Annotated in this window: 39 protein-coding genes and 2 pseudogenes; 16 read left to right on the top strand and 25 right to left on the bottom strand. The window is 67.5% G+C overall.

Annotated elements, in window-relative coordinates; all coding sequences use genetic code 11:
- Window positions 1-217: 217 nt before the first annotated feature.
- Both A5706_RS04660 and A5706_RS04655 read right to left on the bottom strand, forming a co-directional pair.
- A pseudogene (locus tag A5706_RS04660) lies at window positions 218-589 on the bottom strand (MBL fold metallo-hydrolase); the annotation flags it as partial.
- Window positions 589-1,347, bottom strand: a complete 759-nt coding sequence (locus tag A5706_RS04655; RefSeq protein ID WP_068127521.1) for a LamB/YcsF family protein — start codon at window positions 1,345-1,347, stop codon at window positions 589-591. The gene A5706_RS04655 and the pseudogene A5706_RS04660, both read right to left, overlap by 1 nt.
- Window positions 1,348-1,491: 144 nt before the next feature.
- Between A5706_RS04655 and A5706_RS04650 the strand changes: the two genes are divergently transcribed.
- Complete coding sequence (locus tag A5706_RS04650) at window positions 1,492-2,571, top strand: LacI family DNA-binding transcriptional regulator (RefSeq protein ID WP_068127519.1); 1,080 nt, start codon at window positions 1,492-1,494, stop codon at window positions 2,569-2,571.
- On the opposite strand, the gene kstR is transcribed toward A5706_RS04650, so the two are convergent.
- Window positions 2,568-3,167 (bottom strand): cholesterol catabolism transcriptional regulator KstR, encoded by a 600-nt coding sequence (kstR, locus tag A5706_RS04645; RefSeq protein ID WP_197517744.1) that lies wholly within the window; start codon window positions 3,165-3,167, stop codon window positions 2,568-2,570. The genes A5706_RS04650 and kstR overlap by 4 nt on opposite strands.
- Before the next feature lie 280 nt (window positions 3,168-3,447).
- Between kstR and A5706_RS04640 the strand changes: the two genes are divergently transcribed.
- The gene (locus A5706_RS04640) at window positions 3,448-5,559 is read left to right on the top strand and encodes an acyl-CoA dehydrogenase (RefSeq protein ID WP_068127515.1); all 2,112 of its coding nucleotides are present in this window, start codon (window positions 3,448-3,450) and stop codon (window positions 5,557-5,559) included.
- Between the two features lie 75 nt (window positions 5,560-5,634).
- On the opposite strand, the gene A5706_RS04635 is transcribed toward A5706_RS04640, so the two are convergent.
- Both A5706_RS04635 and A5706_RS04630 read right to left on the bottom strand, forming a co-directional pair.
- Window positions 5,635-6,168: a hypothetical protein gene (locus tag A5706_RS04635; RefSeq protein WP_068127514.1), complete on the bottom strand. Its 534-nt coding sequence runs from the start codon at window positions 6,166-6,168 to the stop codon at window positions 5,635-5,637.
- Window positions 6,169-6,196: 28 nt separating this feature from the next.
- Entirely contained in the window at window positions 6,197-7,279 is a 1,083-nt protein-coding gene (locus A5706_RS04630; protein ID WP_068127513.1) for a ferredoxin--NADP reductase, read from the bottom strand.
- Window positions 7,280-7,427: 148 nt separating this feature from the next.
- Between A5706_RS04630 and hsaA the strand changes: the two genes are divergently transcribed.
- The 5 genes from hsaA (at window position 7,428) to A5706_RS04605 (ending at window position 11,917) form a co-directional block, all read left to right on the top strand.
- Window positions 7,428-8,612 carry a 3-hydroxy-9,10-secoandrosta-1,3,5(10)-triene-9,17-dione monooxygenase oxygenase subunit gene (gene hsaA / locus A5706_RS04625; RefSeq protein ID WP_068105642.1) on the top strand — a complete coding sequence of 395 codons (1,185 nt, stop codon included), beginning with the start codon at window positions 7,428-7,430 and terminating at the stop codon, window positions 8,610-8,612.
- Window positions 8,612-9,490, top strand: coding sequence for a 4,5:9,10-diseco-3-hydroxy-5,9,17-trioxoandrosta-1(10),2-diene-4-oate hydrolase (gene hsaD, locus A5706_RS04620; RefSeq protein ID WP_068127512.1), 879 nt, complete (start codon window positions 8,612-8,614; stop codon window positions 9,488-9,490). The genes hsaA and hsaD overlap by 1 nt, the downstream gene beginning before the upstream one ends.
- Window positions 9,487-10,389: an iron-dependent extradiol dioxygenase HsaC gene (hsaC, locus tag A5706_RS04615; RefSeq protein WP_068127511.1), complete on the top strand. Its 903-nt coding sequence runs from the start codon at window positions 9,487-9,489 to the stop codon at window positions 10,387-10,389. The genes hsaD and hsaC overlap by 4 nt, the downstream gene beginning before the upstream one ends.
- Window positions 10,390-10,401: 12 nt before the next feature.
- A complete protein-coding gene (gene hsaB, locus A5706_RS04610; RefSeq protein WP_067153275.1) occupies window positions 10,402-10,965 on the top strand; it encodes a 3-hydroxy-9,10-secoandrosta-1,3,5(10)-triene-9,17-dione monooxygenase reductase subunit in 564 nt (187 codons plus the stop codon).
- A 121-nt stretch (window positions 10,966-11,086) separates the two neighbouring features.
- Entirely contained in the window at window positions 11,087-11,917 is an 831-nt protein-coding gene (locus tag A5706_RS04605; protein ID WP_068127495.1) for a CHAD domain-containing protein, read from the top strand.
- 63 nt (window positions 11,918-11,980) lie between these two features.
- On the opposite strand, the gene A5706_RS04600 is transcribed toward A5706_RS04605, so the two are convergent.
- Entirely contained in the window at window positions 11,981-12,427 is a 447-nt protein-coding gene (locus A5706_RS04600) for a hypothetical protein (RefSeq protein WP_068127494.1), read from the bottom strand.
- Between the two features lie 98 nt (window positions 12,428-12,525).
- Window positions 12,526-15,620: pseudogene (locus tag A5706_RS04595) on the bottom strand (kelch repeat-containing protein).
- A gap of 179 nt (window positions 15,621-15,799) precedes the next feature.
- On the opposite strand from A5706_RS04595, the gene A5706_RS04590 reads away from it, so the two are divergent.
- Both A5706_RS04590 and A5706_RS04585 read left to right on the top strand, forming a co-directional pair.
- Window positions 15,800-16,630, top strand: a complete 831-nt coding sequence (locus A5706_RS04590) for an arylamine N-acetyltransferase (RefSeq protein WP_068127493.1) — start codon at window positions 15,800-15,802, stop codon at window positions 16,628-16,630.
- Window positions 16,631-16,736: 106 nt separating this feature from the next.
- Window positions 16,737-18,596, top strand: coding sequence for a fatty acyl-AMP ligase (locus A5706_RS04585; RefSeq protein WP_068127488.1), 1,860 nt, complete (start codon window positions 16,737-16,739; stop codon window positions 18,594-18,596).
- Here A5706_RS04585 and A5706_RS04580 read toward each other — a convergent pair.
- The 5 genes from A5706_RS04580 to fadD3 are packed head-to-tail and all read right to left on the bottom strand — an operon-like array spanning window position 18,586 to window position 24,304.
- A complete protein-coding gene (locus A5706_RS04580; RefSeq protein ID WP_068127487.1) occupies window positions 18,586-19,755 on the bottom strand; it encodes a pyridoxal phosphate-dependent aminotransferase in 1,170 nt (389 codons plus the stop codon). The two genes, A5706_RS04585 and A5706_RS04580, sit on opposite strands and share 11 nt — an antisense overlap.
- Window positions 19,752-20,699, bottom strand: coding sequence for an acyl-CoA dehydrogenase family protein (locus A5706_RS04575; RefSeq protein WP_068127486.1), 948 nt, complete (start codon window positions 20,697-20,699; stop codon window positions 19,752-19,754). Before A5706_RS04575 ends, A5706_RS04580 begins: the two co-directional genes overlap by 4 nt.
- Complete coding sequence (locus A5706_RS04570; protein ID WP_068127485.1) at window positions 20,696-21,640, bottom strand: acyl-CoA dehydrogenase family protein; 945 nt, start codon at window positions 21,638-21,640, stop codon at window positions 20,696-20,698. The genes A5706_RS04575 and A5706_RS04570 overlap by 4 nt, the downstream gene beginning before the upstream one ends.
- Entirely contained in the window at window positions 21,640-22,773 is a 1,134-nt protein-coding gene (locus A5706_RS04565; RefSeq protein WP_068127475.1) for an acyl-CoA dehydrogenase family protein, read from the bottom strand. The genes A5706_RS04570 and A5706_RS04565 overlap by 1 nt, the downstream gene beginning before the upstream one ends.
- 1 nt (window position 22,774) lies before the next feature.
- Window positions 22,775-24,304 (bottom strand): 3-((3aS,4S,7aS)-7a-methyl-1,5-dioxo-octahydro-1H-inden-4-yl)propanoate--CoA ligase FadD3, encoded by a 1,530-nt coding sequence (gene fadD3 / locus A5706_RS04560; protein ID WP_068127473.1) that lies wholly within the window; start codon window positions 24,302-24,304, stop codon window positions 22,775-22,777.
- A gap of 47 nt (window positions 24,305-24,351) precedes the next feature.
- Between fadD3 and ipdE1 the strand changes: the two genes are divergently transcribed.
- Window positions 24,352-25,500: an acyl-CoA dehydrogenase IpdE1 gene (ipdE1, locus tag A5706_RS04555; RefSeq protein ID WP_068127470.1), complete on the top strand. Its 1,149-nt coding sequence runs from the start codon at window positions 24,352-24,354 to the stop codon at window positions 25,498-25,500.
- Window positions 25,497-26,285 (top strand): (5R,7aS)-5-hydroxy-7a-methyl-1-oxo-2,3,5,6,7,7a-hexahydro-1H-indene-carboxyl-CoA reductase, encoded by a 789-nt coding sequence (gene ipdF, locus A5706_RS04550; protein WP_068127469.1) that lies wholly within the window; start codon window positions 25,497-25,499, stop codon window positions 26,283-26,285. Before ipdE1 ends, ipdF begins: the two co-directional genes overlap by 4 nt.
- A gap of 9 nt (window positions 26,286-26,294) precedes the next feature.
- Here ipdF and A5706_RS04545 read toward each other — a convergent pair whose 3' ends face one another.
- The 4 genes from A5706_RS04545 to A5706_RS04525 all read right to left on the bottom strand — a co-directional run bounded on the left by A5706_RS04545 (window position 26,295) and on the right by A5706_RS04525 (window position 32,106).
- The gene (locus tag A5706_RS04545; RefSeq protein WP_068127468.1) at window positions 26,295-27,974 is read right to left on the bottom strand and encodes a PPE family protein; all 1,680 of its coding nucleotides are present in this window, start codon (window positions 27,972-27,974) and stop codon (window positions 26,295-26,297) included.
- A 260-nt stretch (window positions 27,975-28,234) separates the two neighbouring features.
- A complete protein-coding gene (locus A5706_RS35145) occupies window positions 28,235-28,474 on the bottom strand; it encodes a hypothetical protein (protein WP_068127462.1) in 240 nt (79 codons plus the stop codon).
- Between the two features lie 142 nt (window positions 28,475-28,616).
- Window positions 28,617-30,260, bottom strand: coding sequence for a PPE family protein (locus A5706_RS04530; protein WP_068127531.1), 1,644 nt, complete (start codon window positions 30,258-30,260; stop codon window positions 28,617-28,619).
- 223 nt (window positions 30,261-30,483) lie between these two features.
- Entirely contained in the window at window positions 30,484-32,106 is a 1,623-nt protein-coding gene (locus A5706_RS04525) for a PPE family protein (protein ID WP_068127461.1), read from the bottom strand.
- 237 nt (window positions 32,107-32,343) lie between these two features.
- Here A5706_RS04525 and kstR2 point away from each other — a divergent pair, with 237 nt between their 5' ends.
- Window positions 32,344-32,952 (top strand): TetR family transcriptional regulator KstR2, encoded by a 609-nt coding sequence (kstR2, locus tag A5706_RS04520; RefSeq protein WP_156766951.1) that lies wholly within the window; start codon window positions 32,344-32,346, stop codon window positions 32,950-32,952.
- A complete protein-coding gene (gene fadA6, locus A5706_RS04515) occupies window positions 32,949-34,109 on the top strand; it encodes a steroid 3-ketoacyl-CoA thiolase FadA6 (RefSeq protein ID WP_068127459.1) in 1,161 nt (386 codons plus the stop codon). Before kstR2 ends, fadA6 begins: the two co-directional genes overlap by 4 nt.
- Before the next feature lie 86 nt (window positions 34,110-34,195).
- On the opposite strand, the gene A5706_RS04510 is transcribed toward fadA6, so the two are convergent.
- The 9 genes from A5706_RS04510 to echA20 all read right to left on the bottom strand — a co-directional run bounded on the left by A5706_RS04510 (window position 34,196) and on the right by echA20 (window position 40,497).
- The gene (locus tag A5706_RS04510) at window positions 34,196-34,627 is read right to left on the bottom strand and encodes a VOC family protein (protein ID WP_068127529.1); all 432 of its coding nucleotides are present in this window, start codon (window positions 34,625-34,627) and stop codon (window positions 34,196-34,198) included.
- A 42-nt stretch (window positions 34,628-34,669) separates the two neighbouring features.
- Window positions 34,670-35,098: a helix-turn-helix transcriptional regulator gene (locus A5706_RS04505; RefSeq protein ID WP_068127457.1), complete on the bottom strand. Its 429-nt coding sequence runs from the start codon at window positions 35,096-35,098 to the stop codon at window positions 34,670-34,672.
- Window positions 35,099-35,127: 29 nt separating this feature from the next.
- Complete coding sequence (locus tag A5706_RS04500) at window positions 35,128-35,865, bottom strand: hypothetical protein (RefSeq protein ID WP_068127455.1); 738 nt, start codon at window positions 35,863-35,865, stop codon at window positions 35,128-35,130.
- Window positions 35,862-36,509: a SatD family protein gene (locus A5706_RS04495; protein ID WP_068127453.1), complete on the bottom strand. Its 648-nt coding sequence runs from the start codon at window positions 36,507-36,509 to the stop codon at window positions 35,862-35,864. The genes A5706_RS04500 and A5706_RS04495 overlap by 4 nt, the downstream gene beginning before the upstream one ends.
- A gap of 61 nt (window positions 36,510-36,570) precedes the next feature.
- A complete protein-coding gene (locus tag A5706_RS04490; RefSeq protein ID WP_082964193.1) occupies window positions 36,571-36,993 on the bottom strand; it encodes a nitroreductase in 423 nt (140 codons plus the stop codon).
- Window positions 36,994-37,035: 42 nt separating this feature from the next.
- The gene (gene ipdC / locus A5706_RS04485; RefSeq protein WP_068127451.1) at window positions 37,036-38,121 is read right to left on the bottom strand and encodes a (3aS,4S,5R,7aS)-5-hydroxy-7a-methyl-1-oxo-octahydro-1H-indene-4-carboxyl-CoA dehydrogenase; all 1,086 of its coding nucleotides are present in this window, start codon (window positions 38,119-38,121) and stop codon (window positions 37,036-37,038) included.
- Window positions 38,121-38,861, bottom strand: a complete 741-nt coding sequence (gene ipdB / locus A5706_RS04480) for a cholesterol ring-cleaving hydrolase subunit IpdB (RefSeq protein WP_068127450.1) — start codon at window positions 38,859-38,861, stop codon at window positions 38,121-38,123. The genes ipdC and ipdB overlap by 1 nt, the downstream gene beginning before the upstream one ends.
- Window positions 38,858-39,742 carry a cholesterol ring-cleaving hydrolase subunit IpdA gene (gene ipdA, locus A5706_RS04475; RefSeq protein ID WP_068127448.1) on the bottom strand — a complete coding sequence of 295 codons (885 nt, stop codon included), beginning with the start codon at window positions 39,740-39,742 and terminating at the stop codon, window positions 38,858-38,860. Before ipdA ends, ipdB begins: the two co-directional genes overlap by 4 nt.
- Window positions 39,739-40,497, bottom strand: coding sequence for a (7aS)-7a-methyl-1,5-dioxo-2,3,5,6,7,7a-hexahydro-1H-indene-carboxyl-CoA hydrolase (gene echA20 / locus A5706_RS04470; RefSeq protein ID WP_068127446.1), 759 nt, complete (start codon window positions 40,495-40,497; stop codon window positions 39,739-39,741). The genes ipdA and echA20 overlap by 4 nt, the downstream gene beginning before the upstream one ends.
- A 98-nt stretch (window positions 40,498-40,595) precedes the next feature.
- Between echA20 and A5706_RS04465 the strand changes: the two genes are divergently transcribed.
- From A5706_RS04465 to A5706_RS04455, 3 genes are all read left to right on the top strand, one after another.
- A complete protein-coding gene (locus A5706_RS04465) occupies window positions 40,596-41,354 on the top strand; it encodes an SDR family oxidoreductase (RefSeq protein WP_068127525.1) in 759 nt (252 codons plus the stop codon).
- Window positions 41,355-41,368: 14 nt separating this feature from the next.
- Window positions 41,369-42,274 (top strand): SDR family oxidoreductase, encoded by a 906-nt coding sequence (locus A5706_RS04460; protein ID WP_068127443.1) that lies wholly within the window; start codon window positions 41,369-41,371, stop codon window positions 42,272-42,274.
- A gap of 156 nt (window positions 42,275-42,430) precedes the next feature.
- Window positions 42,431-44,083: a PE-PPE domain-containing protein gene (locus A5706_RS04455; protein WP_068127442.1), complete on the top strand. Its 1,653-nt coding sequence runs from the start codon at window positions 42,431-42,433 to the stop codon at window positions 44,081-44,083.
- Window positions 44,084-44,144: the final 61 nt, after the last annotated feature.

Raw genomic sequence — 44,144 nt, 5'->3', positions numbered from 1 at the left:
GGTTATGGGCCGTGATCCCGGTGAACACCCACGTCGACCACGTGCTGGACTCCGCGCTGGTCGCCGACCGCACCGGCGCGCGGCTGGTCGGCGGCGAGTCGGCCGCCAACGTCGGCCGCGGATACGGGCTGCCCGGGGACCGCATCGTCGTCGCGACGCCGGGTGAGCCGATTCGCCTGGGCGCCTTCGACGTAACGCTGGTGCAGTCCCATCACTGCCCACCGGACCGGTTTCCCGGGACGATCGACGAGCCGCTGACCCCACCGGTGCGGTCGGCGACCAGCGCGGAGTCCAGCACGTGGTCGACGTGGGTGTGCACCGGGATCACGGCCTCTAGCCGGGAGACCTTGGCGCGGGCCAGGCAGCCGTCCACGCGCGCTGGTGACGGCGACACCTTGCCGGCGGCCACCCGCGCCAGGCTGGGGCGCGAAAAGTAGCCGTCGGTCAGCAGCGCCGACGACCCGTCGTCGAGTAGCAGCGTCGCCACACCCATCCAGGTCGCCGAAAGCGGCGCGTCGGGTCCCGCCATCGGCACGTCGAACCGGTCCGCGTACCGCGCCAGGTCGGGCCGGCCGAGCTTGACCCGCATCAGCAGAACGCCCCGATCTCGGCGCCGGCCGCCTCCAGCCGATCGCGCACCACGGTCGCGATCTGCACCGCGCCGGGCGAATCACCATGCACGCAAACCGATTTCACGCTGATGCTGATCTGGGTACCGTCGGCCGCGGTGACCCGCCCCGAGGTCACCATGGCCAGCACGCGCTCGGCGATCGCCGCCGGATCGTGCAGCACCGCGCCGGGTTCGCGACGCGAGACCAATTGGCCGTCTTGTCGGTAGGCGCGGTCCGCGAATGCCTCGGCCACCGTGCGTAGGCCAAGCCGGTCGGCCTCCTCGAAAAACGCCGAACCTGCCATGCCGAGCACCGGCAGCGCCGGGTCCACCAGGTGCACCGCCGCCGCGACCGCCGCCGCTTGTTCTCGGTTGGTCACGATCGTGTTGTACAGCGCGCCATGGGGTTTGACGTAGGACACCGCCGAGCCGGACGCCCGCGCGATCGCCTGCAACGCGCCGATCTGATACACCACGTCGGCGACCAGGTCGTCGGGGGCGACGTCGATGAAGCGTCTGCCGAACCCGGCCAGGTCGCGGTAGCTCACCTGAGCGCCGATGCGCACGCCGCGCTCGGCGGCCGACCGGCAGACCCGCAACAGTCCGGCGGGGTCCCCGGCATGGAATCCGCAAGCCACGTTGGCGCTGCTGACGATCCCGAGCATGGCGTCGTCGTCCCCCAGGCGCCAGACGCCAAAGCCCTCGCCCAGGTCGGCGTTGAGGTCGATAGCGGCCACCCGCCCAGCTTATGGGGGGCGTCAGGCGGGAACCTCGCGGCGTCGCCCGAGGAGCCAACAAACAGGTGAAAATCGTTTCCATTAGAAAGTGGCGCAGCGCCGCCTCGTGTGCGCCGACAGCGAACCGCTGTAGCGTCACCGAGCGTGAGTCCCACTCCGCGTCGGCGTGCGACTCTGGCGTCTTTGGCCGACGAACTGAAGGTTTCGCGCACGACGATCTCGAACGCCTTCAACCGGCCGGATCAGCTGTCCGCCGACCTACGTGAACGGGTCCTCGCGACGGCCAAGCGGCTGGGTTATGCGGGACCCGACCCGGTGGCGCGATCATTGCGGACCCGCAAGGCCGGCGCGGTGGGCCTGGTGATGGCCGAACCGTTGACCTATTTCTTCTCCGACCCGGCGGCGCGGGATTTCGTCGCGGGGGTCGCGCAGTCGTGCGAGGAACTCGGTCAGGGCCTGCTGCTGGTCGCCGTCGGCGCGAGCCGCAGCCTCGAGGACGGCACGGCCGCAGTGCTGGGGGCCGGGGTTGACGGCTTCGTGGTGTATTCGGCCTGCAACGACGACCCCTACCTGGAGGTGGTGCTGCAGCGGCGCGTGCCCGTCGTGGTGGTCGACCAGCCCAAAGGCCTGGCGGGAGTGTCCCGGGTGGGCATCGACGACCGGGCGGCCATGCGCGAGCTGGCCGATTACGTGCTCGGGCTCGGGCACCGCGAGATCGGTTTGCTGACCATGCGGCTGGGCCGGGAGCGGCGGCAGGGCCTGGTGGACGTCGACCGGTTGCGTTCACCGGCCTTCGACGTGCAACGCGAACGCATCGTCGGCGTGTGGGAGGCGATGACCGCCGCCGGCGTCGACCCGGAGTCGCTGACCGTCGTGGAAAGCTACGAGCACCTACCCGAATCGGGTGGCGCCGCCGCCAAGGCGGCGCTGGAGGCCAACCCGCGGATCACGGCGCTGATGTGTACCGCTGACATACTGGCGCTGTCGGCGATGGATTACCTTCGGGCCCATGGCATTTACGTGCCCGGCCAGATGAGTGTCACCGGGTTCGACGGCGTGCCCGAGGCGATCGGGCGCGGCTTGACCACCGTGGCGCAGCCCAGCCTGCAGAAGGGCCATCGGGCGGGCGAACTGCTGATGACGCCGCCACGCACGGGCTTGCCGGTCGTCGAACTGCTGGACACCGAGTTGATCCGGGGCCGCACCGCCGGGCCGCCGGCCTAGCTGGCCTGGTGTTCGCCCAGTAGTAACCGTACGGCGAGGTCCAGCCGTTTGCTGACATCGGTTGCCGAGGCGCGACGGGTGAGCCACGCGAGCAGGTTGGACAGCCACACGTCCGAGATCACCCGGGCGATGTGGTACTGGTCCTCGGTCGGTTCACCGTCGGACATCGCCCGCGCGAACATGCTGTCGATGAGCTTCTCGACCTGGTCGACCTCGCTGGCCGCGGAGGCGTCGGCGAACACGTAGGCGCGCGTCATGGCCTCGGTAAGCAGCGGGTTGCGCTGCATCGCGCGGTTCAGCTTGCCGACCATGAAGTTCAGCCGCTGAAACGGGGTGCCCCCGGCGACGGCAGAGCGGTCGGTTTTCGCGTCGATGCGGCTGAACTCCCGGCCCAACGCCGACACCAGCAAGTGCACCTTCGACGGGAAATACCGGTACAGCGTGCCCACCGCCACGTCGGCCCGGTCGGCCACGGCGCGCATCTGGACCGCCTCGTAGCCGCCCTTGGACGCGATGGCCATGGTGGCGTCCAGGATGCGCTTGCGGCGTTCCCGTTGCGCCTCCGAGCCGAGCTCGGACTCGGCGAGGACCGCCACGTTCATGACCTCGCGTGGCTGCGAGTCAGGCACGTCGGCCGCGTTCGGGTTGGCTGACGACATTTGAGGGCGTGCTCCTTCTCGAGGTGGCTCGTTCGCAAACGATACGCATGCTGGGCGTAAATTTCCCACCTCCCCGCAGCAGGGACAACTCACGTGTACTGCTGTAATGGCGTTCGACTTGACGCTCGATCGCTGGCACTATTAGAACACGTTCTAGTGGGCTTTCAAGTCGTGAGAGTGCCCGTCATCCCAAACCAAGCACGCGGAGGACCAGAGGGTGGTAGCGACCGTCACCGACGAACAGTTCGCCGCGCGTGCGCTGGTGCGCGACTGGGCGCGAAGCTCGTGTTCGAGTGAGGCCGTACGCAAGGTCGAGCAGGGCAACCCCGACGCGTGGCGGCCGGTCTTCGCGAGCCTGGCCGACCTGGGGCTGTTCGGGGTCGCGATCCCGGAGGACCGCGGCGGGGCGGGCGGCAGCATCGAGGATCTGTGCGCGATGGTCGAGGAAGCGGCCAAGGCGCTGGTCGCCGGGCCGGTTGCCACTACCGCCCTGGCCACCCTCGTTGTCGAGGAGCCCGAATTGCTGGCCGCCCTGGCCGCCGGGGAACGCTTCGCCGGGTTGGCGCTGGAAGGCGAGGTGCGGTTCGACGCCCAGACGTCGCGCGCGTCCGGCACAATGCCGTGGGCGCTCGGCGCCGCGGAGGGCGCCGTCGTGATCCTGCCCGCCGACGGAAAGTGGCTGCTCGTCGACACCGGCGGCGACGGCGTGGAGCTCGAACCGCTGCCGGCGACCGACTTCTCCCGCCCGCTGGCCCGGGTGGTGCTGACGTCGGCGCCGGTCACGGTCGTCGGGGGTTCGGCGCAGCGGGTCGAGGAGCTGGCCGCGACCGTCCTGGCGGCCGAGGCCGCCGGCATCACCCGGTGGTCGCTCGACACCGCGGTCGCCTACGCCAAGGTGCGCGAGCAGTTCGGCAAGCCGATCGGCAGCTTCCAGGCCGTCAAGCACCTGTGCGCGGAGATGCTGTGTCGCGCCGAGCAGGCCGAGGTGGTGGCCGCCGACGCCGCCCGGGCCGCGGCCGAGGCCGATCCGGCCCAGTTCTCGATCGCCGCGGCCCTGGCCGCCAGCACGGGCATCGCCGCCGCGAAGGCCAACGTGAAGGACTGCATTCAGGTGCTCGGCGGCATCGGCTGCACCTGGGAGCACGACGCGCATCTGTACCTGCGCCGGGCGCATGCCATCGGGCGGTTCTTGGGTGGCGCCGAGCGTTGGTTGCGCCGCATCACCGAGCTGACCCAGGCGGGGGTGCGACGCCGCCTGGGCATCGATCTCTCCGAGGTCGAGGGGCTGCGACCCGAGATCGCGGCGGCCGTCGCCGAGGTCGCCGCGCTGCCCGAAGAAAAGCGACAGGTGGCGTTGGCCGAGGCCGGCCTTCAGGCGCCACACTGGCCGCCGCCGTACGGGCGCGGCGCGTCCCCGGCCGAGCAACTGTTGATCGACCAGGAGATGGCCGCGGCCGGCGTGGTGCGCCCCGACCTGGTGATCGGCTGGTGGGCGGCGCCGACCATCCTCGAGCACGGCACGCCCGAACAGGTCGAGCGCTTCGTGCCCGCCACCCTGCGCGGCGAATTCCTTTGGTGCCAACTGTTTTCCGAGCCGGGGGCCGGCTCCGACCTGGCGTCGCTGCGCACCAAAGCGGTGCGGGGCGAGGGCGGCTGGCTGCTCACCGGGCAGAAGGTGTGGACGTCCGCCGCGCACAAGGCTCGGTGGGGCGTGTGCCTGGCGCGCACCGATCCGGACGCCCCGAAGCACAAGGGCATCACCTACTTCCTGGTCGACATGAAATCGCCGGGCCTTGAGATCCGGCCGCTGCGCGAGATCACCGGCGACTCGCTGTTCAACGAGGTCTTCCTGGATAACGTGTTCGTCCCCGACGAGATGGTGGTCGGCGCGGTGAACGACGGCTGGCGGCTGGCCCGCACCACCCTGGCCAACGAGCGGATCGCCATGGCCTCCGGGACAGCGCTGGGCAACCCGATGGAGGAACTGCTCAAGGTGCTGGCGGAGATCGACCTGGACGCGTCTCAGCAAGACCGGCTGGGACGGTTGATCGTTACCGCCCAGACGGGCGCGCTGCTCGACCAGCGCATCGCCCAGCTCGCCGTCGGCGGCCAGGACCCGGGCGCGCAGTCCAGCGTGCGCAAGCTCATCGGCGTCCGCTACCGGCAGGCGTTGGCCGAATACGCGATGGACGTCGCGGAGGGCGGCGGCCTGGTGCGCAACCAAGCGGTCTTCGACTTTCTCAACACCCGCTGCCTCACCATCGCCGGCGGAACCGAGCAGATCCTCCTCACCGTTGCCGCGGAGCGCCTGCTCGGCCTGCCTCGGTAGGTTTCGTCGAGCCTGTAATTCTGCAGGCCCTCACTCGCACTTTGTCTGCGGATTTACCGGCTCGCGAAACCGCGATTAAGAAAACGTTGTCTGCGCGCAGGTGCTGGGCGAGGTGATGTTGACCCCGCCGTACACCACCTGGATGTGCGTGCAGAGGATCACGCTGATGTCGGTCTTGGACTGGCCCGTCTGCCAATCGGCGGAGTCGATGCGGCCGGACGTCTGGTACTTGTCCGGGGGTCCTTCTCCGAAGTAGACGGTGGTGATCTCGTCGGAGCCCATCGCCTTGTGGACCCTTTCGAACTGGCCGTTGGCGTGGGTGTCCAGGTAGGCCAGCCGGTTCGGTGACCGAACCTCGGTGGTCTGGCGGGCCCACAGGCCCGGCGGGAACCCGGTCACGCCGTCGGGCGTGCGCGTATCCGCGCCGACGGTGAAGTCGCAGTGGCCGTCGGCCCTGATGCAGTTGAGGAAGGCGTGCGTCTCGAGCTGGTTGGGCCCGTCCAGCGGGAACAGGCTGGTGGCCTCGTTGCTCGCGGCCGATGCGACGGGACTGGGCAGGAACGTCAGCATGGCCCCGACGACCGCAAATCCCGGTAACAGCCGCTTCATTCGCGCCCCCTTCCGGTTCGCTACGCGCCTATTCGTCGTAGGTGACTTCTACCGAATCAGATTCGGGGCGAGATTGACAGGCCAAAATCAGGCCGTCGTCGAGGTCCTGTTGTTCCAGGACGTCGTTGACCTCCATGTTGACCTTGCCGCTGCGCAGGGTGCAGGCGCAGGCGCCGCAGTGCCCCTCCCGGCACGAAAAGGGGGCGTCGAGACCCTTGGCGAGTAGGACGTCGAGCAGCTTGGCGTTGCGCGGCCACGACACGGTGTGGGTCTCGCCGTCCAGCTCCACCACCGCGGTGGCCGGGGGCTGGTCTCCCTCGGCCGTGTCGGAGATCTTGACCGCCGCGAACGGATCGGACTCCAGTGACTTGAACACCTCGATATGCACCTGCGCCGCAGGCACTTTCAGCCCCTCCAGCGCGACGCGCGCGGCGTCCATGAAAGGGCCTGGCCCACAGATGAATACGGGCCGGTCGGTGTAGGGGGCGGCGAGCTTCGCGAGCGACGTCGCGCCGGGCAGGCCCTGCAGCGATTCCAGCCAGTGCACGACGGTGAGCCGCTCGGGGTACTTCGCAGACAGCTCGCGCAACGCCTCGGCGAAGATCACCGAGCGGTCGTCGCGGTTGGCGTAGAGCAGCGTCACCTGGCCGCTGCCCTCGGCGAGCGCCGACTTGCAGATCGACATGATCGGGGTGATCCCGCTGCCCGCGGCCATCAGCAGGAAGTCGTCGTCGAGGGTCTTGGGCACGAAGTTGCCCGACGGCGCCAGCACGTGGATGCGCATGCCTGCCTGCGCGTGCTCGCACAGCCAGTTGGACGCGTACCCGTCCGCGGTGCGCTTGACCGTGACCGTGAGCGCGTCGTCCGTGAACGGCGAGCTGCACAGCGAGTAGCAGCGCGCCACCGACCCGGTGCGCTCGCTCGGCACCCGCAGGGTCAGGAACTGCCCCGGCGCGTACCGCAGCCGTTCGGGCGGGATGCCGGGATCGCCGGGCGCGTCCGGCACGGCGAACACCAGCGACCGCGCCTCGTCGGTCTCGGCGATCACCTCGGCGATCTGGAGTTCCAGGACGTGGTCACCCAGCGGTTCGTCGGGAATCGCTTCCGTCAAGACCCGTCCCTTCCTTTCGACACAACTAGAACATGTTACAGAAAACCGGATATATACCGCTACCAGCCGCAGGAATACCGTGCTCGACACGAATCGGAACGTGTTCTAGTCTTCTGTGTTAAGTCCGTACTCTCGGGAGGCAACGTAAGTGACGTCCATTCAACAGCGTGACGCGCAGTCGGTGTTAACTGCCATCGATGATCTGCTGCCGCGGATTCGGGAGCGCGCCCAGGCGACTGAGGACTTGCGCCGGCTGCCCGACGAGACGGTCCAGGAGCTCGAGGACATCGGTTTCTTCACCCTGTTGCAGCCCGAGCAATGGGGCGGGCTGCAGTGCGACCCCACGCTCTTCTACGAGGCCGTGCGCCGGCTCGCGAGCGCGTGTGGGTCGACCGGCTGGGTGAGCTCGATCATCGGCGTGCACAACTGGCACCTGGCGCTGTTCGACCAGCAGGCCCAGGAGGAGGTCTGGGGCGAGGACACCAAGACGCGGATCTCGTCGTCGTACGCGCCGATGGGCGCCGGCGTCGTCACCGACGGCGGCTACCTGGTGAACGGCTCGTGGAACTGGTCGTCGGGCTGCGACCACGCCACGTGGACGTTCGTCGGCGGCCCGGTCATCAAGGACGGCCGGCCGGTGGACTTCGGCAGTTTCCTCATCCCGCGCAGCGAGTACCGCATCGACGACGTGTGGCACGTCGTCGGCCTGAAGGGCACCGGCAGCAACACCCTGGTGGTCAAAGACGTCTTCGTGCCCCGGCACCGGTTCCTGTCCTACAAGGCGATGAACGACGGCACCGCCGGGGGATATGCGACCAACACCGCCCCCGTTTACAAGATGCCTTGGGGCACAATGCATCCCACCACCATCTCGGCGCCGATCGTCGGCATGGCCTATGGCGCGTACGACGCGCACGTCGAACACCAGGGCAAGCGGGTGCGCGCGGCGTTCGCCGGCGAGAAGGCCAAGGACGACCCGTTCGCCAAGGTCCGCATCGCCGAGGCGGCCAGCGACATCGACGCGGCGTGGCGCCAGCTGTCCGGCAACGTCGCCGACGAGTACGCGCTGCTGGCCGCGGGCAAGGAGATCCCGTTCGAGCTGCGGGCCCGCGCCCGCCGCGACCAGGTGCGCGCCACCGGACGCTCGATCGCCGCGATCGACCGGCTGTTCGAGGCGTCCGGCGCCACCGCGCTGGCCAACGACCAACCGGTGCAACGGTTCTGGCGCGACGCGCACGCCGGCCGGGTGCACGCCGCCAACGACCCCGAGCGCGCCTACGTGATCTTCGGGAACAACGAGTTCGGGTTGCCGCCCGGCGACACGATGGTCTGATGACCACTGCCACGGGGGAGCTCACGTTCGAGTCCACCTCGCGCTTCGCCGAGGTGGACGTCGACGGCCCGCTCAAGCTGCACTACCACGAGGCCGGAACCGGCAACGATCAGACGGTGGTGCTGCTGCACGGCGGCGGTCCGGGCGCGTCGAGTTGGACCAACTTCTCACGCAACATCGCGGTGCTGGCCGAGCATTTCCACGTGCTGGCCGTCGATCAGCCCGGCTACGGGCACTCCGACAAACGCGCCGAGCACGGGCAGTTCAACCGCTACGCCGCCCGGGCGCTCAACGGGCTCTTCGACCAGCTGGGTCTGGGACGCGTTCCGCTGGTGGGTAATTCGCTGGGCGGGGGCACCGCGGTGCGGTTCGCCCTCGACTACCCCGACCGCGCCGGACGGCTGGTGCTGATGGGCCCCGGCGGGCTGAGCGTCAACCTGTTCGCGCCCGACCCCACCGAGGGAGTCAAACGGCTGGGCAAGTTCTCCGTCGAACCCACCCGGGAGAACCTGGAGGCCTTCCTGCGCGTGATGGTCTACGACCAGAAGCTGATCACCCCCGAGCTGATCGATCAGCGCTTCGCGTTGGCCAGCACGCCGGAATCGCTGACCGCGACCCGCGCGATGGGAATGTCGTTCGCCGGGGCCGACTTTGAGCTCGGCATGATGTGGCGCGAGGTGTACCAGCTGCGCCAGCCAGTGCTGCTGATCTGGGGGCGCGAGGACCGGGTCAACCCGCTGGACGGCGCGCTGGTCGCGCTGAAGACGATTCCGCGTGCGCAGCTCCACGTTTTCGGGCAATGTGGGCACTGGGCTCAGGTGGAGAAGTTCGACGAATTCAACAAGCTGACCATTGATTTCCTGGGAGGCGGGCGATGAGTATCCGGTCGCTGGGCTATCTGCGCATCGAGGCCACCGACATGGCGGCGTGGCGGGAGTATGGCCTGAAGGTGCTGGGCATGGTCGAGGGTAAGGGCACCACCGAGGGTGCGCTCTACCTGCGCATGGACGATTTCCCGGCCCGGCTGGTCATCGTGCCCGGTGCGCACGACCGGCTCTCGGAGGCCGGCTGGGAGTGCGCCAACGCCGAAGGGCTGCAAGAGATCCGGAATCGGCTCGACGTGGAGGGCACGCCGTATAAGGAGGGCACCGCGGCCGAACTCGCGGACCGCCGGGTGGACGAGTTGATCCGCTTCTCCGACCCGTCGGGCAACTGCCTCGAGGTGTTCCACGGCGCCGCGCTGGAGCACCGCCGCGTGGTCAGCCCGTACGGGCACAGGTTCGTCACCGGCGAGCAGGGCCTGGGGCACGTGGTGCTGACCACCCGCGACGACGACGAGACGTTGCACTTCTACCGCGACGTGCTGGGTTTTAAGCTGCGCGACTCCATGCGCCTGCCGCCGCAGGTGGTCGGTCGGCCCGCCGACGGGGCGCCGGTCTGGCTGCGGTTCCTGGGCTGCAACCCGCGCCACCACAGCCTCGCCTTCATGCCCGGGCAGACGCCCAGCGGCATCGTGCACCTGATGGTGGAGGTGGAAAACGCCGACGACGTTGGCCTGTGCCTGGACCGGGCGCTGCGCCGCAAGGTGCCGATGTCGGCCACGCTGGGCCGCCACGTCAACGACCTGATGTTGTCGTTCTACATGAAGACGCCCGGCGGGTTCGACGTCGAATTCGGGTGCGAGGGGCGGCAAGTGGCGGACGACGACTGGATCGCCCGGGAGAGCACCGCGGTGAGCCTGTGGGGCCACGACTTCACGGTTGGCTTCCGAGCCTAGCCCGAGGCAACCATGTCGGCACAGATCGATCCGCGGGCCTTCCGGCAGGTGCTGGGTCAGTTCTGCACCGGGATCACCATCATCACCACCGTGCACGACGACGTGCCGATCGGCTTCGCCTGTCAGTCGTTCGCCGCGCTGTCCCTGGACCCGCCGCTGGTGCTGTTCTGCCCGACGAAGGTGTCGCGGTCCTGGAAGGCCATCGAGGCCAGCGGCCGGTTCTGCGTCAACGTGCTGACCGAAAAGCAGAAAGACGTCTCGGCACGGTTCGGTTCGAAGGAACCGGACAAGTTCGCCGGGATCGACTGGCACCCTTCGGAATTGGGTTCGCCGATCATCGACCGGTCGCTGGCCTACATCGATTGCACGGTGGCGTCCGTGCACGACGGCGGGGACCACTTCGTGGTGTTCGGTGCCGTGCAGTCGCTCTCGGAGGCTCCCAAGATCAAGCCGCGGCCGCTGCTGTTCTATCGCGGTGACTACACCGGCATCGAGCCGGACAAGACGACGCCCGCCCAATGGCGGGACGACCTGGAAGCGTTCCTCACCACGACCACCCAGGACACCTGGCTGTAGTTTTTTTGGCCGCGAGCGTAACCACAATGCGATATTTCGGTCGCGTTTTCGCAGTGTGGTTACGCTCGCGAACCGACACCCCATGTTTGGCGCCGGCCGCCTTGCGGGCATCCGGTGGGGTATGCGCTCATCAGCCACCCGGGCGTTGACGGATTATCTCAACGCCCAAATCGACGAGATAGAAAACGGCGACGAGGAGTTGCGCCACGGCGGTGGCGAAGACCCCGTGCACGACACCCGCGTGGCGGTCCGGCGGTTGCGGAGCACCTTGCGCGTCTTCGCCAAACTGCTGGACCGGCAGAAGGTCGGCGACGCCGACGTCGAACTCAAATGGTTCGCGGCGCTACTCGGCGACGTTCGCGATTGCGAGGTCCAGGAGCGCCGCTTCGCCGAGGCGCTGGACGGCATGCCCGACGAGCTGATTCTCGGTCCCGTCCGGTCGCGGATCCGCAACGACCTGCAGGCGATCGAGCTGCCCGCCCGCGCCCGGCTCGACGAGGCCATGGACTCCGACCGTTACCGCGCGCTGCTGACCGTGCTGCGCGACTGGCGCTACGAACCGCCCGTCGCGCAACAGATCTCGGCCGCGGCGCTGCGCAGGCGGGCCCGGCGCGCGGAGCGCAAGGCGGATCGGCGGCTGGCCGAGGCGCTCGGATCCGACGACAACGAACTGCTGCATCGAGCGCGCAAGGCCGCCAAGCGCGCCCGCTACGCCGCCGAACTGCGCAATCCCCTCGACAAGCGAGCCAAGCGGACCGTCAAGCACTACAAGCGGATTCAAAGCCTGCTCGGCGACCACCAGGACACCGTCGTCGCCACCCACACACTTCGGCAGATGGCGTTGGCCGCGGGAACAACTGTGGGGGAGAACGGCTTCAGCTACGGCATGCTGTACGCGCGCGAACAGCAACTCGCCCGCCAGTGTCGGGAAGACGCCTTACAGCTGGTGTAGACGACCGTGCCCGGTGGCCCGCTGAGGGGGCGGGCCACCGGGACTGGCCGGCCGGCCCGGGGCTTAGGCGCGGTGGTGCCTGGTCGCTTCCGCGTTGGTCTCCGGTGACCTCTCGTCGCGCGCTGCGTCATGGCCGTCGGCGGGCGTCTCGCGTGTTTCGGCGCGGGTCTGCGGGTCGATCTTCTCGGCGCGCTTCAACTGGTCCTCGAGTTCCTCGCGCGTCGTCGCCGCGTCGTTATGATGGCTAGCCGCGCGTTCCTGCAGCCTTGCGGCTTCGGCGGCCTTGGCTTCGGCCTCCGCCTGCGCGGCCCGCGCCTTGGCGGCCGTTTCATCGGCGAGGGCTTGCCGCTTCTCGGCCCTGGTCGTGGTGACCCTGGCCTGTTCGCGAATCTCCTCAGCCTGCCGCACGCGCCGGCGGCGCGACGCCGCCCTCGCGGCAAAGATCACGGCGGCGATCACGAGAACCGCCGCGACCACGGCGATCACAATCCACATGGTGCTCGTATTCATAGGGGGCTCCGTCGGTTCGTCTGGGTAGCTGCTGCAGCCCGTCCGTACCGGGGTCCCCATATTTGACAGGAATAAAACAACCGGGTATCCGCCGGTGGCTACCTGAAGTCGAGCGCCTCGACCGTCGCGATGGGGCCCTCGTGGGTCGGCCGATTCGCCCCGCCGATGCAGTAGACGGTGTTGCCGACCGTCGCCACCACCTCGGCGTGACGCGGCGTCGGCATGGGGGCCAACGTGGTCCATTTGCCGTCGGCGATCTCGTACATCTCGACCACGTTGAGCACCATCGTCGGTTCCTCGCCACCGACTGCCACGATGCGCCCATCGATGTACGTGGCGCCATAGCTTCCGCGCGGCGTCGGCATGCCCACCAACCTCGTCCACGCCCCGGATACCGGGTCGAAGCGTTCCAGCGCCGCGGAGTTCTTGTCGGAGGAAAGGAACCTGCCGCCGACGGCGTACACGTAGGTGCCGTCGGACACCGCGGCCAGGTGTTCGCGCGCGGTGGGCATGTCGGGGGCATCGGTCCACGAACTTCCGTCGAAGACCTCGGTCTGCGGGACCAGCTGCTTCGCGTTCTGCCCGCCGACGGCGACGAGCTTGTCGCCGGCCACCGCCGCCGCCGGCGCCGCCCGGGCGTGCGTGAGGCTGGGCAGCTCCACCCAGTTGCCGCGGCGCAGCGCGAAGACCCGGTTGGACCCGTCCGCGATGTTGTCGCTGGCGCCCCCGAGCACCACCACCTCGTCGCGGTAGGTCGCCGCGGCTGCGTGGTGCAGCGGGATGGGCAACGGGGGCCCGGTCTCCCAGGCGCCGGTGCGCGGCTCGTAGCTCTCGACCGTCGTCAGGGCGACGCCGTCCCGTAGGCCGCCCAGGATCCAGATCTTGTCGCCCAGCACGGTCCACGCCGTCATCAGCCGCGGGGTCGGCGCGTCGGGCAGAGAACGCCATTGCGACGCGGGCTGGATCTCGCGGGGCGGCAGCTTCAGCGATTCGGCCTCGGAAATCACCTGGCTGTCCCCGACGGCCGTCGAGCCGCCGATCGCGTACACGGACTTCTCCACCGCGGCGACGGCCATTCCGTGTCGCGCCGTCGCCATGTCGGGCAGGGGATCCCAGTCGTCCTCGGCGGCTGGAAGACCGTCAACGGCAAAAAGGTTGCCAGCGATCAGGTTTGGCGGGTGGTCAACAGCCGGTGGGTCGAACTGCCGCACCTGTTGGCGCCCAGGGCCGCCGCGGCGGCCGCGGTGGTCGGAGACCGGCTCGTCGTCCAGGTTTTCGCGGCCGGGTCGTACGCCTCGACCATCGTCAGGCTGGAGTCCCCGGTGGTTCCCCCGACCGCATACATCAGCTTGCCGTCGGACCCCGCGGCCAGCATCTGCCGCGGTGTCGGTATGGGCGCGCCCAGGCTCCAAGTGTTGCCGTCGAAGACCTCGGTGGTGGTCAGCAGGGCGCCCGCGGCATCGACCCCGCCGGTGACGACGAGCCGGTCTCCGACCACCGCGGCCGCCGCGGCGGCCCTGGGCGCCAACAGGTGCGGCAGTTCGACCCACCGGCTGTTGACCACCCGCCAAACCTGATCGCTGGCAACCTTTTTGCCGTTGACGGTCTTCCAGCCGCCGAGGACGACCGGGTTGCCCTGCCAGGTCACGGCCATCGCGTGTTGCAGCGCCACCGGCAGATCGTCGCCGCCCTTCCATTCGTCGATGGCGGGGTCGTAGCCCTCGTGCTTGGTGGTCGGGTTGCCGTCGCTTCGGATGCCGCCGAAGACCCAGATCGTGCCGTCGGCCTGGGTGGTGGCGACCGCATCGCGCGCGACGCGGGCGTTGGTGATCGGCTTCCAGGCGAGGGGCGCCTGGGCCGGCGGGCCGGCGGTCTTCTGAGTGCCGTTGTCGGGCCGCAACCACAGGAAGACGGCGCCCACGGCCAACAGCACCACGACGACGGCCGCCAGGGCGATGCGACCGCGCCTCTTGCCCGGTTGGGCGAACCACTCCCGGACGCGCAGCGCTACGGGTTTGCGCCATGGGGGCGGCGCCGGAGGCTGTTGGGGACCGCTCGGCGCGCTCGGCGGCCCGCCGGACGACACCCGCGGCTGCGTTTCCGCGGCGTGCCCGCTGCGCAGGACGCCGGCAGCCGCGGAAAACTCATCATGACCGGAGGGGCCCGACGGGGTGCGGGGCGCGGCCGCAACCGCGTCGTGGTGGGCGACGGGCGCCCCGATCGGCGAAGTCGGGCGGGTTTCCCCGCCATTAGGGGAGGGGGAGGGGGCGGCGTCGACGGCCGCGCGACCCAGCCCGCCGATCGCCATCGCATCGGGTTTGAGGCCGTTGACGCGCTGCGCAGCCTGCAACTCTCGGCCGAATTCCTCGGCCGAGGCGGGCCGGTCGGCCGGGTCCAGCGACATCGCCCTCTCGATCGCCGAGCACACGGCGTCCGGGATCCCCTCGGGGCGCAGATCCGGGACCCCGGTCGTGCTGATCCGCAGGTACTGCGCGATGAGGTCCTCACCCTTCTTGCGCTCGTGGGGGGCATTGCCCACGATGAGCGCATAAAGGGTGGCGCCGAGCGAGTAAATGTCGGCCGCGACCGTCGCCGGACTGCCGGTCATGACCTCCGGCGCCGTGTAGTCGATGGTGCCGGAGAAGAACCCGGTCGCCGTCTCGTAACCGCCTTCGATGTGGGCGATGCCGAAATCGCTCAACTGCGGTTCGCCGTAGTCGTTGATCAAGATGTTCGCCGGCTTGATGTCGCGATGCAGCGTTCCCGTCCGGTGCGCGGTTTCCAATGCGCCGCAAAGCTTTACACCGATGCGCAGGGCGTCGGGCCAGGACAGCGGTCCCTCGCGGCGCAACCGGACCGCCAGGGAATCCGCGGCGTGGTAGGGCATCACGATGTACGGCCGGTTGCTGGTGGTCACCCCGACCCGCAGGATGTTGACGATGTTGGGGTGCCCGGACAGCCCGCCCATGGCGTAGCCCTCGCGCAGGAAGCGTTCCCGGCTCTCCTCGTCCATGTGCGACGGCAGCAGCTTCACCGCGACGCTGCGGCCGAGCGCCGTCTCGTAACAGCGATAGATCACCCCGGCCCCACCGCGGGCCACCTGCTGCGCATCCTCAAATCCGGCGGCCGCCAGCTCCGCGGCGATCCCGCCGGATACCGACGCCACGCCGTCGGACCTGGGTTCTTCGGGCATTCCTGGCCGCTTAACCTCCCGTGCTTACAGCTCGAAGAGCTCAAGAGTATCGCCCGTGACCTCGCGGGAGCATCTTTCGGCGACCATCGTTATCAAGGGAAAACGTGGCGGCCAACCGCACGAGGAAGCAACGGGTTTGGCGCGAGCCTTCGAGGGGATGCTCGGGCCAGAATGGCGATATGACGTTGGATCTGATGGGGTATTTCGAGCGCATCGATTTTCATGGCGTTGCCGAGCCGACGCTCGACGCGCTGCAGGCGCTGGTGAGCGCTCACACGCGCGCGGTCCCGTTCGAGAACCTCGATCCACTGATGGGAACGCCAGTCGAAGACCTCGGCCCAGATGCCCTGACGGACAAGCTGGTTCAGCGGCGCCGGGGCGGCTATTGCTACGAGCAGAACGGGCTGATGGGTTACGTCCTGTCGGAGCTCGGCTTTCGGGTGCGGCGCTTGGCGGGCCGGGTGATCTGGATGCTTCCGCCCGATGCGCCGTTCCCGGCGCAGACCCACACCGTGCTCGCGGTGACCTTCCCCGGTTCCCAGGGGCCCTACCTCGTCGACGTCGGCTTCGGCGGACAGACACCGACCTCCCCGATCCGGATCGAGACCGGCAGCGTCCAACAGACCGCGCTCGAGCCGTATCGGCTCGAGGACTGCCGCGACGGGCTGGTGCTGCAGGCCCAGATCCGCGGCGAGTGGGTGCCGCTGTATGAGTTCACGACGCGCACGGCACCGGCGATCGACCTCAAGGTCGGCAGCTGGTTCGTCTCAACCCACCCGTCGTCGCACTTCGTGACCGGACTTATGGCGGCCCGCGTCACCGACGACGGCCGATTGAACCTGGCCGGGCGCTACCTGACCGTCCACCGCGCCGACGACAGCGACAAAATCCGGCTGGACGACGCGGCCGCCGTCGTCGACACCCTCGCCGAACGGTTCGGCATCAATGTCGCCGACCTGGGTGACCGCGGTGCGCTCGAGGCCCGCCTCGACAAGGTCCTCGGGCCCTGAGGCCGATTTCCAAAGTGATCCGCAGCGCGCCCATTGTTCGACGTGACGACCGCCATACCCAGGCAAATGCGGCGAATAATAAGAGCGTCTATTAACCTGTCCCAACGTGAGTCGGGATCACGGGTCGGCCGGTGCTGTCGGGGCTGCCTCGGGCAGTGTCGACCCTAACGCTGCCCCGAGCGGCGGGATTGTGGTGCCCGAGGGTGTCACCCTGACCTCGAATTTCGACCACAACCGAGCCCTGTTGGGTGACAATCCGGCCTACCGCTTCATCGACTATTCGCAGGACCAAGACGGGCGAATCCTCGAACTCAGCTGGAACGAGCTGTGGTCGCGCGTCTGCGCCATTGGCGCCCGATTGCAGCAGGTCACCAAGCCCGGGGACCGAGTGGCGATCCTGGCGCCCCAGGGCCTCGATTACGTGGCGGGTTTCTTCGCCGCCGTCCACGCGGGCAATGTCGCGATACCCCTCTTCGCGCCGACGTTGGCGGGGCACGGCGAGCGGCTGGCCGCGGTGCTGGCCGACGGCCGGCCCGCCGCGATCCTGACCACGACCGCGGCCGCCGAATCGGTGCGGACGTTTATCCGGACCCTGCCCGCGAACGAGCGGCCGCGGATGATCGCGGTCGACGCGGTACCCGCCAGCCTCGCCGAGACCTTCACCGACCCCGTTCGGGACACCGACGACCTCGCCTATCTGCAGTACACGTCGGGTTCCACCCGCACGCCGGCCGGGGTGGAGATCACCCACCGCGCCGTCTACACCAACGCGATGCAGATGATCCTGCACGGCGGGCTGAACACCGACGTCCAATGCGTGAGCTGGCTACCGCTGTATCACGACATGGGACTGATGATGATCGTGTTCACGGCGTATTTCGGGGCGCACGTCGCGCTGATGGATCCGATGGCTTTCCTTCGCCGGCCCTACCGCTGGATCAAGCAACTGGGTATCGCGGCGACCCGCGGCCGGACGATGGCGGCGGCACCGAACTTCGCCTTCGAGTTGACGGCCCAGCGGGGACTGCCCCCGAAGGGCGAAGACCTCGACCTCAGCAACGTGGTGTGCCTGCTCAACGGGTCCGAGCCCGTGAGCATGTCGGCCATCGAGCAGTTCACCAACGCCTTCGCCCCGTACGGTCTGCCCGCGTCGGTGGTCAAGCCGTCCTACGGGATGGCGGAAGCGACGCTGTCGGTCGCCAGCATCGCCCCGGACGCCGCGGCCAGCGCGATCTTCCTCGACCGCGAGCAGCTCGGCGCCGGCCGCGCGGTGGTCGTCGACCCGACGGCACCCGGTGCGCTTTCCCTTGTCTCCTGCGGCCAGCCGATCCTCGACGAGTGGGCGGTGATCGCCGACCCGGACGGCGCGGAGGTGCCCGACGGCACGGTGGGCGAAATCTGGCTGCACGGCAACAACGTCGGCCGCGGATACTTCGGCCGCGAGGAAGAAACCCGACGAGTGTTCGGCAACAAGCTGCAGTCCCGGCTCGAGGTGGGCAGCCACGCCGAGGGCGCTCCGGACAACGGGTCCTGGCTGGCGACCGGCGATCTCGGCGTCTACGTCGACGGCGAGCTGTACCTGACGGGCCGGATCAAGGACCTCATCATCATTGATGGCCGCAACCACTACCCGCACGACATCGAAACCACCGTGAGCGAAGCGTCGCCGGCGATCCGCACCGGCTACGTCGCCGCGTTTTCCGTTCCGGCCGAGGCGGTTTCAACTCTCACCGGGAGCGGCGGATCCGGCGAGCAGGTGGTCGTCGTCGCCGAGCGCGCTCCCGGCGCGGGCCGCGATTTGGGGCCCATCGCCGACACGGTGCGGGCGGCGATCTCGCGGCATCACCAGATTCGCGTCGCCGACGTGCGCCTCGTGGCCGCCGGGGGGATCCCACGCACGACGAGCGGCAAGCTCGCCCGTAACGCCTGCCGGGCCGAATACCTCGCCGGGCGGTTCAACCGCTGACGGGCAGCCAGGGGCCGATTCGGTTGAGGGCCTCTTCGATGTCGCTGGTGGGTCCGGCGAACGACAACCGGACGAACGAATTCCCGCGCGCGGTGTCGAAGTCGATGCCCGGCGCGATCGCAACGCCGGTGTCGGCCAACAGCTTTGAGCAGAAACCGAACGAGTCGTCGGTGAAGTCCGAGACGTCGGCGTACACGTAGAACGCGCCGTCGGTGGGCGCCAACCGGTCGACGCCGATTCGCCGCAGGCCGTCGAGCAGCAGCGAGCGGTTGATCGCGTAGTGCGCCAGGTTGCCGTCGGCTTCCGCAGTCGCCTCCGGGGTGAATGCGGCCACCGCGGCGAGCTGCGACAGCACCGGCGGGCAGATGGTGAAGTTTCCGGTCAGGCAGTCCACCGCGCGTCGCAGCTCCGTCGGCAGCAGCAGCCACCCTAGTCGCCAGCCGGTCATCGCGTAGTACTTGGAAAAGCTGTTGACCACCACCGCGTCTCGTGAGGTCTGCCAGGCGCAGCTGGTCTGCGGCGCCCCCTCGTAGACCAGCCCGTGGTAGACCTCGTCGCTGATCAGCCGCACCCCGGAGGCCTCGCACCACGACGCGATGGCGGCGAGCTCGGCCGGCGGGATGACCGTGCCGGTGGGATTGGCAGGGCTGGCGACGATCACGCCTTTTATCGGCGGGTCGAGTTCGGCGAGCATCTGCACGGTGGGCTGAAACCGGGTCTCCGGGCCACAGGCGATATCCACGACCTCACATCCCAACGCGGACAAGATGTTTCGATAACAGGGATAACCGGGGCTGGCCAGCGCCACCCGATCTCCCACGTCGAAGCACGCCAGGAATGCCAGCAGGAAGCCACCGGAGGAACCCGTGGTCACGACGACCGCGTCGGACTCGACCTCGATCCCGTGTTTGCGTTGATAGTCCGCCGCTATCGCGGCGCGCAGCTCCGGAATGCCAAGCGCGACCGTGTAACCCAGCTGGTTGAGGTGCAGCGCGGAGGCCGCGGCCGCGCGCACCGGCTCGGGAGCGCCGACGCTCGGCTGGCCCGCCGACAGGTTGACCAGGTCGCCGTGGCTGCGCTGGCGCTCCGCGGCGGCGAGCCAGACGTCCATCACATAGAACGGCGGGATGCCGGCGCGCAGCGCGACGTGGTCAATCACGTTGGCAGGACTTCAGATTCCAGCTTGCGCAGCAGCTCTCGCGGCGGGTCGAGCAGGTGCGCGCTGCCATGGGCGCGTTTGAAGTACAGGTGCATGTCGTGTTCCCAGGTGATCGCGATGCCGCCGTGCAACTGAATCCCTTCGGCCGCTACGGATTTCATGGCTTCGGTGGCGGCGAGGCGTGCCGTCGCCGCGCTGGTGGGATTGGGGTCGTCGCACGCGTCGGACACGACGGCCTTGGCCGCGGCGACGGTGACATACAGGTCGGCCATCCGATGCTTGAGCGCCTGGAAGCTGCCGATCGGGCGGCCGAATTGCACCCGGTTCTTGGTGTATTCGACGGTCAGTTCCAGGCAACGTTCGGCGGCGCCGATCTGCTCGGCCGCCAGCAGAATGGCGGCGATGTCCGCGATGCCCGGGTCGTCACCGATGGCTTCGGTCTCCTCCGGTTGCACTCGGGCCAGGCGGCGGGTGGGGTCCATGGTGGCGACGGGCTGTGCGCTGAAGCGGGTCCACCTGCTCAGGCCGCCCTCGGCGGCCGCGACGACGACGTCGGCGACGTCCCCATTGACCACGAAGTCGGGGTCGAGCACCAGCGCGCCGATCGAACTGCCCTCGGCGAGGGCTTCGAGTGTCTTCGCGTCCGGTTCGGCCGCCGCGAGCAACGCCAGCTCCGCGAGCGTCGTGCCAAGCAGGGGAGAGGGAACCAGGCCACGGCCCAACTCCTGCAGAACGACTGCGGCGTCGGCCAATTCGCCTCCCGCGCCGCCCAGCTCCTCGGGAATCACCAGCGCCGCGGCGCCGACCTGCTCACACAACAGTTGCCACAGCGCCTCGTCGTAGCCGCGCTCCGACTCCGTCGCGGCCCGCACCGCCGCCGGGTCCGCGTGCTTGGCGACCAGGGCGGCCACGGTCTCCCGCAAAAGCTCCCGCTCTTCACTCATAGCGCCTCCAGGACTCGCCGCCGATGTGCCTCGGGTGTGCCCCAGGCCGAGCGTAGTGCCTGCACCCGCAGCAGCCACAGTGACAGGTCGTGCTCCTGGGTGAACCCGATGGCGCCGTGGGTTTGCAACGACGCGCGCGCCGCGAGGAGGGCCGCGTCGGATGCGGCCGCCTTCGCCGCACTCACGTCGCGTGGTTCCACGGTGAGCGCCGCGCCGTACAGCAGGGGTCGGGCCAGTTCAATCGCGATGTGCACGTCGGCCAGCTTGTGCTTGATCGCCTGATACGACCCGATCACCCGCCCGAACTGGCTGCGTTGCTTGGCGTAGTCGACAGCGCCGTTCAGCAGTGCCTCGGCGGCGCCGACCAGCTGCGCCGCGGTGGCCAGCGCCCCGAACTCGTAGGCGCGCTTGACATCCGCGTGCCAGGCGTCGCCGGTCGGCGTGATGTCGTAGAGGCGACGGCTGGGGTCGACGGACCGATGGCCCTCTCCCGCTTGGGCTTCGGTGACGCCCTCGTCAGTGGCGAGCAGGACCAGCCCGGCGGTGTCGGCGTCGACGGCGCGCGGCGCGTGCGGCGGCATCGCGACGGTGGCAATGAGTTCACCGGAAGCCAGGCCCGCGCAGCGCTCGGCGTGATCGTCGGAGGCGAGCAGAATCGGAGCGACGGCGATGGATTCGGTTACCGGGCCGGGCACGCACCAGCGCCCGAGGCGTTCGATCGCGACCACCAGGTCGACTGGATGGGCCTCGATGCCGTCGAATTTCTCCGGCACGGCCAGCGCGGTGACGCCGAGGTTGGACAGCTGCTCCCATACCTTCCGGCCGGGTGCGGTGTCGCCGGCCGACCACGCGCGGACGGCGCCCGGCAGGTCCGCGGCGCCCAGCGCCGCGTCGATGCTGGCGGCGAAGTCGCGCTGCTGTTCGTCTAGTGCGAAGTCCATTACCTTTTCTCCCGGGGTAGACCCAGCAGACGTTCCGAGATGATGTTGCGCTGAATCTCGTTGGTGCCGGCGTAGATCGGGCCGCCCAGCGCGAACAGCAGCCCGTCGGTCCAGGGTCCGGCCAGTTCGCCGTCGGCGCCGAGGATGTCGAGCGCGGTCTGATGTATCGCCACGTCGAGGTCCGACCAGAACACCTTGGTCACCGACGACTCGGCGCCGAGCTCGCCACCGGCGGCCAGCCTGGTCACCGTGCCGAAGGTCTGCAGGCGGTAGGCCTGCGCGTTGATCCACGCTTCGGCGACCCGGTCGGCGAAGCCCGGAGGACTGCCGCGGTCCTTCCACAGCTGCACCAATCGTTCCGCAGCGGCCAGGAAGCGGGCCGGGCTGCGCAGCGACATGCCGCGTTCGTTGCTAGACGTGCTCATGGCAGCGCGCCAGCCGTCGTTCGGGGTGCCGATCACGTCCTCGTCGGGAACGAAGACGTCGTCGAGGAAGATCTCGCCGAAGCCGGTGTCGCCGCCGAGCTGGACGATGGGCCGCACGGTGACGCCCTGGGCCTTCAGGTCGAACATGAGGTAGGTGAGGCCGTTGTGCCGCTCGGCCGCCGGGTCGGAGCGGAACAGCCCGAATCCCATCTCGGCGAACGGCGCCCGCGAGCTCCAGATCTTTTGGCCGTTTAGCAGCCAGCCGCCGTCGGTCTTGGTGGCGGTCGACCGCAATGAGGCCAGGTCACTGCCGGACTCGGGTTCCGACCACGCCTGCGCCCAGATCTGTTCGCCGCTGGCCATTTTCGGCAGGATGCGGTCGAGTTGCTCCTCGGTGCCGTGCGCGAACAGCGTCGGGGCCAGCATCGAGGTGCCGTTGGCGCTGGCCCGGCCCGGCGCCCCGGCGCGAAAGTACTCCTCCTCGAACACCACCCAATGCAGCAGCGGCGCGTCGCGGCCCCCGTACTTCTCCGGCCAGGTGATCACCGAGAGGCCGGCGTCGAACAGCACGCGATCCCAAAGCCGGTGCTGCGTGAAGCCTTCGGCGTTGTCGTAGGACTTCGTCGGAATCTTCTCGGCGTTGGCCACCAGGAAGTCCCGCACCTCGGCTTGGAAGGCCAGCGTCTCGTCGTCTAATTGCAGATCCAATTCAGGCCAACTCTCGCAGTTGTGGTTTGACCACCTTGCCGCCCGCGTTGCGCGGCAACTCGTCGACGAACCGCACCGACCGCGGCGCCTTGAAGTTCGCCAAATGCTCACGGGTGTAAGCGATCACCGATTGCTCGTCCAGGTCGGAACCGGACCGGGGCACCACGAACGCGCGCCCCACCTCGCCCAGCCGCTCGTCGGGAACCCCGATCACCGCGGCGTCGGCCACCCCGTCCATCCGGGCCAGGACCTGCTCGACCTCGGCGGGGTAGACGTTGAACCCGCCGCAGATATACATGTCCTTGAGGCGGTCGGTGATGCGCAGGTTGCCCGCCTCGTCGACCGCGCCGATGTCGCCGGTGTGCAGCCAGCCCTCGGCGTCGATGGCGGCGTTCGTCGCCGCGGGGTCGTCGAGGTAGCCGAGCATGACGTTGGGCCCGCGGAGCAGAACTTCACCGCCCTCACCGATCCGCAATTCGAAGTCGGCGAACGGACGCCCGCAGGTGGTGGCGACGGTGACCGCGTCGTCGTCGGCGCGGCACATGGTTCCCATGCCGTTGGCCTCCGTCAGCCCGTAAGCGGTCAGCACGATGTCGATGTCGAGCTCGGACTGCATGCGCTCCACCAGCACGACCGGCACGGTGGCGGCGCCCGTCACGGCGAACCGCAGCGAGCTCAGGTCGTAGTCGTTGCGCGCCGGATGGTCCAGCAGAGTCTGATAGATGGTGGGCGGACCCGGCAGCACGGTGATGCGGTGTCGCTCGATGGCTTGCAGCGCCCGCAGCGGGTCGAAGGTCAGGTGCGGGATCAGCGTCGCGCCGGTCTGCAGGCAGGCCAGGATGCCGGCCTTGTAGCCGAAGTTGTGGAAGAACGGGTTGATGCAGAGGTAACGGTCGTCGGCGGTGATCTTGCCGTTGGCGGCCCACGACGCCGAGGCCGACAGCGACTGGCGGTGCGCGCACATCACGCCTTTGCTGCGGCCCGTGGTGCCGGACGTGAACAGGATGTCGCTGACGTCTTCGGGAACGACGGCCGCGGCGCGGTCGGCCACCGCCGCCGTGTCGCTCCCGCGGGCCATGAAATCGTCCCAGGTGCCGTCGTCTGCCTCGATCGGGATCCGCACGATGTGTCGCAGCGCCGGCAGGGCTTGAGAACCAAAGCGGTCCAGGTCGGCGATCCGATCGTTGCCGAGGAACCGGCCCATGCCGAACAACACGGGCGCGTCCGTGCGCGCGAGGATGTCGGCGGCCTCCTCGGCGGTGTAGCGGGTGTTCAGCGGCACCATCGCGGCGCCGGCGTGGTGAATCGCGAGGCAAGCCACCACCCAATGCCAAGTGTTCGGCGACCAGATGGCCACCCGGTCGCCGGCTTGGACGCCCAGCGCGATTAGCGCGGCCGCCGCGCGGTGCACCTCGGTGCGTAGTTCGGCGGACGTGAAAGACCGCTCCTCGGTGATCAGCGCGTCGTGGTCGGGCAGTTGGTGTGCCAAGCGATCCAGCGCCGCGGGCACGGTGCGGGGATCGGTGGACACTGGAACTCCTTAACAAAGCAAGTGCTTGGTAGGTTAGCCTACAGGGCATGCAGGACGTCGAAGAGTTCCGGGCGGAGGTCCGCCAGTGGCTCGCCGACAATCTGGTCGGCGAATTCGCAGCTCTCAAGGGCCTTGGTGGCCCCGGGCGCGAGCACGAGGCGTTCGAGGAACGCCGGGCCTGGAACCAGCATCTCGCCGAGGCCGGACTGACTTGCTTGGGCTGGCCGGTGGAGCACGGCGGGCGAGGGCTTTCGACGGCGCACCGGGTGGCGTTCTACGAGGAGTACGCCAAGGCAGATGCCCCGGACAAGGTCAACCATTTCGGCGAGGAGCTGTTGGGCCCGACGCTGATCGCATTCGGCACACCGGAGCAACAGCAGCGGTTCCTGCCCCGGATCCTGGACGTCACCGAGCTGTGGTGCCAGGGCTACTCCGAACCCGGCGCCGGCAGCGACCTGGCCAACGTCTCGACCACCGCCGAACTCGACGGGGACCAGTGGGTGATCAACGGCCAGAAGGTGTGGACGTCGCTGGCGCATTGGGCGCAGTGGTGCTTCGTGGTGGCGCGCACCGAGAAGGGCTCCAAGCGGCACGCCGGCCTGTCCTATCTGCTGGTCCCGCTGGACCAACCGGGCGTGCATGTCCGCCCAATCATTCAGTTGACGGGCGACTCGGAATTCAATGAGGTGTTCTTCGACGACGCCCGCACCGACGCGTCGTTGGTGGTCGGCCAGCCGGGCGACGGGTGGCGCGTCGCGATGGGGACGCTGACCTTCGAGCGCGGCGTCTCCACCCTCGGACAGCAAATCCGGTACGCCCGTGAGCTTTCCAACCTGGCCGAGCTCGCACAGCGCAACGGTGCCGCCGGCGACCCGTTCATCCGCGAGCGGCTGACGCGGGCCTGGACGGGCCTGCGGGCCATGCGTTCGTACGCTTTGGCCACTATGGACGTGGAGCAGCCCGGCCAGGACAACGTGTCGAAGCTGTTGTGGGCCAACTGGCATCGCGATCTGGGCGAGTTGGCGATGGACGTGATCGGCCGGCCCGGGGTGGCGTTGTCCGACGGGGAATTCGACGAATGGCAACGGCTTTTCCTGTTCAGCCGCGCCGACACCATCTACGGCGGGTCCAACGAGATCCAGCGCAACATCATCGCCGAGCGGGTGCTCGGCCTACCGCGAGAGGTTAAGGGATGACGCTCTCCGAAGCGCCGAAAGAGATTGCCGGACACGGGCTTCTGCAAGGGAAGGTGGTCGTGGTGACCGCGGCCGCCGGAACCGGTATCGGCTCGGCGACCGCCCGGCGGGCACTGGCCGAAGGGGCCGACGTGGTGGTGTCCGACCACCACGAACGGCGGTTGGGGGAGACCGCCGACGAGCTCGGCGCGCTCGGGCTGGGCCGGGTGGAGAAGGTGGTGTGCGACGTGACGTCCACGGCCCAGGTCGACGCCCTGATCGACTCGACCACCGCGCGCATGGGCCGCCTCGACGTGCTGGTCAACAACGCCGGGCTGGGCGGGCAGACCCCGGTGGTCGACATGACCGACGACGAGTGGGACCGCGTCCTGGACGTGACGTTGACGTCGGTGTTCAGGGCGACCCGCGCGGCGCTGCGGTATTTCCGCGAGGCGTCGCACGGGGGCGTCATCGTGAACAACGCCAGTGTGCTGGGCTGGCGCGCGCAGCACTCGCAGTCGCACTACGCTGCGGCCAAGGCCGGCGTGATGGCCCTAACCCGCTGCAGCGCAATCGAAGCCGCCGAGTACGACGTCCGGATCAACGCCGTCTCGCCCAGCATCGCCCGGCACAAGTTTCTGGACAAGACGACCTCGGCCGAATTGCTCGACCGGCTCTCGGCGCAGGAGGCGTTCGGCCGTGCGGCCGAGCCGTGGGAAATCGCTTCCACCATAGCCTTTTTGGCCAGCGATTACTCGAGTTACCTCACCGGAGAGGTGATTTCGGTATCCAACCAGCACGCGTGAGCTGATCGGCTACAGGCGGGCCAGGTTGAAGAGCCCTGCGATGCCGGTGCCGATGTTGAACAGGCCCGAGTTAGAGCCGCTGACCGTGCCGATGGGGAATATGCCGAGCGGTTGCGTAACGCCCGTGTTGAAGAAGCCCGACGAAAAGCCGTTCTCGCTTGAACCGCCGCTGGCCGTGTTGAAGAAGCCGGAGCTGCCGCCGTTAACCAGGCCGCCAGTGGCACGGTTGTAGAAGCCGGACGTAGCGTCGCCGGTGTTCCCAAAGCCAGAGTCCCCGGCCCCCGTGTTCCCGAAGCCGGAGTTCTCGAGGCCGCTGTCGGTGGTGAAGCCGGCGCCGGTGTTCACGTTGCCCGAATTCCAGAAGCCGGTGTTTTCGAAGCCCGAGTTCCCGTTGCCGGTGTTTTGGAAGCCCGAGTTCCCAAAGCCGGTATTGGCATTGCCCGAGTTCCCGGCGCCCGTGTCGAAGTTACCCGCGTTTCCGAAGCCGGTGTCCCATTGGCCCGCGTTGCCGACGCCCGTTGAGAAGACGCCCGAGTTCCCGATTCCGAAGTTGTTGGCTCCCGCGTTCCCGATGCCAATGTTGTTCAGGCCGCCCGGATGCGCGGTACTGGATCCCGTGTTGAAGATGCCGACGTTGCCGCTGCCTGAGTTGAAGAACCCGATGTTGCCGGTACCGGAGTTGCCGAAGCCGATGTTGCCGCTGCCAGAGTTCAGCCCGCCGAAGCTGAACTGGTTGGTGGCGGTGTTGAAATAGGTGTTGCCGATGCCGATCTCGTTGCTGCCGGTGAGCCCGAAGCCGATGTTGTTGTTGCCGGTGTTGCCGCCACCAACGTTGCCCACGCCGGTGTTTCCGCCACCAATGTTCCCACTGCCGGAGTTGCCGAAGCCGTAATTGCTGGTGCCGGCGTTGCCCAGGCCCACGTTACGGCCGGTGGTTAGGCTGGTACCGGAATTCCCGAACCCGATGTTCCCCGCGCCAATATTTCCGGAGCCGACGTTGTTGCTCCCGAAGTTTCCGTTACCAATGTTGGTGTTGCCGAAATTTCCGCCGCCCAGGTTGGAGCTGCCGTTGTTGCCGTTGCCGACGTTGCCGCTGCCGGTGTTGCCGTTGCCCAGGTTGGCGTTGCCCTTGTTGCCGGCCCCCAGGTTGGGCAGGGTGGCGAACAGTTGCTGCAGGGTCTGCGCGGGTGTGAGCGCTGAGGCAGCGGCTGACGCACCGGAGTAATACCCCGACATCGCCGCCACGTCCTGGGCCCACATCGCCTCGTACTCGCTCTCGAGTTGGGCGATCGCCGGGGCGTTGAGGCCGAACCAGTTCGACATCACCATCTGCACCAACGAGTTCCGGTTGAGGTCCACCAGGATTGGGTGCACGGTTGCCGCCTGGGCGGCCTCGAAGGCACTGACCACCGCACGGGCCTGCCCGGCCGCGCCCGCCGCCTGCGTCGCCGCCGAATTCAACCACCCGGCGTAGGGGGTGGCCGCCGCCGCCATCGCCTGAGATGCCGGGCCCTGCCACGCCTGACCGACCAACCCGGATGTCACGGAGGAAAACGCCGACGCCGCGGAGCCCAACTCCGAGGCCAGCCCGTCCCATGCGGCCGCCGCCTCGAGCATCGGTGCCGAACCTGCGCCGTTGAACATTAACAACGAGTTGATTTCGGGCGGCAACACCATGAAGTTCGCCATCGATGACTTCCTTCCGTATTCCCGGCTACCCCAAGGGGACTCGGTCCGAACGAAGCAACGTATTTCCAAATCGGAATGCTACGACTCTGGGGCGCTGTGCATCCTGGTTTCGGTAGAAAAGTTAGAGAGGCTGGATTCGGGTGACCGAGCTAACCCGATGATCAGTTACAAGCGGGTGAGGTCAAACAGGCCGGCTATGCCGGTGCCGATGTTGAGCAAGCCCGAACTAAAGCCGCTCGCGACGCCGCTCGGCGAGGCCTCTAGGGGCCGGTGACGCCGATGTTGAAGAAGCCCGACGCCTGACCGTCCACAGTCGAGCCACCGAAGGCCGTATTGAAGAAGCCCGACATCGAGGTGTTGTTAATGCCGCCGCTGGCGCTATCGGAGAACCCGGACATGTCGGAGCCCGTGTTGAAAAAGCCCGAGTCGCCGACACCGACGTTGCCGAAGCCCGAGTTGAGTGCGCCGCAGTCGGTGATGAACCCGAGGCCCGTGTTCACATTGCCCGAATTCCAGAAGCCGGTGTTTGCGTTGCCCGAATTCCCGTTGCCGTGTTGAGTTTGCCCGAGTTGTCACGATGTTCGAGCTGGCACGGCTAACAACATCACCGCGTGGCGGGCGACATCGCTGATGTGGCGCGCGCTAACCCGCCAACAGTCGAGCGAGGCTGAACAGACCGCCAAACTCGGTGCCCGTATTGAAGAATCCGGATAGCGAGCCGCTGAAGGTCGGGTTGAAAGTCGGGACCCCGGTGTTGCCGATACCCGACATCGCGCCCCCGTTGATGACGGTGTTGAAGAAGCCAGAGGCAAATCCGTCGGTGGCCGTGTTGTCGAAGCCCGAGACATTTGTGCCGGAGTTGTTGAAGCCCGAGTGGCTGGCCCCGGTGTCGGTGGTGAAGCCGAAACCGGTGTTGGCCAGACCGGAATTCCACGCGCCCGTGTTGACGCCGCCCGAATTCCCCCAGCCTGTGTTCGTGGCACCCGAATTCCACCACCCGGTATCGAAGCCGCCGCCGTTCCCGAAGCCGGTGTCAAGTCCGCCCGAGTTCCCGAAGCCCGTGTTGACATCAGCGGAGTTCCCGAAGCCGAAGTTCCAGTTTCCCGCGTTTCCGAAGCCGATGTTGCCGGCGCCCGCGTTCCCGAAGCCAAAGCTGTTGAGGTGACCGGGCAAATGGGTGTTGGTGCCCGTGGAGAAGAAGCCGATGTTGCCGTTGCCGGAGTTGAAGAAGCCGATGTTGCCGGACCCCGAGTTGCCGATGCCGATGTTTCCCGCGCCCGAGTTCAGCCCGCCGAAGCTGAACTGGTTGGTCGCGGTGTTGAAATAGGTGTTCCCGATGCCGATTTCGTTGCTGCCGGTGAGCCCGAAGCCGATGTTGTGGTTGCCGGTGTTCCCGCCGCCGATGTTGTTGTTGCCGGCGTTGCCGCCCCCGATGTTGTTGTCCCCGGCGTTTCCGAGGCCCCGGTTCCCGTCCCCGGCGTTTCCGAGGCCCCAGTTATTGCTGCCGGCGTTGCCGAAGCCCACATTGTGGCCGAGATCGGTGATCGAGCCGGGGTTAGAGCCGTTGCCGGAACCGATGTTTCCGTCGCCGTGGTTTCCGAAGCCAATATTCCCGTTAGCCGGGACACCGGCAAAGCCGTTGCCGCCACCGATGTTGTTGTTGCCGGTGTTTCCGCTGCCGAGGTTGGCAATTCCGGTGTTGCCGGGGCCCACGTTGGCGTTGCCCTTGTTGCCGATGCCCAGGTTCGGCAGCGTGGCGAGGATGTCCTGCAGGGTCTGGGCGGGGCTTAATCCCGCGGCCGCCGCAGACGCCCCGGAGTAATAGCCGGACATGGCCGACACGTCCTGGGCCCACATGGCCTCGTAGTCGCCCTCGACCTGGGCGATCGCAGGGGCGTTGAGGCCGAACCAATTCGACATCGCCAATTGCACCAACGAATTGCGGTTGAGCTGAACCATGAGCGGGTGCACCGTCGCCGCCTGGGCCGCCTCGAACGCGCTTACCACCGCCCTCGCCTGGCCGGCCGCTCCCGCCGCTTGAGCTGCCGCCTCGGTTAGCCAGCCCGCATACGGGTTGGCCGCGGCCGCCATCGCCTGAGATGCGGAGCCCTGCCAGGCCTGACCCGCCAGGCCCGAGGTCACCGACGCAAACGACGACGCCGCCGATCCCAGCTCCGAGGCCAGGCCATCCCAGGCCGCCGCCGCGTCCAGCAATGGCGCCGAACCGGCGCCGCTGAACATCAGCAGGGAATTGATCTCCGGCGGCAACACCGCAAAATTCGCCATCGTGGCCTCCCACCCGTCGGCGCCGGTCCATTTGGCGACCGGTGGTCGATATGGAATCGCGTAATCCTTCACAGATGGTACGACTATCGCGGCGTCCACAGTAGGTTTTTCGCGTGACAGCGACGCTTATGGCCCGCGTTTGTCCGAGTTACTCAACCGTAAAGATCATTCCGATTCCACTCAGTGTCCGTGGGCCGTCAGACGCGGCCGCAAAGCTGATTGGTTACAGGCGGGCGAGATTAAACAGACCCGCGATTCCGGTGCCGATGTTGCCCAAGCCCGAGTCACTGCCACTGAAGGGGCCGCTCCCCGCGCTGATAATCGGGCCCGTCACGCCGGTGTTGAAGAAGCCCGAGACATCACTGTCGCTAACCGAGCCGCCGGTGACTTTGTTGAAGAGGCCCGAGACGTCTCCGTTGAAGGCGCTGCCGCCGCTGGCCGAGTTGAAGAAGCCTGACACGGACCGGCCCGTGTTCCCAATGCCCGATTCACCCACACCGGTGTTGTTGAATCCCGAGTTCAGCTGGCCGCTGTCGGTGGTGAACAAGAAGCCCGTGTTCACGTTGCCAGAATTCAAGAAGCCCGTGTTGACGCTACCCGAATTCCCAAAGCCGGTATTGACGTCGCCGGCATTCCAGAAGCCTGTGTTGGCAAAGCCCGAATTCCCGAAGCCTGTGGCGGTGTTGCCCGAATTCCAGAAGCCGGTGTCGAACTGGCCCGCGTTCCCGAAGCCCGTGCCCAGAGTATCCGAGTTGCCGAACCCGAAGTTCAAGACGCCGGAGTTTCCGATGCCAATGTTGTTGATGCTGCCCACAACTCCGGCCCCACCTGGCACCAGGGTGTTGACGCCCGAGTTGAAGATGCCGATGTTGCCGCTGCCCGAGTTGAAGAAGCCGATGTTGTTCGTGCCGGAATTCCCGAAGCCGATGTTGCCGGTGCCCGAGTTGAGCCCGGCGAAAGTGAATTGACCGGTTGCCGAGTTGTAATAAGCATTCCCGATACCGACCAGGTTGTTGCCTGTAAGGCCGAAGCCGACGTTGCCGTTGCCGGTGTTCCCGCCGCCGATGTTCGCGTTGCCGAGGTTGCCCAAGCCGAAGTTCCCGTTGCCGAGGTTACCGATGCCGACGTTATGACCGCCCGGATCTCCGGTCATCATGCTGGCCTCGCCGGCATTCCCAAAGCCGATGTTGGCGTTGCCGATGTTGCCGCCGCCCAGGTTGGAGTTGCCGCTGTTTCCGCTGCCGAGGTTTCCGCTGCCTTTGTTGCCGCTGCCCAGGTTGGCGTTGCCGAGGTTGCCGATGCCCAGGTTGGGCAGCGTCGCGACGATGTCCTGCAGGGTCTGGGCCGGTACCAATTGTGCGGCCGCCGCCGACACCCCACCGTGATAGCCGACCATCGCCGCCACGTCTTGGGCCCACATCGCCTCGTAGTCGCCTTCCAATTCGGCGATGGCCGGCGCGTTGAGCCCGAACCAATTCGACATCACCGCCTGCACAAAGGAGTTTCGGTTGGCCGCCACCGCCAGCGGATGGATCGTTGCAGCCTGCGCCGCCTCGAATGCACTGGCCACCGCCTGCGCCTGTCCGGCTGCGTCCGCAGCCTGGGCGGAGGCCGAGCTGAGCCAACTCGCGTATGGACCAGCTGCAGCCGTCATTGCCTGCGAGGCCGGCCCCTGCCATGCCTGACCCGTTAGCCCGGAGATCACCGACGAAAATGAATTCGCTGCCGCTCCTAGCTCATCGGCCAGACCGTTCCATGCCGCAGCGGCCTCCAACATCGGCGCAGATCCGGCACCGCTAAATATCCGTAAGGAATTGATTTCTGGGGGTAACACCAAGAAACTCACGACCGTTGACCTCCACGCGTCGACCCATTTACGGCGTCGGGCTGGCCCGAATGTCGGTGAGATTACGACGCTGCCGGAGGTTTCTCCCGGTTTTGGCTGAAATTCCCCTCAGTTCGAAACCCACGAATTTCTCGTTAGCCTGGCGCGGAAACGCGAGCTAACGAGGCCGTGTCGGTGATGGGGGGCCAACCCGTGGCCTCGCTGGCCGAGCAAGCGCTTGGTTGATACCCTGATCCGGTGGACCGAGTGACCGGTCAGGCTAACAGCCGGCGAGACGAGTTGCTTGCGCTCGCCGCGACCATGTTCGCCGAGCGCGGTCTGCGCGCCACCACCGTCCGCGACATCGCCGACGGCGCGGGCATCCTGTCCGGCAGCCTGTACCACCATTTCTCCTCCAAAGAGGAGATGGTCGACGAGCTGCTCCGCGAATTCCTGGAGTGGCTGTTCACCCGCTACCGCGAAATCATCGACAGCGAGCCCAATCCGCTGGAGCGGCTCAAGGGACTGTTCATGGCGTCGTTCGAGGCGATCGAGGATCGCCACGCGCAGGTCGTCATCTACCAGGACGAGGCCAAACGGCTGCTGTCGCAAGCCCGGTTCTCCTACATCGAGGACATGAACCGCCAACAACGCAAGATGTGGGTCGAGGTGCTCAACCAGGGCATCGACGAGGGCTGCTTCCGGCCCGACCTCAATGTCGACCTGGTGTACCGATTTATCCGTGACACCACCTGGGTGTCGGTGCGCTGGTATCAACCCGGCGGACCGCTCACCGCGCAGCAGGTGGGTCAGCAATATCTCGCCATTGTCCTTGGCGGCATTACCAAAGAAGGAGCGACACAATGACTGAGGCGTACGTCATCGACGCTGTGCGAACCGCGGTCGGCAAGCGCAACGGCGCACTGGCCGGGATACATCCGGTCGACCTGGGCGCTTATGCGTGGCGCGGCCTGCTCGACCGAGTCGACGTCGACCCCGCCGCCGTTGAGGACGTGATCGCCGGCTGCGTCGATGCGATCGGCGGACAGGCCGGCAACATCGCCCGGCTCTCGTGGCTGGCCGCCGGCTACCCCGAAGAGGTGCCCGGCGTCACGGTGGACCGGCAATGCGGTTCCAGCCAACAGGCGATCTCCTTTGGCGCCCAGGCGATCATGTCGGGAACCGCCGACCTCATCGTGGCCGGCGGCATGCAGAACATGAGCCAGATCCCGATCTCGTCGGCGATGACCGTCGGCGAGCAGTTCGGGTTCACCTCGCCCACCAGCGAATCCAAGCAATGGCTGCACCGCTACGGCGACCAGGAGATCTCCCAGTTCCGCGGCTCGGAGATGATCGCCGAGAAGTGGAACCTGTCCCGCGAAGAGATGGAGCGGTTCTCGCTCACCAGCCACGAACGCGCGTTCGCGGCGATCCGCGGCGGACATTTCGACAACGAAATCATCACTGTCGAAACGGAATCCGGCCCGTTCCGGGTCGACGAAGGCCCGCGTGAGTCGTCGCTGGAGAAGATGGCCGGCCTGAAGACGCTCGTCGAGGGCGGCCGGCTGACGGCCGCGATGGCCAGTCAGATCTCCGACGGCGCCAGCGCGGTGCTGCTCGCCTCCGAGCAGGCCGTCAAAGACCACGGGTTGAAGCCCCGAGCCCGCATCCACCACGTCAGCGCCCGCGCCGCCGACCCGGTGTTCATGCTGACCGGACCCATCCCGGCCACCCGCTACGCGCTGGAAAAGACCGGGCTGTCAATCGAAGACATCGACACCGTCGAGATCAACGAGGCGTTCGCGCCGGTGGTTCTGGCGTGGCTCAAGGAGATCAAGGCCGATCCCGAGAAGGTCAACCCCAACGGCGGCGCGATCGCCCTGGGTCACCCGCTCGGCGCGACCGGCGCCAAGCTGTTCACCACCATGCTCAACGCGCTCGAGCGCATCGGCGGCCGCTACGGCCTGCAGACGATGTGCGAGGGCGGCGGCACGGCCAACGTCACGATCATCGAGCGGCTCTAGCTCGATTCGCCGAGCGCGCGTGTTTGTGCGGCGACACGCCGCAGATCGCGTACAACTGCGCACGCTCGGTGTGGCGGGACGCCTGGTCAGCCGCGTGCCGGATCGAACTCGAGCACTTGGGTGAGCCGAATGTTGTTGCCGGATGGGTCGCGGAAGGAAGTGTCGATACCGTAAGCCTGCGGCGTCGGGGGATCGTTGAATGTAACGCCGCGAGTGGACAATTCGTCGTAGGCGGCCTGGCAATCGTCGGTCTCCAAAAACAAAGTGCCACCGGCTCCCTTCGCCACCAGCTCGGCCAGTTGCGCGCTGGCCGCAGCGTCGAGCATCGGCGGCCCCGGCACGGGCATCAGCACCAGCCCGACGTCGTCCTGCTCGACGGGTCCGACGCACAACCATCGGAAGTTCCATGCCTGCATCGTCATGTCGGCCCGGACTTCCCAACCGAGCGTTTTGGTGTAGAACTCGAGCGCCGCCTCTTGGTCGTGCACCCAGAATTGTGCGTTGGCAATCTTAAGCATCGGCCCTCTCCTGACGTTGTTGCGTTGCATAGACGCTGCGGATTACGCGGGTCCGTCGTCTTCTCGAAACGTGCGGTTTCGTGGCCGTCCGTAGGCCAGCGCGACACAGCGCGGAATTCGTACATAACGCTCGGCGGGTGGGAAGGTGGCCCGATAGATCTGCGGCGTCACGCCGAACATGCGGCGAAAGCTCGTCGTGAACGAGCCGACGCTTTCCCAACCCACAGCGATGCAAACGGCAGCCACCGTCCAGTCGGTCGTGCGTAGCAACGCGGCGGCACGTTCCAGCCGCCGCGTCAGCAGGTACTGGTGCGGCGACTCGCCGAACGCCTGCTTGAAGCGTCGACTGAAGTGGGCCGGAGATAGGCCTGCGGCCGCGGCCAGGTCGGCGACGAAAAGCGGTTCGTAGTAACGCGCGTCGACGAGATCTTTGGCCCGCAGCAGGTGCCGGGCCGCCGGTGCAGATGCCACCCCTATAGTCTGCCCGTCGTAAGAGCAGATTAGGCGCCCAGCACCAGCGCGATCCCGCCCAGGGCCAGCAGCCAGCTGGTGAAGCTGCCCAGCAGAAAGTATTCGGTCACCTCGTCGATGCCGACCTCGCCGTTGCGGTTCTTTTGGGCGCTCAGCTCCGGAAAACGGATGATTCCCTTGGCGGCGACGACGGCGCTGGCCGCGGCCACCTGCCCGCCGACGCCGAGGCTCAGGATCAGCAGGCGTTCCATCGGGCCCAGCAGCCGGCCGCCCTTGAGCCGGTCGGACGGCTGCGGCTCACCCGCCGGGCGTACCGCGCCCACCGAGCCAAGCACGAGGCGCACCAACTGATTTCCGGTGGCGAACTGCACCAGCACCACGGCGATGATCATCAGGAGCCGGGTGGGCGTCACGTGGCTCAGTGGCAATTGCACCCACGCACACCACCGCGCGATCAGGCCGTTCACCGCTGAGGACCAGCCGGACAACGCGATCAGCAGCACCAGCGCGGCGGCGAACACGGCCAACGGCGTCGCCTGTCGTTTGCCGCTGCGCTCGGACCGCAGGCATAGCCACTCCCACACCACGGCGGCGGTGGCCGCCAACACGAGCAGCGGGATATCACCGCGGTGCCACAACGCACCCAGCGCCGCGCAGCCCGCCACCACGGCCGGCGCGATCACCAGCGGGAACCACGCCGGGCGAACCGCCCGCCGGCACAGGTCGGCGATCCCGAGCGCGATCAACAGGACCGCGACGGCGCTCATGGCAAACTCCGAAGATATTGGGAGGCACGGACAATCAGGTCCAGACCGTCACGGGCCGCCCGTTGGGACACCGCGGAAGGGCTGATGCCCTCGGCCGCGGCGAGTTCCTTCTTGGTCCGCCCCGCCATCAAGCCCCTCACAATCCGTAACGATCTTTCATCGAGCGATCCAAGCAGATGGTCCCGACAAATCAGGGCGGCGTTGACGGCGGCGACGTCGGTGCGCGTGTCCTCGTCCGCCCGGAACGTGGTGCGCACCAGGGTGAAGCCAGGCTGCCGCTGCGCCTCCGCCGTCTGCTGGATAGCCGCCCGGGCGGTCCACCAGCCCGGCCCGTCCTGGATCCGGGCATCGGGGTCGAGGATGGCGACCGTGCCCCAGCCGATGCCGAACCGAACGTCGGTCTCGGGGGCAAGCAGCAGGCGCACCGCCAATGCGGCGTCGATGGCGGCACCAAGGGTGGGATAGCTGCCCTGGAACTCATCGCCGACGGTGAAGGCGGGCGGATCGAGGGCACCGTTGGCGACCTCCCGCAGCGCGGTCGCGACGCGCCGGTGCAGCGCTCGCCGGTCGCGCGCGCGGCGGGACCCGACGACGTCGCCGATCATCGTCGCACGCAGTGAAGATAGGATCTTCACCTTAGCCATATGAAGATTATAGCTTCACTTATGCTGAATTCAGAGGCTGGCTTAACTCAGCCCCGGTGGCTTAGTTCGTCGATTGGTCGGTGAGCTTGAGGTACCCGTCGATGCCGACCCGCTCGAAAGTGCGCCGGCGTGGGGCCGACAGCATGGGCAGCGCCGTCGCCGCGTCGATGATCTCGGGCTGCCCCACCTCGTAGTCGTGGCCTTGTGACGCGATCGTCGCCCGTCCCGCCGCGCGGACGTTCTGCAACCAATCCACGTCGGTGCCGTAGGGCAGCGGTATGACGAAGCCGTCGGCGATGCGCTCGGCCACGACCGGCGTGGTGTACTGCTTGCCGGAGCGCCGCCCGGTGTGCTTGATCGCGGCCGCGTACCAGTGCTTGTGGCCGGCCAGCTGCACCATCAGCGGGTTGAGCAGGTATTTGTTCGAAGCGCGAACGGCGTTCAAGAGCGGAGTGGGCCAGGATCCCGGTGCCAGCGTCATCATGCATCCAGGATGACGCCGCGTCCCGCGTCGCGGCCAGGGTCCTTAGTCCACCGCTGACGGTTCTTCGACCAGCGCCGTCGCGGCCTTCAAGTGTGCGATCGCGTCGCGGACGATCGATTCGATCAGCTCGGCACACGACGGCAGGTCCTCCAGGATGCCGGCCACCTGACCGGACGCCAGCACGCCGGCCTCGGTGTTGCCCTCGACCAGTCCAGCTTTGAGCAGCATCGGGGTGTTCGCCGCCATCACCACCTGCGACCAGGTCAGCTCCTTGCCATGGCGCATCGCAAGGCCGTCGCGGATCATCGAGGCCCACGTCATCTGGGACATGTTCTTGAACTTGGCCGCGTTGCGCACCGCTGCCGCCAAACCCCTTACCGGCGAGCCGCTTTCCAGCTTCTCGACCAGCCCGGTGCGCAGCACCCGATGCGGCATGCCGTCGACTCGCGTGGTGACGACCGTGCCGTCCAGCGCCGCCTCGAGGTACCGCCGTTTGACCGCGTCGGGCACCGTGGAATCCGAGGTGAGCAGGAACCTGGTGCCCATCGCCACACCGGCGGCGCCGTAGGACAGCGCCGCCGCGAGACCACGCCCGTCGAAGAATCCGCCCGCCGCGATCACCGGGATCCCGGTGCCCTGCACGGCGTCCAGTACCGACGGCAGTAGCAGCGTCGTCGCTACGGGCCCGGTGTGCCCGCCGCCCTCGCCGCCCTGCACGATCATCGCATCGGCGCCCCAGCCCGCGACCTTGCGTGCGTGTTTGGCCGCACCGATCGACGGGATGACCACCGCCCCAGCGTCTTTGAGCCGGGCGATCAGCTCCTGCTTGGGCGCCAACGCGAATGACGCCACCTTGACGCCCTCTCGGATCATCAACTCGACGCGATCGCCCGCGTCGGCGGCGTCGGCGCGGATGTTCACGCCGAACGGCTGGTCGGTCGCGGCCTTGACCTTCTTTATGGCCGTCGCCAACTCGTCCAGGGTCATCGTCGCCGAGGCCAGGATGCCCAGCCCGCCCGCGTTGGCCGTGGCGGAAACCAGCCGGGCACCGGCCACCCAGCCCATGCCCGTTTGCACCACCGGATGCTCGACGCCGACCAGCTCGGTCAGCGGTGTGCGCAGCCTCATTAGCGGATCTCTCTGTCGCGCAGCGCTTTCGGATCGATCACCTCACGGATCAGGCGCAGCTCGTCATCGGTCGGCAGCCGGGTCTCTTTCGCGTCGTCGAGGCCGTCCACCTCGAACGACGTGTTCTGCCGGACGTCGTCGGGCGACACACCGGGGTGCAGGGACACCGCCCGCATCGTCCTGCCGGGCCCGTTGAAGTCGAACACCCCGAGGTTGGACACCACCCGATATGGGTTGGCAAATCGGAACGCCGGATTGTCCGCATCGATCTTGTCCCAGCCGATGCCGCACACCACGTCGACCGCCTCGCAGAACACCCGCTTCGAGTGATTGCCGACCCAGTAGCTGGTCGCGTGGTTGATCGCGTTGCCGGGCGCGCCCCGCAGGCCGAACATCTGCCGGGTGGGGTGCTGCAGCGGGCCGAACGCCGAGATGTTCTGATTGCCAAAGCGATCCACCTGATTGGCGCCCATCACGACGTGCCGGCGCCCCCAGGCCAGGGTCTCGAACACCCGCCCGAACGGCATCCAGCCTTCGATCGCGCCGGTCTTGCCCAGCGCCGGGGTGTCGGCCAGCAGCTGCGCCTCGCCGTCGGTCAGCAGGATGTCCGGCGAAAACGTCAGCCGGGCCAGCCGCGCGCCGACGGACGCCATGTTCGTCATCGGGCTGATCATGATTTCGCCCGCGTCCCTGAACAACTCGGCGCAGGCGACCGCGCAGACCTCCGCTCGGGTGCTCATTTCGCGGCCTCCTCTGCAAATGCGCGAACCGCCGCCTGGTAGTCGTCCTCGCCACCCGACAGGTAGGTCTGGACGAAACTCTGCCAGCCCTCGTCGGTGGAGGCGGCCTCGGCGTAGTGTCGCTGAAACTTCTCGTCGCGGCCGTAATCCGGTGCGGCGGTGGTGAAGTGGGCGCCGCCGGGCGCCTCCACGACCGCGTCGACCATCATGCGGTTCACCAGCAGCGCCTGAGGTGGGACCGCCTTGACCAGCTCCTCGGTCGCGACGACGCGCTCCACCGACAGGTAGCGTTTGGCGGCCGCCATCAGGAAGAGGTCGTCGAAGTAGGGGTCGATGCCGGTGTAGGCCGCATTGCCTTGGCTGTCACCGAGATTGAGGTGCACGAAGGCCGCGTCCAGGCGCAGGGCCGGCATGGCCAACAGCGTCTCGTGCCCGCCGCCGGGCGCCGGGTAGGGGCTGGTGACCGTCCGCAGCTCGCCCTCCCAGAAGTCCGGAACCGAACTGCCCAACCCGGCGCGGATCGGCAGGAACGGCAGCCGCTGCGCCGCTGCCTGCAACCCGCAGCGCAGCATGCCCTCGTCCATCTCCCGGGCTTCGATGGCGCCGCTGGTGCGGGCCTTGGCGAACCACGGGTCGTAGAACGGCGCGGAGTCCAGCGACACGAAGCCGTAGTAGACGCGCTTGACCTTGCCCGCCGAGCACAGCAGCCCGAGGTCGGGTCCGCCGTAGGTGACGACGGTCAGGTCCTTGACGTCGGTGCGCAGCATCGCCCGCACGAAGGCCATCGGCTTGCGTCGGGAACCCCAGCCGCCGATGCCGATCGTCATGCCGCTGCGCAGTTGTGCAACGGCGTCGTCGAGGGTGGTCCGCTTGTCGCTCAAGACTTTTCACCCTTCGTCGTGCCGGCGAACGCGTCGCGGTGCTCGTCGGCCACGCCGGCGAGGTTGAGCTCGAACGTAAACCCCTGCTCCATGCGATAACTCGAGTTGACCCGTTGCACGTCGATGAGGTTGAGAGCCTCCTTGGCCGCGCGGATGACGCGAGTGTCCTTGGCGGCGATGTCGCGGGCGACCCGTAAAGCGGCCTCGTCCAGCTGATCCCGGGGTACCACCTCATGCACCGAGCCGAAGTGATGCAGCGTGGCGGCGTCGACGGTGGCGGCGGTGAAGAACAGCCGCCTCATCAGGTGCTGCGGCACCAGCCGCGACAGGTGCGTCGCCGCGCCCAGCGCGCCGCGTTCGACCTCCGGCAGCCCAAACGTGGCGTCGTCGGAGGCCACGATGACATCGGAGTTGCCCACCAGGCCGATGCCGCCGCCGACGCAGAATCCGTTCACGGCCGCGATCACCGGCACGGCGCATTCGTAGACCGCCCGGAAGGCGGCGAAGCAGCCGCGGTTGGCGTCGATCAGCGCGGTGAATCCCTCGGTGCGCTGCATCTCCTTGATGTCCACACCCGCGTTGAAGCCCCGGCCTTCGGCCCGCAGGATCACCGCGTGGGTCTCGGGATTGGCGCCGGCGGCCGTGACCGCGTCGGCCAGTTCAAACCAGCCGCGCGACGGGATGGCGTTGACGGGCGGGTAGTCGACGGTGACCGCGACGATGCCCGGTTCGGTGGTGGTGGTTGTGATGGGCAAGGTGCCACTTCCTCGTGGGGTAACTACCTAAGCAAGCACTTGCTTGGTACGCTAGCACAGTGACTCCCGCCGAAGCAGGCTCGCCCCTTTCGGAAGGCATCAACCTGGGGCTGGCCGGGCGGGTGGTTCTGGTTACGGGTGGTGTGCGCGGCGTCGGCGCCGGCATCAGCTCGGTCTTCGCCAAGCAGGGCGCCACCGTGATCACCTGCGCGCGCCGGCCCGTCGAGGGCTCGCCGTACGAGTTCCACCCGTGCGACGTACGCGACGAAGAGGCCGTCAAGTCGTTGATCGACTCCGTCTTTGACCAGCACGGCCGGTTGGACGTCGTCGTCAACAACGCCGGGGGATCGCCCTACGTGCTGACCGCGGAGTCCAGCGCGAAGTTCAACCGCAAGATCATCGAGCTCAACCTCATTGGCGCGCTGTTGGTTTCGCAGTGCGCCAACGAAAAGATGCAGAACCAGCCCGGCGGTGGTTCGATCGTCAACATCTGCAGCCTGTCCGGCCGTCGGCCGTCGCCGGGCACCGGCGCGTACGGCGCGGCCAAGGCCGGCCTGGAAAGCCTCACGAAGACGCTGGCGGTGGAATGGGGCCCCAGGGTTCGGGTCAACGCCTGCGTGGTCGGGATGGTCGAAACCGAACAGGCCGATCTGTTCTACGGCGACGCCGAGTCGATCGCCGCGATCTCGAAGAACGTGCCACTCGGCCGGCTGGCCAAGCCGGAGGATGTCGGTTGGGCCGCAGCGTTTTTGGCCTCGGACGCGGCGTGCTATATCAGCGGTGCCTCGCTGGAGGTGCACGGCGGTGGGGAGCCGCCGCACTACCTGGCCACCACGAACGCGAACGCGATCAAGTAGAGGAGACAACAAATATGGGTTTGGTTGACGGCCGGGTTGTCATAGTCACGGGAGCGGGCGGCGGTATCGGTCGCGCGCACGCGCTCGCCTTCGCGGCCGAAGGCGCGCGCGTGGTGGTCAACGACATCGGCGTGGGCCTGGACGGCTCGCCCGCGGGCGGCGGCAGCGCCGCGCAGGGCGTCGTCGACGAGATCACCGCGGTCGGTGGCGAGGCCGTCGCCGACGGATCCAACATCGCCGACTGGCGCCAGGCCGCCGGGCTCATCCAAAAGGCCGTCGAAACCTTCGGTGGCTTGGACGTTTTGGTGAACAACGCCGGCATCGTCCGCGACCGGATGATGGCGAACACGAGCGAAGAGGAGTTCGATGCCGTCATCGCCGTGCACCTCAAGGGGCACTTCGCCACCATGCGGCATTCGGCGTCGTATTGGCGCGGGCTCTCCAAAGAGGGCAAAACCGTGGACGCGCGGATCATCAACACCAGTTCCGGCGCGGGCCTGCAGGGCAGCGTCGGGCAGGGCAACTACAGCGCCGCCAAGGCGGGCATCGCGGCGATGACGCTCGTCGGCGCCGCCGAGATGGGGCGGTACGGCGTGACCGTCAACGCGATCGCGCCCTCGGCCCGCACCCGCATGACCGAGACCGTCTTCGCCGAGATGATGGCCACGCAGGACCAGGATTTCGACGCCATGGCGCCGGAGAACATCTCCCCGCTGGTCGTCTGGCTGGGCAGCACCGAATCCCGCGACGTCACCGGCAAGGTCTTCGAAGTCGAGGGCGGCAAGATCCGGGTCGCCGAGGGCTGGGCGCACGGCCCGCAGATCGACAAGGGCGCCCGGTGGGATCCGGCCGAGCTGGGACCCGTCGTCGCCGACCTGCTCGCCAAGGCGCGACCGCCGGTTCCGGTCTACGGGGCCTAGCCTCCCGCGGCGCTGGGCGCACCGAATGCGGCTCTGCGGCAAAATATCTCGCGAGTCCTATCGCGTTTCTTCTTAAACGCGATACTCTGCACTCCGGGCAGCGCGTCCAGGGGTGGACCGGACGCCGGCTGGCCGCGGAACCAATGGAGGTTTCAGATGTCCTATCTCGTCGCGGTGCCGGAGAACCTGAATTCGGTGGCAACAGAGTTAGCCGGCATTGCCGAAGCGCTCAACACCGCGAAGGCGTCCGCGGCTGCTCGGACCACGGGGATCCTAGCCGCGGCCAAGGATGAGGTGTCGGCGGCGATCGCATCGTTGTTTTCCGGGCAAGCCCAGGCCTTTCAGGCGGTGAGCGCGCAGGCGGCGGCGTTTCACCAGGAATTCGTGCGGGCGCTGTCGGCGGCCGCTGGAGCCTACGCGGACGCGGAGGCGGCCGGCGCTTCCCGCCTGCTCGCCGGACCCGGTGCCACCAGCGCCGCGAACGTGGCTTTGATCATGGGCGGCAGTGGGGAACCCATACCCACCCCCGACTTCATCACGAAGAACTTCAACCTTTACATCGCGCCCTTTTTCCAGAATTTCACGCCGCAAGCCCTATTCACACCCGAAGGCAATTACGGGCTGTACACCGGGGTCAAGAGCTTGACGCTGGACATGTCGGAAGCCCAAGGCGTCCAGATTCTGGATCAAACGATATTGCAGCAGGTCCACGCGGGTAACACCCTCGTTGTCAAAGGTGAATCGCAGAGTTCGACGATCTCGTCCATGGTGATGCCGCTGCTCGCATCCCAGGGCGTGCCGACGTCGGCTGTCTCCTTCGTGCTAACCGGCGATCCCAACGCTCCCAACGGCGGACTCTTCGAACGGTTAAACGGCCTGAGCATCCCGGCTCTCGGCATCACCTTCAACGGCCCCACCCCGGACAATCTGTACCCGACCACCATCTGGACGCAGGAATACGATGGCTTCGCCGACGTCCCGCAGTACCCAATTAATTTGCTGTCGGATCTCAACTCGCTTGCCGGGATCTACTACGTACATCCCACCTACACGGATCTGACCCCCACCCAGCTCGGAACGGCGATCCCATTGCCGACCGTGGGCACTCCCATGACCACCTACGAGATGATCCCCACCCAGAATCTGCCGCTGCTGGAACCGCTGCGCGCGATCCCGGTGGTGGGCAATCCTTTGGCCGACCTGATCCAACCGGACTTGAAGGTGCTGGTGAACCTGGGCTACGGCGACCCCAATTACGGTTGGTCGCAGGGTCCAGCGAACGTGCCCACCCAGTTCGGTCTTTTCCCGCCCCTGAGCGACGTAGAAAAAGTGCCCGGCCTGCTCGCCTCGGGTACCCCGCAGGGCATCGCCGACTTCATGCACGACGTCTCCGCCGAATTCTCGTCAACCGGGTCGCTCGCGTCGTCGCTGGGTTCGCTGACCATGCCCTCTTCGGGGCCGTCAGCCATCTCGTTGCCCAGCCCGGCCGATCTCGTCTCCGCGCTGTCACCGGTCAACGTCGCCGGCAATATCTACAACACGGTTAATACGCTGTCGGGCGCGGCTTCGGATGCCTACTCGATTCTGCTGCCCACGGCCGATGTCGCCAATGCTCTCGTGACGAGTCTGCCCGCTTACGACCTGACCCTATTCGCCGACGGACTTCAAACGGGTAACCTCGTCGCAGCCATCGGCCAACCCATCGCAACCGACACCTACCTCATCCCCTTGGCCGGCGCCTTCGAAGCGTTCGCCGTCATAGGTCAGGCGGAAACCGTGATCGGCGACCTGTCGAACCTCATCCCGTAGGATCCGCCTGCGCCGAACGTGCACTGATGGCGGAAAATCGCCGAAAACACCTCCGCCAGTG

Source organism: Mycobacterium sp. E796, from assembly GCF_001672815.1.
GTDB lineage: Bacteria > Actinomycetota > Actinomycetes > Mycobacteriales > Mycobacteriaceae > Mycobacterium.
This window is presented reverse-complemented; position numbering and strand designations above follow the sequence as displayed.

Bases quoted from the DNA above. Each gene is read 5' to 3' on its own strand.
- A5706_RS04635 (WP_068127514.1), bottom strand. From the start codon at position 6,168: ATGAAGCGGCTGTTACCGGGATTTGCGGTCGTCGGGGCCATGCTGACG.
- hsaD (WP_068127512.1), top strand. From the start codon at position 8,612: ATGACCACTGCCACGGGGGAGCTCACGTTCGAGTCCACCTCGCGCTTC.
- hsaC (WP_068127511.1), top strand. From the start codon at position 9,487: ATGAGTATCCGGTCGCTGGGCTATCTGCGCATCGAGGCCACCGACATG.
- hsaB (WP_067153275.1), top strand. From the start codon at position 10,402: ATGTCGGCACAGATCGATCCGCGGGCCTTCCGGCAGGTGCTGGGTCAG.
- A5706_RS04605 (WP_068127495.1), top strand. From the start codon at position 11,087: ATGCGCTCATCAGCCACCCGGGCGTTGACGGATTATCTCAACGCCCAA.
- A5706_RS04600 (WP_068127494.1), bottom strand. From the start codon at position 12,427: ATGAATACGAGCACCATGTGGATTGTGATCGCCGTGGTCGCGGCGGTT.
- A5706_RS04590 (WP_068127493.1), top strand. From the start codon at position 15,800: ATGACGTTGGATCTGATGGGGTATTTCGAGCGCATCGATTTTCATGGC.
- A5706_RS04575 (WP_068127486.1), bottom strand. From the start codon at position 20,699: ATGAGTGAAGAGCGGGAGCTTTTGCGGGAGACCGTGGCCGCCCTGGTC.
- A5706_RS04570 (WP_068127485.1), bottom strand. From the start codon at position 21,640: ATGGACTTCGCACTAGACGAACAGCAGCGCGACTTCGCCGCCAGCATC.
- ipdE1 (WP_068127470.1), top strand. From the start codon at position 24,352: ATGCAGGACGTCGAAGAGTTCCGGGCGGAGGTCCGCCAGTGGCTCGCC.
- ipdF (WP_068127469.1), top strand. From the start codon at position 25,497: ATGACGCTCTCCGAAGCGCCGAAAGAGATTGCCGGACACGGGCTTCTG.
- A5706_RS04545 (WP_068127468.1), bottom strand. From the start codon at position 27,974: ATGGCGAACTTCATGGTGTTGCCGCCCGAAATCAACTCGTTGTTAATG.
- A5706_RS04530 (WP_068127531.1), bottom strand. From the start codon at position 30,260: ATGGCGAATTTTGCGGTGTTGCCGCCGGAGATCAATTCCCTGCTGATG.
- fadA6 (WP_068127459.1), top strand. From the start codon at position 32,949: ATGACTGAGGCGTACGTCATCGACGCTGTGCGAACCGCGGTCGGCAAG.
- A5706_RS04510 (WP_068127529.1), bottom strand. From the start codon at position 34,627: ATGCTTAAGATTGCCAACGCACAATTCTGGGTGCACGACCAAGAGGCG.
- A5706_RS04500 (WP_068127455.1), bottom strand. From the start codon at position 35,865: ATGAGCGCCGTCGCGGTCCTGTTGATCGCGCTCGGGATCGCCGACCTG.
- A5706_RS04495 (WP_068127453.1), bottom strand. From the start codon at position 36,509: ATGGCTAAGGTGAAGATCCTATCTTCACTGCGTGCGACGATGATCGGC.
- A5706_RS04490 (WP_082964193.1), bottom strand. From the start codon at position 36,993: ATGATGACGCTGGCACCGGGATCCTGGCCCACTCCGCTCTTGAACGCC.
- ipdC (WP_068127451.1), bottom strand. From the start codon at position 38,121: ATGAGGCTGCGCACACCGCTGACCGAGCTGGTCGGCGTCGAGCATCCG.
- ipdB (WP_068127450.1), bottom strand. From the start codon at position 38,861: ATGAGCACCCGAGCGGAGGTCTGCGCGGTCGCCTGCGCCGAGTTGTTC.
- A5706_RS04460 (WP_068127443.1), top strand. From the start codon at position 41,369: ATGGGTTTGGTTGACGGCCGGGTTGTCATAGTCACGGGAGCGGGCGGC.
- A5706_RS04455 (WP_068127442.1), top strand. From the start codon at position 42,431: ATGTCCTATCTCGTCGCGGTGCCGGAGAACCTGAATTCGGTGGCAACA.